The organism is Streptomyces sp. NPDC002537 (assembly GCF_053594975.1).
The window spans coordinates 1-57,671 of sequence record NZ_JBSFWT010000030.1 but is presented as its reverse complement, the minus strand read 5'-3'; the positions used below and the strand labels follow the sequence as shown (position 1 = coordinate 57,671).

General features: G+C 72.4%; 46 protein-coding genes and 3 pseudogenes (1 of these 49 running past the window's edge). 29 read left to right on the top strand and 20 right to left on the bottom strand.

What is annotated here, in order from left to right; translation table 11 throughout:
• A protein-coding gene (locus ACWD4A_RS16200) for a hypothetical protein (RefSeq protein WP_451194275.1) crosses the window boundary here: on the top strand, window positions 1–518 show its 3' portion. It extends 841 nt beyond the left edge of the window; only the last 518 of its 1,359 coding nucleotides appear in the window; the start codon falls outside the window, past its left edge; it ends in the stop codon at window positions 516–518.
• Between the two features lie 303 nt (window positions 519–821).
• On the opposite strand, the gene ACWD4A_RS16195 is transcribed toward ACWD4A_RS16200, so the two are convergent.
• Both ACWD4A_RS16195 and ACWD4A_RS16190 read right to left on the bottom strand, forming a co-directional pair.
• Window positions 822–3,530: an HAD-IC family P-type ATPase gene (locus tag ACWD4A_RS16195; protein ID WP_451194273.1), complete on the bottom strand. Its 2,709-nt coding sequence runs from the start codon at window positions 3,528–3,530 to the stop codon at window positions 822–824.
• Window positions 3,514–3,936, bottom strand: coding sequence for an ArsR/SmtB family transcription factor (locus ACWD4A_RS16190; RefSeq protein WP_451194271.1), 423 nt, complete (start codon window positions 3,934–3,936; stop codon window positions 3,514–3,516). Before ACWD4A_RS16190 ends, ACWD4A_RS16195 begins: the two co-directional genes overlap by 17 nt.
• A 240-nt stretch (window positions 3,937–4,176) precedes the next feature.
• On the opposite strand from ACWD4A_RS16190, the gene ACWD4A_RS16185 reads away from it, so the two are divergent.
• Complete coding sequence (locus ACWD4A_RS16185) at window positions 4,177–5,034, top strand: RNA polymerase sigma factor SigF (protein ID WP_451194307.1); 858 nt, start codon at window positions 4,177–4,179, stop codon at window positions 5,032–5,034.
• Between the two features lie 589 nt (window positions 5,035–5,623).
• Here ACWD4A_RS16185 and ACWD4A_RS16180 read toward each other — a convergent pair.
• From ACWD4A_RS16180 to ACWD4A_RS16160, 5 genes are all read right to left on the bottom strand, one after another.
• Entirely contained in the window at window positions 5,624–6,004 is a 381-nt protein-coding gene (locus ACWD4A_RS16180) for an ATP-binding protein (RefSeq protein WP_451194269.1), read from the bottom strand.
• A gap of 61 nt (window positions 6,005–6,065) precedes the next feature.
• Window positions 6,066–6,443, bottom strand: a complete 378-nt coding sequence (locus ACWD4A_RS16175) for a sensor histidine kinase (RefSeq protein WP_451194267.1) — start codon at window positions 6,441–6,443, stop codon at window positions 6,066–6,068.
• Between the two features lie 174 nt (window positions 6,444–6,617).
• On the bottom strand, window positions 6,618–7,118 hold the full coding sequence (locus ACWD4A_RS16170) for an NUDIX domain-containing protein (RefSeq protein WP_451194265.1): 501 nt from the start codon (window positions 7,116–7,118) through the stop codon (window positions 6,618–6,620).
• Window positions 7,096–7,713, bottom strand: coding sequence for a peptide deformylase (locus ACWD4A_RS16165; protein WP_451194263.1), 618 nt, complete (start codon window positions 7,711–7,713; stop codon window positions 7,096–7,098). The genes ACWD4A_RS16170 and ACWD4A_RS16165 overlap by 23 nt, the downstream gene beginning before the upstream one ends.
• A 5-nt stretch (window positions 7,714–7,718) precedes the next feature.
• Window positions 7,719–8,606 (bottom strand): helix-turn-helix domain-containing protein, encoded by an 888-nt coding sequence (locus ACWD4A_RS16160; RefSeq protein ID WP_451194261.1) that lies wholly within the window; start codon window positions 8,604–8,606, stop codon window positions 7,719–7,721.
• A 233-nt stretch (window positions 8,607–8,839) separates the two neighbouring features.
• Here ACWD4A_RS16160 and ACWD4A_RS16155 point away from each other — a divergent pair, with 233 nt between their 5' ends.
• The 6 genes from ACWD4A_RS16155 to ACWD4A_RS16130 all read left to right on the top strand — a co-directional run bounded on the left by ACWD4A_RS16155 (window position 8,840) and on the right by ACWD4A_RS16130 (window position 14,647).
• Window positions 8,840–9,997 carry a glycosyltransferase family 1 protein gene (locus ACWD4A_RS16155; protein WP_451194259.1) on the top strand — a complete coding sequence of 386 codons (1,158 nt, stop codon included), beginning with the start codon at window positions 8,840–8,842 and terminating at the stop codon, window positions 9,995–9,997.
• Complete coding sequence (locus tag ACWD4A_RS16150; RefSeq protein ID WP_451194257.1) at window positions 9,994–10,698, top strand: hypothetical protein; 705 nt, start codon at window positions 9,994–9,996, stop codon at window positions 10,696–10,698. The genes ACWD4A_RS16155 and ACWD4A_RS16150 overlap by 4 nt, the downstream gene beginning before the upstream one ends.
• Window positions 10,695–11,921 (top strand): hypothetical protein, encoded by a 1,227-nt coding sequence (locus tag ACWD4A_RS16145; protein WP_451194255.1) that lies wholly within the window; start codon window positions 10,695–10,697, stop codon window positions 11,919–11,921. The genes ACWD4A_RS16150 and ACWD4A_RS16145 overlap by 4 nt, the downstream gene beginning before the upstream one ends.
• Entirely contained in the window at window positions 11,921–12,787 is an 867-nt protein-coding gene (locus ACWD4A_RS16140; RefSeq protein ID WP_451194253.1) for a glycosyltransferase family 2 protein, read from the top strand. The genes ACWD4A_RS16145 and ACWD4A_RS16140 overlap by 1 nt, the downstream gene beginning before the upstream one ends.
• 49 nt (window positions 12,788–12,836) lie before the next feature.
• Window positions 12,837–13,361, top strand: a complete 525-nt coding sequence (locus tag ACWD4A_RS16135; RefSeq protein WP_451194251.1) for an AAA family ATPase — start codon at window positions 12,837–12,839, stop codon at window positions 13,359–13,361.
• A gap of 251 nt (window positions 13,362–13,612) precedes the next feature.
• The gene (locus tag ACWD4A_RS16130) at window positions 13,613–14,647 is read left to right on the top strand and encodes a tetratricopeptide repeat protein (RefSeq protein ID WP_451194249.1); all 1,035 of its coding nucleotides are present in this window, start codon (window positions 13,613–13,615) and stop codon (window positions 14,645–14,647) included.
• A 181-nt stretch (window positions 14,648–14,828) separates the two neighbouring features.
• Here the strand turns inward: ACWD4A_RS16130 and sodN are convergent, their stop codons facing one another.
• Window positions 14,829–15,224: a superoxide dismutase, Ni gene (sodN, locus tag ACWD4A_RS16125; RefSeq protein ID WP_451194247.1), complete on the bottom strand. Its 396-nt coding sequence runs from the start codon at window positions 15,222–15,224 to the stop codon at window positions 14,829–14,831.
• Window positions 15,225–15,240: 16 nt separating this feature from the next.
• Between sodN and sodX the strand changes: the two are divergent.
• A pseudogene (sodX, locus tag ACWD4A_RS16120) lies at window positions 15,241–15,702 on the top strand (nickel-type superoxide dismutase maturation protease); the annotation flags it as partial.
• A 47-nt stretch (window positions 15,703–15,749) separates the two neighbouring features.
• Here sodX and ACWD4A_RS16115 read toward each other — a convergent pair.
• From ACWD4A_RS16115 to ACWD4A_RS16100, 4 genes are all read right to left on the bottom strand, one after another.
• The gene (locus ACWD4A_RS16115; RefSeq protein WP_451194245.1) at window positions 15,750–16,403 is read right to left on the bottom strand and encodes a CGNR zinc finger domain-containing protein; all 654 of its coding nucleotides are present in this window, start codon (window positions 16,401–16,403) and stop codon (window positions 15,750–15,752) included.
• A gap of 177 nt (window positions 16,404–16,580) precedes the next feature.
• A complete protein-coding gene (locus ACWD4A_RS16110; RefSeq protein WP_451194243.1) occupies window positions 16,581–17,342 on the bottom strand; it encodes an amino acid ABC transporter ATP-binding protein in 762 nt (253 codons plus the stop codon).
• Complete coding sequence (locus ACWD4A_RS16105) at window positions 17,339–18,289, bottom strand: amino acid ABC transporter permease (RefSeq protein ID WP_451194241.1); 951 nt, start codon at window positions 18,287–18,289, stop codon at window positions 17,339–17,341. Before ACWD4A_RS16105 ends, ACWD4A_RS16110 begins: the two co-directional genes overlap by 4 nt.
• A gap of 139 nt (window positions 18,290–18,428) precedes the next feature.
• Window positions 18,429–19,400 (bottom strand): ABC transporter substrate-binding protein, encoded by a 972-nt coding sequence (locus tag ACWD4A_RS16100; RefSeq protein WP_451194239.1) that lies wholly within the window; start codon window positions 19,398–19,400, stop codon window positions 18,429–18,431.
• Window positions 19,401–19,961: 561 nt separating this feature from the next.
• Between ACWD4A_RS16100 and ACWD4A_RS16095 the strand changes: the two genes are divergently transcribed.
• From ACWD4A_RS16095 to ACWD4A_RS16085, 3 genes are all read left to right on the top strand, one after another.
• Window positions 19,962–21,173, top strand: a complete 1,212-nt coding sequence (locus ACWD4A_RS16095; RefSeq protein WP_451194237.1) for an NAD(P)-dependent malic enzyme — start codon at window positions 19,962–19,964, stop codon at window positions 21,171–21,173.
• A gap of 406 nt (window positions 21,174–21,579) precedes the next feature.
• Window positions 21,580–22,542, top strand: a complete 963-nt coding sequence (locus ACWD4A_RS16090; protein WP_451194235.1) for a zinc-binding dehydrogenase — start codon at window positions 21,580–21,582, stop codon at window positions 22,540–22,542.
• Between the two features lie 16 nt (window positions 22,543–22,558).
• Entirely contained in the window at window positions 22,559–24,106 is a 1,548-nt protein-coding gene (locus tag ACWD4A_RS16085) for a glycoside hydrolase family 5 protein (protein ID WP_451194234.1), read from the top strand.
• Here the strand turns inward: ACWD4A_RS16085 and ACWD4A_RS16080 are convergent.
• Together ACWD4A_RS16080 and ACWD4A_RS16075 are read right to left on the bottom strand one after the other, a co-directional pair.
• The gene (locus ACWD4A_RS16080; RefSeq protein WP_451194232.1) at window positions 24,087–25,028 is read right to left on the bottom strand and encodes a helix-turn-helix transcriptional regulator; all 942 of its coding nucleotides are present in this window, start codon (window positions 25,026–25,028) and stop codon (window positions 24,087–24,089) included. The two genes, ACWD4A_RS16085 and ACWD4A_RS16080, sit on opposite strands and share 20 nt — an antisense overlap.
• Entirely contained in the window at window positions 25,028–25,891 is an 864-nt protein-coding gene (locus ACWD4A_RS16075) for a DUF4097 family beta strand repeat-containing protein (RefSeq protein ID WP_451194230.1), read from the bottom strand. Before ACWD4A_RS16075 ends, ACWD4A_RS16080 begins: the two co-directional genes overlap by 1 nt.
• A 138-nt stretch (window positions 25,892–26,029) precedes the next feature.
• Here ACWD4A_RS16075 and ACWD4A_RS16070 point away from each other — a divergent pair, with 138 nt between their 5' ends.
• A complete protein-coding gene (locus ACWD4A_RS16070) occupies window positions 26,030–26,818 on the top strand; it encodes a hypothetical protein (protein WP_451194228.1) in 789 nt (262 codons plus the stop codon).
• A 256-nt stretch (window positions 26,819–27,074) separates the two neighbouring features.
• On the opposite strand, the gene ACWD4A_RS16065 is transcribed toward ACWD4A_RS16070, so the two are convergent.
• The gene (locus ACWD4A_RS16065; RefSeq protein WP_451194226.1) at window positions 27,075–27,260 is read right to left on the bottom strand and encodes a DUF6104 family protein; all 186 of its coding nucleotides are present in this window, start codon (window positions 27,258–27,260) and stop codon (window positions 27,075–27,077) included.
• A gap of 170 nt (window positions 27,261–27,430) precedes the next feature.
• Between ACWD4A_RS16065 and ACWD4A_RS16060 the strand changes: the two genes are divergently transcribed.
• The 7 genes from ACWD4A_RS16060 (at window position 27,431) to fxsT (ending at window position 39,124) form a co-directional block, all read left to right on the top strand.
• Complete coding sequence (locus ACWD4A_RS16060; protein ID WP_451194224.1) at window positions 27,431–27,829, top strand: CU044_2847 family protein; 399 nt, start codon at window positions 27,431–27,433, stop codon at window positions 27,827–27,829.
• Complete coding sequence (locus tag ACWD4A_RS16055; RefSeq protein WP_451194222.1) at window positions 27,826–29,964, top strand: VMAP-C domain-containing protein; 2,139 nt, start codon at window positions 27,826–27,828, stop codon at window positions 29,962–29,964. Before ACWD4A_RS16060 ends, ACWD4A_RS16055 begins: the two co-directional genes overlap by 4 nt.
• Window positions 29,965–30,118: 154 nt before the next feature.
• Entirely contained in the window at window positions 30,119–31,126 is a 1,008-nt protein-coding gene (locus ACWD4A_RS16050) for an AAA family ATPase (RefSeq protein ID WP_451194220.1), read from the top strand.
• 6 nt (window positions 31,127–31,132) lie between these two features.
• Complete coding sequence (locus ACWD4A_RS16045) at window positions 31,133–34,261, top strand: SAV_2336 N-terminal domain-related protein (protein WP_451194218.1); 3,129 nt, start codon at window positions 31,133–31,135, stop codon at window positions 34,259–34,261.
• A gap of 103 nt (window positions 34,262–34,364) precedes the next feature.
• On the top strand, window positions 34,365–34,592 hold the full coding sequence (locus ACWD4A_RS16040) for a hypothetical protein (RefSeq protein ID WP_451194216.1): 228 nt from the start codon (window positions 34,365–34,367) through the stop codon (window positions 34,590–34,592).
• 106 nt (window positions 34,593–34,698) lie between these two features.
• Complete coding sequence (locus ACWD4A_RS16035; protein WP_451194214.1) at window positions 34,699–36,033, top strand: aKG-HExxH-type peptide beta-hydroxylase; 1,335 nt, start codon at window positions 34,699–34,701, stop codon at window positions 36,031–36,033.
• A gap of 61 nt (window positions 36,034–36,094) precedes the next feature.
• Window positions 36,095–39,124 (top strand): FxSxx-COOH system tetratricopeptide repeat protein, encoded by a 3,030-nt coding sequence (fxsT, locus tag ACWD4A_RS16030; RefSeq protein WP_451194212.1) that lies wholly within the window; start codon window positions 36,095–36,097, stop codon window positions 39,122–39,124.
• 80 nt (window positions 39,125–39,204) lie between these two features.
• On the opposite strand, the gene ACWD4A_RS16025 is transcribed toward fxsT, so the two are convergent.
• From ACWD4A_RS16025 to ACWD4A_RS16010, 4 genes are all read right to left on the bottom strand, one after another.
• Entirely contained in the window at window positions 39,205–43,032 is a 3,828-nt protein-coding gene (locus tag ACWD4A_RS16025) for a multifunctional oxoglutarate decarboxylase/oxoglutarate dehydrogenase thiamine pyrophosphate-binding subunit/dihydrolipoyllysine-residue succinyltransferase subunit (RefSeq protein ID WP_451194210.1), read from the bottom strand.
• 240 nt (window positions 43,033–43,272) lie between these two features.
• Window positions 43,273–44,415 carry a HAMP domain-containing sensor histidine kinase gene (locus ACWD4A_RS16020; RefSeq protein WP_451194208.1) on the bottom strand — a complete coding sequence of 381 codons (1,143 nt, stop codon included), beginning with the start codon at window positions 44,413–44,415 and terminating at the stop codon, window positions 43,273–43,275.
• On the bottom strand, window positions 44,412–45,149 hold the full coding sequence (locus ACWD4A_RS16015) for a response regulator transcription factor (protein WP_451194206.1): 738 nt from the start codon (window positions 45,147–45,149) through the stop codon (window positions 44,412–44,414). The genes ACWD4A_RS16020 and ACWD4A_RS16015 overlap by 4 nt, the downstream gene beginning before the upstream one ends.
• A 97-nt stretch (window positions 45,150–45,246) precedes the next feature.
• Window positions 45,247–45,939, bottom strand: a complete 693-nt coding sequence (locus ACWD4A_RS16010; protein WP_451194204.1) for a spermidine synthase — start codon at window positions 45,937–45,939, stop codon at window positions 45,247–45,249.
• Between the two features lie 204 nt (window positions 45,940–46,143).
• Between ACWD4A_RS16010 and ACWD4A_RS16005 the strand changes: the two genes are divergently transcribed.
• The 8 genes and pseudogenes from ACWD4A_RS16005 (at window position 46,144) to ACWD4A_RS15970 (ending at window position 55,911) form a co-directional block, all read left to right on the top strand.
• Complete coding sequence (locus ACWD4A_RS16005; RefSeq protein WP_451194202.1) at window positions 46,144–46,857, top strand: rhomboid-like protein; 714 nt, start codon at window positions 46,144–46,146, stop codon at window positions 46,855–46,857.
• A 386-nt stretch (window positions 46,858–47,243) separates the two neighbouring features.
• Window positions 47,244–49,640: an endopeptidase La gene (gene lon / locus ACWD4A_RS16000; protein WP_451194200.1), complete on the top strand. Its 2,397-nt coding sequence runs from the start codon at window positions 47,244–47,246 to the stop codon at window positions 49,638–49,640.
• A 121-nt stretch (window positions 49,641–49,761) separates the two neighbouring features.
• Complete coding sequence (locus tag ACWD4A_RS15995) at window positions 49,762–50,349, top strand: Uma2 family endonuclease (RefSeq protein WP_451194199.1); 588 nt, start codon at window positions 49,762–49,764, stop codon at window positions 50,347–50,349.
• 55 nt (window positions 50,350–50,404) lie between these two features.
• A complete protein-coding gene (locus ACWD4A_RS15990; protein WP_451194197.1) occupies window positions 50,405–51,061 on the top strand; it encodes a molybdopterin cofactor-binding domain-containing protein in 657 nt (218 codons plus the stop codon).
• A gap of 10 nt (window positions 51,062–51,071) precedes the next feature.
• Window positions 51,072–52,089, top strand: a pseudogene (locus tag ACWD4A_RS15985) (RNA-guided endonuclease InsQ/TnpB family protein).
• Window positions 52,090–52,106: 17 nt separating this feature from the next.
• Window positions 52,107–52,316, top strand: a pseudogene (locus ACWD4A_RS15980) (hypothetical protein); the annotation flags it as partial.
• A gap of 90 nt (window positions 52,317–52,406) precedes the next feature.
• Window positions 52,407–52,865 carry a (2Fe-2S)-binding protein gene (locus ACWD4A_RS15975; protein ID WP_451194195.1) on the top strand — a complete coding sequence of 153 codons (459 nt, stop codon included), beginning with the start codon at window positions 52,407–52,409 and terminating at the stop codon, window positions 52,863–52,865.
• A 253-nt stretch (window positions 52,866–53,118) separates the two neighbouring features.
• Window positions 53,119–55,911 (top strand): M4 family metallopeptidase, encoded by a 2,793-nt coding sequence (locus ACWD4A_RS15970; protein WP_451194193.1) that lies wholly within the window; start codon window positions 53,119–53,121, stop codon window positions 55,909–55,911.
• An 80-nt stretch (window positions 55,912–55,991) separates the two neighbouring features.
• On the opposite strand, the gene ACWD4A_RS15965 is transcribed toward ACWD4A_RS15970, so the two are convergent.
• On the bottom strand, window positions 55,992–56,816 hold the full coding sequence (locus ACWD4A_RS15965; protein WP_451194191.1) for a lysozyme: 825 nt from the start codon (window positions 56,814–56,816) through the stop codon (window positions 55,992–55,994).
• A gap of 193 nt (window positions 56,817–57,009) precedes the next feature.
• Between ACWD4A_RS15965 and ACWD4A_RS15960 the strand changes: the two genes are divergently transcribed.
• Window positions 57,010–57,483 (top strand): MarR family winged helix-turn-helix transcriptional regulator, encoded by a 474-nt coding sequence (locus ACWD4A_RS15960; RefSeq protein ID WP_451194189.1) that lies wholly within the window; start codon window positions 57,010–57,012, stop codon window positions 57,481–57,483.
• The last annotated feature ends 188 nt before the right edge of the window (window positions 57,484–57,671 follow it).

The following is a 57,671-nucleotide window of genomic DNA, read 5'->3' as shown; positions in this document are numbered from 1 at the left end:
AGTCCCTGGACAAGGGCCGCTTCGCCCTCGCCACCCTCGCCGCCCGCCGCACCAGGTCCCCGCTGCCCGAGCGGCGCCTGCCCTGTTTCTTCGACCCGCGCCACGGGCCGTCCGTCCAGGACGTCGAGTGGGCCCCGCCCGGCGGCGCCGTCCGCACGGTGCCGGCGTGCGCCGCCGACGCCGCGCGGATCGCCGACGGCGAGGAGCCGATGTCCCGCACGGTCCAGACCGACCACGGCCCGCAGCCGTACTGGAACGCCGGGCCCGCCTACGCGCCGTGGGCGGGCGGCTACTTCGGCGGCGGCCTGCTGCCGGGGCTCCTCGTGGGCACCATGCTCGGCAGCGTCTTCAGCGGCCCGGCCGCGTACGCGGCGTCGCCCGACGGCGGCGGGCCGGAGGGTGGCGACTACACCGGCTCCGACTTCAACTCCGACGACTTCTCCGGTGGCGGATGGGGCGACGGCGGCGGCTTCGGTGGCGGCGGGGACGGTGGCGGGTTCGGGGGCGGTGACTGGTAGCCGGTCGCCCGGCTGCCTCGCCGTTGTCGTGGGCTGCTCGCCGTTGCCTCCCCCAGCCTTCGGCCGGGGGGACCCCCAGCGGCGGGAGCGGCCTGCGGCCGTGTCCTCAATCGCCGGACGGGCTGATTTTGCCGGCCGTAGTCCGCAGCCTGCGGGCAAATTCAGCCCGTCCGGCGTTTGAGGACACCGCGCGGAGCGTGGTCGGGGGTCTGGGGGTCTCCCCCTCACGCGGCGGAGCCGCACATCGACACTGCGGGAAGGGGCGGGGTGGGGAACAAGCCCGCCGCAGGCGCCACGTACCGGTCAGGCAGGTGCGACGTTGTCGGAAATACGCCGCGCCGCCAGCGCGAGAGCAGAGCCATACGCCGCCAGAACCACCGCCATCAGCCCGTAATAGAGCGGCGGCAGCACCGTCATCCCCAGCGCGGGCCCCAGCGGGGACACCGGCAGCAACAGCCCGAGCACCGCCAGCCCCGCCGCCGCCCACCGGATCGGCTCCGGCATTCGCTTCTCCGCCGCATCCCGCCCCGCCCGCAGCAGCAGCATCACCAGCGCCTGCGTCAGCAGATTCTCCGTGAACCACCCGGCGTGGAACGCCGCCTGGCCCGCCTCGTCGTCGAAGGACCGTACGGCCAGCGCCAGCACCCCGAACGTGGTCAGGTCCGCCACCGCGTTCAGCAGCCCGAAGCCCGTCATGAAGCGGAAGAGCGCGCGCGGCCGCAGCACCGCCGGGCGCCGCAGCGTGTGCGCGCCGGGGCGGTCGAAGGCCAGCGCGAGCTGCGCGGCGTCGAAGCACAGGTTCTGCACGAGCACCTGCGCGGGCAGCATCGGCAGGAACGGCAGCAGCAGCCCGGCCGCCAGCATCGCGATGACGTTGCCGAGGTTGGAGGAGAGGGTGATGCGCAGATAGGCGGCGATGTTGCCGGTGCTGCGCCGCCCGGCCAGGATCGCCCGGTCCAGGGACGTGAGGTCCTTCGAGGCGAGCACCACATCGGCCGCCTCGCGCGCCACGTCCACCCCGTCGCGCGGGCAGACCCCGACGTCCGCGGCGTGCAGCGCGGCCAGGTCGTTGACCCCGTCGCCGAGGAAGCCGACGGTGTGCCCGCCGTCCTCCCGCAGCGCCCGGACGATCCTCGCCTTGTGCTCGGGCGCGCACCGCGCGAACACGGTCGTACGGGCGGCCAGCCGGGCCAGCTCCGGTCCGTCCAGGCCGTCGAGGCGGTCGCCGGTGACGACCTCGCCGGGGTCCAGGTCCAGCTCGCGGCAGATCCGGGCGGCGGTCCCCGGGTGGTCGCCGGTGAGGACCTTCACGGCGATGCCCCGCCGCGCGAGCACGGCGAGCGCCTCGGCGGCGGTCGGGGCGAGCGCGTCGCGCAGCCCGACGAAGCCGAGGAAGGTCAGGCCGTGCTCGTCGTCCGGGGTGTACGGGCGGGCGCGCGCGGGCCGTTCGGCGACGGCCACCGCGAGCACCCGCAGCCCGTCGGCGGCGAGCGCCTCCGCGCGCCGGAGCAGCCGGTCCCGCCCCTCGCCGTCGAGGGCGCCGTCCGCTCCGCGCGCGCAGCGCCGCAGCACGTCCTCCGGGGCGCCCTTGACCACCAGCGTGTGCACCGCGACGGGCGCGGGCCCGTCGGCGAGCGCGCGGACGTTGCCGGGCGTACCGGCCCGGCCGGGCTCGTACCGGGCCGGGCCGCGCACGACGGCCGTGGCGATCCGCCGCCCCGGCCCGCACGGCAGCGCGGTCACGCCCTCGACGCAGTCCGCGCCGGGCACCCCGTCCCCGCGCGCCTCGTCCGCGTCGAGGATCGCCTCGTCCAGGGCGTCGGGCGCGGGCAGCTCCGCCAACTGGAGCGTCCACAGGGCGTTGACGGCCGCCCAGTGCAGGACGGCCGGATCGTCCCGGCCCTCGCCGTCGACCGCGCGGTCGACGACGGGCGCGTCCTGGGTGAGGGTGCCGGTCTTGTCCACGCACAGCACGTCGACCGCGCCGAGGTCGTGCAGGGCGGGCAGTCGGCGGACGATCACCTCGCCGCCGCGCGCGAGGAGCGCAGCGCCGCGCGCCAGCGCCGACGTCACGACGACCGGCAGCATCTCGGGCGTCAGCCCCACCGCCACCGCGACGGCGAACGGCAGGGTCTCCAGCCCGCGCCCGCGCAGCAGGGCGCCCGCGATCAGCACGAGCGGCGCGGTGAGCAGCATGAACCGCACGAGCGTCCACGCGATCCCGTTCACCGAGCGGTCGAACGGGCTGGCCGCCCGTCCCCGCCACCCGTACGGCTCGTGGTCCCGGCCCGGCAGGGCGCCCGACAGGAGCGTGTCCGGCCCCGTCGCGGTCACCACGCCCGTACCCGTGCCGGAGACCACACTGCTGCCCTGGAAACAGCGGTGGGCGTCGCGGTCGGCCGGGTCCCGCGCGTACTTCGCCACCGGCGTGGACTCGCCCGTCAGTGCGGCCTCGTGGACGGTGAGGCCCGTGGCGCGCAGCAGCCGCAGATCGGCGGGGACCAGGTCGCCGGGGGCGAGCAGGACGACGTCGCCCGGCACGAGCTCATCGACCGGCAGTTCGCGGGTCAGCGGCTCCGCGTCGGCCGTGGGCCGCCGGCGGACCGTCGCCGTGGTGGCGATCAGCTCGCGCAGGGCCGCGGCCGAACGGTCGGCCCGGTGCTCGCCGGTGGACCGCAGCGCGCAGCTCACCGCCACCAGGATCGCGATCACACAGGCCGTGCCCCACGCGGACAGCACCGCCGAGACCAGCCCGAGGCAGAACAGCACGGCGGTGAACGGGTCCCGGAGACTGTGCGCGAAGCGGCGCGGCCAGGACGCCGGGCGGCGGCCGGGGAAGACGTTCTCCCCGTGGCGCGCGAGCCGCTCCTCCGCCTCCGCCTCCACGAGCCCGCGCGGGCCGCTCCCCAGGGTGCGCAGGACTTCGAGGGCGGTGCCGCGCCCGGTCACCGTGCCCTCGTACGCGTCCTCCTCAGCCGCCGCCGCGGCAGGGTCCTCAGGCGCCCAGACCACGGAGGTGCCCGGAACCGGCACGCGACGCGGACGCGCCGGCGAGGCCTTCCGCACCGGTCCTGCGGTCGGCGAGCTGGCCGACCATCAGCCGTACGATCGTGACCACATCAGGGTCGTCCACCAGATACACCACGCGGCGCCCCTCGCGCCGGGACCGCACCAGCCCCGCCAGCTTCAGCTTCGCCAGGTGCTGGCTGATGGCGGGCAGCGCCCCGCCCACCCGCTCGGCGAGCCCGCTGACATCGCTCTCGCCCTGGGACAGCGCCCAGACGAGGTGCAGCCGCGCCGACGAGGCGAGCAGTCCGAACGCGGCGGCGGCCTCCGACAGGACCTCGGGGGAGGGGTCGCCGAAGCCTTCGCCGAAGCCCCCTTCGAAGCTTCCGGCGTTTCCGACTCCTGCGGCCACTGTCGCTCTCCCGTCCCTGTCGGGCTTCCCGGCGCCCGGCACGACCAGTTTAGGCGGGTCCGCACAGACGAACGGGCGGACAGGCGCCGCGGGCCCCGGTGGCCGGGACGCGGCCTTGCGATTCCGCTTTCTTCGCCCTGGGCGAAAGGGAGAGGCATGCCTTCCGGGTCCCCGGGTAGGCGGGCCGACGTCGGCAACGGAATTGGGGAGGACGACGTGACCACTACGGCAGCATCCACGGTGACGGCGGAGCACGCGGCGGCCGCCCGGCCGCGGTGCGCGGAAACGGCCGGGGGACTGCCGTACATCGAGGACGCGACCGCCGTGGCACCGCGGGACGCCCGGACGCTGTCCAGGCTCTTCCTCGACCGGCTCGCCGAACTGGAGGAGGGCACCCACGCCCACCAGTACGCGCGGAACACGCTGATCGAGATCAACCTCTCGCTGGTGCGCTTCGCCGCCTCCCGCTTCCGTGGCCGCGGCGACCAGATGGAGGACATCGTCCAGGTCGGCACCATCGGGCTGATCAAGGCGATCGACCGGTTCGACCTCTCCCGCGAGGTGGAGTTCACCACCTTCGCCGTCCCCTACATCGTGGGCGAGATCAAACGGCACTTCCGGGACACGACCTGGTCCGTCCACGTGCCGCGGCGGCTCCAGGAGCTGCGCGTCGAACTCGCCAAGGCCACCGGCGAGCTGTCCCAGGGACTCGACCACGCGCCGACCCCCGGCGAGCTCGCCGAGTACCTCGGGATCAGCCGGGAGGAGGTCGTCGAGGGCATCGTCGCCAGCAACGGCTACACCGCGGGCTCGCTCGACGTGCCGGTGGACGACGGCTCCGAACAGTCCCGTACGACCTACGCCGACCGGCTGGGCGAGCTCGACCCCGCCCTGGAGGGCGTCGAGAACCTGCACGCGCTCAAACCGCTGGTCGCCGAACTGGACGAGCGCGAGCGGCAGATCCTGCGGATGCGGTTCGGCGGGGAGATGACGCAGTCGGAGATCGGCAAGGAGCTGGGCATCTCCCAGATGCATGTGTCGCGCCTCCTGGCGCGGATTCTGGCCCGTCTGCGGGTGGGTCTGCTGGGACTGCGCTGAGCGCTCCGCTTACGGTCACTCGACCGCGGGCCGTCGGTGGCCGGTCGCGCCCACGCGGCGGAGCCGCGGACCGGAGCTTCCCCGCGCCCCTTCGGGGCGCGATACCGCAGCGGACTCGCGGAAGTCCGCTCAAGGCGCGGTCTGTCCGTGGCAGGGCTTGCGTCGGCCGGTCCGTCCTGCCACGACGCCTGCGGCGGCTGTGCCGGCCCGTCGGCCCGCTGGACTGCCGGACTGTCCGATGTCGGCCGCGGATGCCCGTGCGCCAGGACCGTGCGGGCACCGCACCGCTGCGCCGCTGAACCTCAGCCCCGTCGGCCGTAGACCCGTCGGCATCGACTCGACAGCCGCCGCCCTGTTGACCGCGGACCCGCGTACTGCCGCCCTGCCGGTCACTGACCATCAAGCCGCCAGCCGCCAGCCGCCAGCCGCCAGCCGCCAGCCGCCAGCCGCCTGCCGCCGAGGCGCCAGCCGTCGACCGCCGACTGCCGAACCGTCGACCGCCGAACCGCCGACCGCCGAACCGTCGACTGCCGACCGCCGACCGTCGACTGCCGAACCGCCCACCATCGAACCGCCGGCCGCCAGGCCGTCACGCATCGGACGGCAGCGCGGGCGACGGCCAGCTCGCCCGGACCGTCTTGCCCGACGGTGCCCGGTCCACGACCTCCAGCCGCGGCGCCAGCCGCTCGATCATGTGCCAGCCCAGCCCGCCGCCCCCGGACAGGTCCGGCGGCCGCGGTTCCGGCGGTCGTGGACTGGCGTCGGCGATCTCCACCACCAGCCGCCCCTGCGCGGCCCGTACGCACAGCCGCCACCAGCCCCCGGTGTGCCGGATCGCGTTCGCGACCAGCTCGGAGACCACCAGGACGACGGCGTCGAGGTCGGCCCACGGGCAGTGCCGCGCCAGGAACTCCGCCGTCGCGCGGCGGGCCCCGGCGGCGTCCCCGTACGGGGATTCGATGACGACCATGGCGGCTCCTTGTCTCCTTGCCAGGCGCATACCCAGGGATCGTCACCCCATGACCGGAAATCTACGGCTGTGGCGCGATGGGCAGGGCGATGGTGAACCGCGCCCCCCGATCCGCTTCCGTGATCTCCAGCGTGCCGCCGTGGGCGGTGGCGATCTGATGGGCGATGGCGAGCCCCAGCCCCGTACCGCCCGCGTCGCGCGTCCGGGCGTCGTCGAGCCGGGTGAAGCGCTCGAAGACCCGCCGCCGGTCGGCGGGCGGGATGCCCGGCCCGTCGTCCTGGACGTGGACGACGGCCCGGCGCAGGGCCGCGTCGTGCACGACGTGGACGGCGACGGAGCGGAGCGCGTGCCGCTCGGCGTTGTCGAGGAGGTTGCACAGCAGCCGGGCGAGCAGTGTCTGCTGGCCGTGCACGACGAGCGGTCCGGGCGCCGAGTCCACCCGGAGGGCCGGCCGGGCGGGGCGGCGGCCTGTTGCGATGGGTGCTGTGGGTCGCTGACCTGGCCCTTTGCCGATTGCTGGCGATGGGGTGTGACGGCCCTGATCGAGTGTCTTGCGGACTGTATGTGGACTGCGGGGACCGGCGAGTTCACTGCGCCGCGCCCTCGCAATCGCCTACTTCCAGCCGCCCAGCGACACCTGGGGCCCGCCGCTGAGGTAGCGGTGGAGAGCGCTGGCGGTGGTCTCCACGAATTCCTCGGGGATGGCGTCGGCGTCGACCCAGCGAACTTGGGCGTGCTTGCGCGGTTCGCGGTTCTCGGGTTCGCCAGCCCACTCGTGGGCGACGAACACGACCGTGAGGAAGCCGTTGGGGGCCTCCACGCCCCAGGCGCCGTGGATGACGTGGGCGACCTCGAGCGCGTCCGGTTTCACGACCATGCCGGTTTCCTCATACAGCTCGCGGACGGCCGTCTCGGTGATCGGCTCGCCGGGCTCGCTCTTGCCGACGGGGAGGTCCCACTTGCCCTTGGCGAATTTGGCCTGGTCGCTGCGTTGGAGGGCGACCACGCGGTTGGTGGCCTTGTCGTGGACGATGACGGCGGCGACCAACAGTGTCATGGACTCCAGAGCGGGCTTGAGCGCCTTGGACCGGTCATTGGTTGTCGGCTGGGCCACGGGGGTCCCTTCGTCGGCCGGGGCAGTGATCGGTGGTGCCCTGCTCGTATGCCCAGGCCCGGCCCGTCTGCCGATACTCCTCCACGGGGATCGGATCGACCCCGGTTCTCATACGCGCGGTGTACAGCAGGCCGCCGAGATGGTCGATCTCGTGGTGGATGAGACGGGCAAGGCCGCGTTCGTACACGGTGGCCACGGATTCACCGGTCAGGGCCGTGGTCTCGACGGTGATCTTCAGGGGCCGAGGGACGAGGCCACGGACGTCGAAGAAGCTCAGGCAGCCCTCGTACTGCTCGTCCATCGCGTCGGAGTGGTCGGTGATCTGCGGGTTGAGCAGGATGACGGCGGGGACGTCGTCGGGCGGTTGGACGGCGGCGGCGGCGCGGGCGATGCCGATCTGCGGGGCCGCGAGGCCCATGCCCTTGGCGAAGGGGTGGGCTTGGCCGATCCGCTCCATGGCTGCGAATAGCTCATCCGCGATGCGCTCGGCCTCCTCACGCTCGGCTGGCAGATCGAAAGGGCGGGCCGGTTCGGCGAGGATACCGGCGCCGTGCTGGACGACGCCGAGGTCTCGCATGCGCTGGCTGGGCCGCACGTCAATCACCTGAACTCCCCTTGATCGGTATTGCGTTCGGGCCGTGCCCTGAATCGCCATTCAAGACGGTACCGAGCGTGCAGGGCGGGTGTGGCCGTGACCCAAGCGAACTGGCGGAGCTCACCGTTGTCGCTGAGGACTGGCGGGGTCCGCAGTGGGGAGGCTTCGGCGGTCATGGAGGTCTCGGTGCCCCACACGATCGGGTCGAGGGCGGCGGGGAAGACGAGCTGGACTTCCAGTTGCTCGGTGGGCAGGCGGACGGCCCGTTGGAACCAATTCCCCCATTTGTTGTCGCCGACGGTGTAGTCGTACTCGATCCACACGGACTCGCCGGGGTAGAGCGGGAAGCGGCCCTGTTCGTTGTCGAACAGCAGCCAGACCTCCTTGAAGGCGTCTCGGTCGTGCTTGGCTTGCCAACGCATCGACTCACCGCGGCATGTGGCTGTCAGGCCAAGTTCGTCCCAGGTCAGCGGGTGAGCCCTGTAGTGGGCATTGGACCGCTCGGGGTCGCCGGGGTAGCGGTCGACGGAGACGCGGATCAGGTAACGGGTGACCGGCTCGTCGCCGGTGTTCCGCAGCCGTCGCCGCATGGTCAGCTGGTAGGAGTGGCCGTCGTAGTGGAGGCGGGCGGCGTCGTGTTCGACGACGAGGGCGGAGCCGGTGGCGTATGGCTGCTCGGGCCTGCGCGGGGCCGGCGGGGTTGCGGGAGAGCGCCGGGTTCGGGTCCTGGTCTGTTCGTAGTCGCACCAGCGTCGCCAGATCGCCTTGCCGGCGTTGAGGGCTTCGTCCGCCTGCCGGGCGAACTCCTCGCTGGGCTTGTGGCGGCCGGATTCGATGTGACTGACGTAGGAGGGGTCGAAGCCCATGGTCTGGGCGAGTGATCGTTTGGACATACCGCGTACTTCTCGCCAACGCGCCACCTCCGCCGCGAAGTTCTCTGCCGCCTGCTCGGCAGTGATCTCTTGGTCCTGTGCGTCCATCGAAGCCCCGCCCTGCGTCATCGTTGGTGAGCATGAGTGAACCGTGAGTGATCCCAGTTCATCATCCCGTCACGGCCGGCGTCGCCGGTTTCCTTCCCTCACCGCCCCGGATCGACCCGTCCGGGCAGACGAGGAAGGCCACGTCCATGCGCGTGCTGTACCTGCTCAACATCTCCAACCCCGATCGGCTGTCTGCTGATTCGGGCTGGATCTTCGCGGACCTGCTCACCCCAGCCCTGGCGGATGCCGACGCGGAGGTGACCGTTGCGGCTCCGGCTCCGGCCGGAGATGGCCGCTGCGGCTTCCACCGCACTGGGGTGCCGGGGACGAAGTACCGTGCCCGGTTCTCCACGGACATCGACGAGTTGGTGGACCTGATCCGTGAAACGAGGCCGGACGCGGTGGTGGCCAACCAGATCGAGGAGGCCCCGGCCGTCCGCACTGCCTTGCTGGAGGCCGGGTCGGACGCGCTGCTGGCTGGGTACTGCCACTACCTGCCGCTCTCCTTCGGCGACAGTGGTCAACTCCTGCTCGACCCATCCCTGGACGATGCCGGACTCGGGCGGCCGGTACTGCTGACCTTCGCCGCCGGGCTGGCGACTTGCGACCGGGTGATGGTCCACTCCTCCACGGCCGCCTCGTGGGTGTCGGCCGCCGCCGCCCGCATGACGGTCGACCTCGGCGAGAAGCTACGAGTCGTACCGGCCCCGCGCGACGAGCGCTTGGTCCGCGACCCGGCATCTGCCCACCGCCGCCAGGACGCTGGGGCGATCGGGATCTACAACCACCGGCTTTACGCGCACTACGGCACCGGGCAGTTCGTGAACCTCGCCCGCTACCTGGTGGCCTCCGGCACGGTGCGACTGCGGGTGATGGACCTGTTCGGCAAGCGCCGAGCTGCCCGGACGGGCCTGGACGACAGCCCCGAGAAGATGCGCGACCAGCTCGCCGCCTTGCCGAACGTCCAGGTCGTCTCCGACCGGGGGGACCGCGTCCTCTACAAGAACCTGCTGGCCGGCGCCCGCTTCGGCATTGCCCCCTTCCGGTCCGGCTGCCCCTGGTCCATGTCCGTGATCGACTGCCAGGGCATGGGCCTGCCGGTCATCGCCCCGCGCCTGGGCTGGCTCGCCGAGCACGTCGACCCTGAGCTGTGCTTCACCACCACGGACCAGGCCGTCGCTTTGGCCGAACGCCTGGCCACGGACGAGGAGTTCTTCAGGCTTCACGCCAAGCGTGCCCACGCCTCCACGGCCGGCTTCGCCCCTGCCCTGGTCGCCGCCCGCTACCTGGAGGCCATCTCGTGACCGAGTTCGACGCGGTCTTCCTCTCCTACGACGAGCCGATGGCGGGCGCCCTGCATGCTCGGCTCCAGCGCACCCTCGGTGGCACGGTGAAGCGCCTGCACGGCGTGCACGGGATGCGCCGGGCCTACCGGTTGTGCGCCGAAGTCGTCGACCGCGAGCAGTTCTTCCTCGCCGACGGCGACTTCGCCATCGACCCCGACTTCGCCCCGGCAGCGGTCGAACCGCTGGCTGAGGGGGTGTCGATGCGGGTGTGGCAGGCGATCAACCCGATCAACGGCCTGGCCTACGGCTACGGCGGGCTGAAGCTGCTCCGCCGCAGTGCACTGCGCGAGATGGGCCAAGCCGTCGACGTGCTCGCCGCCTTGCCCGGCCGTATCGAGTTCGCTGGCCAGAGCGCGGGCATCACACGGTTCAACCAGAGCCCTTTCCATGCCTGGAAGGCTGGTTTCCGCGAGTGCGCGATGCTCGCCCGCGGCAGCGAGTACGGCATGGCCGCCGACGACGCCCGACAGCGGGTGGAGGCATGGACGGCCAACCAGGACGGGGAGTTCGCAGCCTACGCTGCAGCCGGTGCCCGTGAGGGCGTCGCTTTCGCCCGCGGGGCTGCCCGCGAGGCGGAGCGGTTCGAGCACCTCAATGACCCGTCGTGGCTGCGGACTCGGTTCGCTGCCGCCCACGGCGATCAGGCGGTCTCAGGGTGACCGGCCCCCTCGTGCTCATCGAGCCGTACGCGCACCGCCTGGGCGGGCACCACCAGCGCACGCTGGTGGCTCTCGCCCAGGCTCGGCCCGGCAGCTTGGTCATTGCCCCGCACGGGATTGCCCGGGAGGCGGTCATGGCCCTGCGCGAGGTCGGCACACGGCTGGTGACCGCACCGGCCGGACGCCAAGCAGCCGTCTTGCTGGCCGCCTCGCGCCTGGCGGCCGGGCTCTCCGCGATCGGGCAGCGGATCTTCCGCTCACACCGCTGGCCCCGCGTGGTGCGGCGACTGCCGCACCAGATGACCCTGGTTGTCCGTCTCCTTGCGGAAGCGTCCGCGCTGCGGACCGCCCGGTGCCTTGAACCCGGTGCCCAGGCGGTCGTGATCCTGACCGCGAGCGAGGCCCTGCACGGCGCTGCGGCTCTCCTCGGTGGCCTGCCGCACCTGCGGTTCCTTCACGAAGCGATCACCACCGAGGACGCCGCCTTACGGCTGCTCGGCCGGCTCGCCCGCTGCGGCGAGAAGCGGGTGACCGCGGTCTACCCGACCCAGGCCGTACGCGATCAGTTCGCCGTGGCTTTCCCCCAGTTGCCTGCGGCGGTACGGGCGTTCGCGGTCGATGACGGCCAGTGCCTGACCGACGGCGAACGCGACGGGGCCAGGACGGCTTTCGATATCCCGTCGGCCGAGGCCGTGGTGTGCCTGGTGGGTGGCTGGTGGCCGTACAAGGACATCACCACTGTCGACGCCGCCCTGTCCCGCCTGAGGGAACCCCTGCACCTGGTGGTCACCGGTGACCCGCTCGACGAAGCCGTCCTGGACCGGTGGCGGTCGCTGCCCAGCCTCCGCCTGCACACCGTGCCGGGCCCCGTCGGCGAATCGGTGCTGCGGCTGGTGTACGCAGCCTCCGACGCCACTTTGGTCGCCAGGCACCTTGGAGTGGAGAAGGAGTCCGGGCTCGTGATGGACGCCGTCCGCTTCGGCGTTTCCCTGATCGTCTCCGACCATGACCTTGGTCTCACTGCCCGCCTTCGTGGCCAGCCCTGGGCCCTGACCTTTACCGTCGGCGACCCCGACAGCCTCGCCGACGCCCTGCACACCGTGGTCCACCAGCCGCCCGAGCGGCCCGGCCCCGAGGCGCCGGGGCTGCTGGGGATGTGGTCGGCCGCTGAACAAGCCGACTTCCTCACCCGAACTTTCGCCGGATTGCGAACGGAGTCCTGATGCTGAGCACGCCTCCTGCCCTGATCGCCGTCATCGGCCCCGTCGAGCCGCCGCTGATGGCCGCTTGGGTTTGCCACTACCGGCACCTGGGTATCGAGCGCTTCCTCATCGCTTTCCACTTTCCCGAGCACGTCACCGACCGGCTCCGGCACGAGCTCCAAACCGTCTGCCGTGAGCTGGGCATCATCCCCATCGGGACGAGCATTGGGCCATGGCACGAGCACACCAACACTCAGCTTCGAGACGCCCTCCGCCAGACAGCCGGGCCGGGATGGCATCTGCTCGCCGACGCCGATGAGTTCCATCAGTACCCCACCCCGCTCGGTGAGGTCATCGTCCAAGCGGAGAAGGCCAGGCTCCGTGTGGTGGGCGGCCTGATGCTGGACCGCGTCGCCGCCAGCGGACGTCTGACCGGCTGGCGGACCGAAGGTGGCCTCGATCTCGCCTATCCGTTGGGCGGCCACCTCACCCACCGGCTCCTGCACGGTGATCCCCGCAAAATCGCCCTCGCCCGCCACGATGTTGCCGTCGCCTCCGGCAACCACCGGGCCCCAGGCCACCGCCCGGACGCGGACCGCATCTGCGCGGTTCACCACTTCAAGTGGCGCTCGGGCATCCTGGATGACCTCCGTCGCCGGGTCTGCCACTTCTCCTCCGGCACCTGGCTGGAACACACCCCTGCTGTCCGTGACGAGGCCAGCCGCCTGCTGGCCCACGTCCGTCAGCACGGCGGCGTGATCAACATCGGCGATCCGCGGTTCGCCTTCCGTCGGGTGAACCTGGAGACGACGCCTCACGGCTGGTGCGCCGAGGCTCGCAGCATCTATACGACCTGGCGGCCCCATGTGCACACAGGCCAGGATTGAGACGACAATGCCCATGGTCGCGGATAGCTCGTCGCGGAAGGAATGACCTGTGCCCCTCGCCGTTCTCCTGGTCGGCCTGACCGGCTCCGGGAAGACCACCGTCGCCCGGGCCTTGGCCGAGCGCGGCATCACCCGGCTGTCGGTGGACGAAGAGGTGCACCGCCTCCACGGCCGGTACGGCGTGGACTACCCCGAGCACACCTACTTCGAGCGGGAGCGGCCTGTAGCCGAGGCGATTCGCCAGCGGCTCATCAAGGAACTCCAGGCGGGGAACGATGTCGTCCTGGACCATGGGTTGTGGCGCCGTAGTGATCGCGACACCTGGCGGCAGGCCGCCCGCGAAGCAGGTGGCCTGCCCCTCGTCGTCTACCTCCCCGCCGACCGCAACGAGCTTCTGCGACGCCTCGCCGAGCGCAACCAGCGCGAGGACGCCAACGCTCTGACCGTGACCCCCGAGGCCCTCGACGACTTCTTTGCCCGCTTTGACCCTCCGGCCGACGACGAGGAAGTGATCGTCTACACCGGAGACCTGGATGCGGTCGTGGCAGCGTTGTCTGCGGCCAGGCACAGGTAGGACTGAAGCACCCCACTGAGGGCGAGGGGCGGTCGACAGAATCTGCTGACGAACTTCGCGGGCCCAAAGGGCTCGACCGCAAGTCCGCTTGGCGCTGGATGGAAGCCCAGCGGCGGCCGGAGTACTGGTTGTCGTACATCGATCGTCTTCTCGAACTGGGGTTAGACCAGGCCGGAGTGACGGAATCAGATCACCCCGGCCCACAACCCGCAGATACCGTGGGATCACTCATCCAGTTGGGGGTGCGAGACGTGCAACGCCGGAGGTTCCTGGCCGCGACCAGCGGATACGCTCTCAGCGCGCTCGCGCTGCCCGACCTCGATGCCATCACCCGGCGCGTCCGCTCGGCCTCCGCCGGAGCCGTACGGGTCGGCAAGGGTGAAGTCGCCGCCGTCAAGCAGATGGTCCAGGCCCTCGGCGACGCCGCCGCCGAGCTCGGCGGCGGACACGCCCGTCACCTGGCCGTCCGGTACCTCACCGACGACGTGGCCCCGTGGCTGAACGGGAAGTACACCGAGGCCACCGGCCGCGAGCTGTTCGCCGCCACCTCCCAGCTCGTCCACCTCGCCGGCTGGATGGCCCAGGACGAGGGCAACGACCCCGAGCACCAGGGCCGGGCCCAGCAGTACTACGCGCACGCCTACCGCCTCGCCGCCGAAGCCAAGGACCCCGAGCCGGCCGCTACCGCCTTGCGCGGCCTGGCCGTTCAGACCATGGACCTCGGCCCCAAGCACCGCGCGGTCGCTCTGCGGCTGTCCGAGAAGTGTGTGGAGTACGCCAAGGACATTTCCGACCCGCGGGTGGTCGCCTACTACGAGATCACGCTCGCCGACGCCGCCGCCCTCGACGGCGACCGCCGCCTGGCCACCCGCTCCCTCACCACGTCCCAGACCGCCATCGAACGCGCGACGAGCGGGCCGGGTGAGTCGTGGGCCTCGCACTTCAGCCACGGCCGGTGGGCCTACACAGCCGGGATGATCCACGCCAAGATGGGCGACCTCGACGGCGCCGAGGAACACCTCCGCCAGGCCCTGGAGATCCACGGCCTCGACCGCCGCCGGTCCCGCGCCGGCGTCCTCGGCCACCTCGGCGAGATCCACCTCCGCCAAGGCGACCTCGACGGCGCCCTGGCCACCTGGACGGAGTTCCTCGACTGCGCCGAAGGCGTCCGCTCCGTGAAGGTCCTCGACGCCGCCCAGAACATGCGGGTCCGGCTGGAGCGGTACAAGAACGTCACCGAGGCCGAGCAGCTACGACAGCGGGCCGCACACCTCACCAGCGGGTGACCGCTCGCCCGCGGCCGTGGATCGCGACGACACGGTGAACATGGGCGGTATACCGCCGACAGCGCTTTGCCTGCTGTGGCCAGTTGTGGCCAGGCGAAGAAAAAACCGCACCCGGCCCGTCGAGGGCGCCACGTTCGGCGGCTCGCGGACCGGGTGCGGTTCCGGCAAGAACGGGAGGCCGTCAGGCCTTCTTGGTCTCCCAGAAGATCTTGTCGATCTCGGCGATGAGCTCCAGCGCCTTCTCGCCCGTCTTCGGGTCGTTCGACGCCTTGGCGGCGCTCAGGGCCTTGAGGGTGTCGTTGACCAGCTGGTGCAGCTGGGGGTACTTCTCGAAGTGCGGGGGCTTGAAGTAGTCGCTCCACAGGACCGAGATGTGGTGCTTGGCGAGCTCCGCGCGCTGCTCCTTGATGATCAGGGCGCGGGTGCGGAAGTCCTGGTCCTCGTTGGCCTGGTACTTCTCCTGGACTGCCTTGACCGACTCGGCCTCGATGCGGGCCTGGGCCGGGTCGTAAACGCCGCAGGGCAGGTCGCAGTGGGCGCTGACCTGCACCTTGGGGGCGAACAGGCGGGAGAGCATAAAACTGTCCTTCCTCGTGATCGTCTTCTCAGGTGCGAGATTACTCGGTGTGGGAAGGCTTTTCTCGGGTGCCCCGGGGGGCTTAGGACAAAAGTCCAGTGACAGGCTGGGACCGGTACTGGGACTGGTACAGGACTGGTGGAGGAAAAACGGACCGGGAGGTGCCGCGGTGCAGGAGCAGGTGGACGAGCGCGGGCAGGAGCAGGACCGCGAGCGTCGCGGACTGCTGCGGATCGGGCTGGCCGAGGTCTACAACCCGTCGATGGTGCCCACGCTGAACCCCGGAGACCAGCTCGTCGTGCAGTACGGGGCGGCCGTCCGGCCGGGTGACGTGGTGGTGCTGAGGCATCCGTTCCGGCAGGACCTGCTGATCGTGAAGCGGGCGGTGGAGCGGCGCGAGGGCGGCTGGTGGGTGATGGGGGACAACCCGCTGGTGGAGAACGACAGCCGGGAGTTCGGCACGGTGCCGGACGAGTTCGTGGTGGCCCGCGCCTGGGTGCGGCTGCGGCGGCCGCCGGAGGCGGGTCAGCGCTCGCTCGGCGCGCTGCTGTCCTGGCTGGCGTCCGCGCTCCGGCCGGTGCGCGTGCGCGCGCTGACCGCCGAGGCGTCGGCCTCGCGGCTCTCCAGGCGCTTGCGGGCGCGGTAGGCGGCCACGTTGGCGCGGGTGGCGCAGCGGTCGGAGCAGTAGCGGCGGGAGCGGTTGGTCGAGGTGTCGAGGTAGGCGTTGCGGCAGGGCGCGGCCCGGCAGATGCCCAGGCGGTCGACGCCCAGCTCGGTGAGGTGGACGGCCAGACCCATGCACGCGGTCGCGGTGTACGAGGCGCTGGCGTTGGCCGCGTGGTCGGCGATGTGCATGTGCCACTTGGGGCGGCCGTCGGCGTCGCGCTGCTCGTGGCCGGAGATCTGCGGGCTGACGGGGAATTCGATCAGCAGGCCGTTGAGCAGGTCGACGGCCCGTACCTCCTCGCCCGCGTCGGCGGCCTCGAAGACCGCGCGCAGCCTGGCCCGTACGGACCGCAGCCGGGTGACGTCGCTGTCGGACGCGCGCCGGGCCGCCTGTGCGGCGGTGCCGAAGAGCTCGCGCACGGCCTCGACGGAAGTGAGCGTGTCGGTGCCGCGCGCGGGTTCCTCGGTATTGACCAGCCGCACGGCGTAGTCCGAGTAATAGGCCAGTTCCACTTTATGGTCCTTGTCGTCCGAGTAATGGCCGGCGCACGATCGAGGGTATTACAACGCTGTCGCGTGAAAGAGCGTGAAAGAGCGTGAAAGAGCGCGAGAGAGCGTGAAAGAGCGCGAAAGAGGCGGTGGCACGGGCTCTGCCCGTGCCACCGCCTCGGCACGCGTCCGCGCCGTCCGCTACAGCACCTTGGAAAGGAACGATTTCGTGCGGTCGTGCTGGGGATTCGTCAGCACGTCGCGCGGGTGCCCGGACTCCACCACCACGCCGTCGTCCATGAAGACCAGCGCGTCGCCGACCTCCCGGGCGAAGCCCATCTCGTGCGTGACGACGATCATCGTCATGCCGTCCTCGGCGAGGCCGCGCATGACGTCGAGGACGTCGCCGACCAGCTCCGGGTCGAGGGCGGAGGTCGGCTCGTCGAAGAGCATCAGCTTGGGCTGCATGGCCAGCGCGCGGGCGATGGCCACGCGCTGCTGCTGGCCGCCGGAGAGCTGGGAGGGGTAGTTGGCCGCCTTGTCGGCGAGGCCCACCCGCTCCAGCAGGGTCATCGCCCGCTCCTTGGCCGCCGCCTTGGACTCGCCCTTGACCTGGACCGGCGCCTCCATGACGTTGGCCAGCGCCGTCATATGGGGGAAGAGGTTGAAGCGCTGGAACACCATGCCGATGTCCCGGCGGTTCCGGGCCACCTCGCTGTCCTTGAGCTCGTAGAGCTTGTCGCCCTTCTGCCGGTAGCCGACGAGCTCGCCGTCCACGTACAGCCGCCCGGCGTTGATCTTCTCCAGGTGGTTGATGCACCGCAGGAAGGTGGACTTGCCGGAGCCGGACGGGCCGATCAGACAGAACACCTCGCCCTGGGCGACCTCCAGGTCGATGCCCTTGAGGATGTGCGCGGCACCGAAGGACTTGTGCACGCCCTCCGCCTTCACCATCGCGGTCATGCGCCGGCCCCTTCCTTGGTGCGCTGGCCGATGTTCGCCAGATTGGCCTTGACCTTCTGCCACGGGGTGAGCGGCAGGCTGCGCAGCGAGCCCCGGGCGTAGTACCGCTCCAGATAGAACTGGCCGACGCTGAACACGCTGGTCAGGATCAGGTACCAGGTCGCCGCGAGGAAGAGCATCTCGACCGTGGCGCCGGTGGTCTGGCCGATGTCGGAGGTGGACCGCAGCAGTTCGAGGTACTGCGCCGCGCTCGCCGCCAGCGACGAGGTCTTGAGCATGTTGATGAACTCGTTGCCGGTCGGCGGCACGATGACGCGCATCGCCTGCGGCAGCACGATCCGGCGCAGCGTCCTGCCCTGGCTCATGCCGAGCGCGTGCGACGCCTCGGTCTGGCCCTCGTCGACGGACTGGATGCCCGCGCGCACGATCTCCGACATGTACGCGGCCTCGTTGAGCCCCAGGCCGAGCAGCGCGGCCATGAACGGGGTCATGAAGGAACTGGTGTAGTCCCGGTAGATGAAGCCGAGGTTGATCTCCGGGAAGATCAGCGCGAGGTTGAACCAGAGCAGCAGCTGGACATAGACCGGGGTGCCGCGGAAGAACCAGATGTAGGCCCAGGAGACCGACGAGGTCACCGGGTTCTTCGACAGCCGCATCACCGCCAGCACGATGCCGAGCGCCAGGCCCAGCAGCATCGCGAGCACCGAGATGAGCACGGTCTTGCCGAGACCGGTGAGGACCGAGGAGTTGAACAGATAGTCGGGGATCGCGTGGTAATTGACCTTGGCGTTGGCAAAGGCATTGACCAGCAGCCCGAGCAGCGCCAGTACGACGACGGCGGAGACCCACCGCCCGTAGTGCCGTACCGGAATGGCCTTGATCGTCTCCGGTTTACGGGCGGGGGGCGGGGCGTCGGCGGGCCCCGTCTTTTCGGGAACAGCAGTCACGGTGTGGCCTTTCAGCGGTCCGTATCAGGGGAAGAAAGGGGGCGCCGGGCGGGCCGTCCGCCGTGCGCGGGTACGGCGGGGGAGCCGTCCGCCCGGGGACGGGGCGGCGGCACGGAGGGGGACGGCCCGGCGGCCGGGGTCAGGAACCGCCGTTGATCTTGGCTTCCTTGACCGCACCGGCCTCGACGCCCCAGGTCTTGAGGACCTTGTCGTACGCACCGTTCTTGATGATCGCCGCCAGGGCGGCCTGGAGGGCGTCCCGCAGCTGGGTGTCGCCCTTGGGGACGGCGATGCCGTACGGCGCGGCCTGCACCTGCTCGCCGACCGCCTCGAAGTCCTTGCCGCCGCCCGCGGTCTTCACCGCGTAGGCCGCGACCGGGAAGTCGCTGGACACGGCGTCGACGCCACCGGCCTTCAGCCGGGTCTGCGCCTCCAGATCGGTGTCGAAGGCCTCGATGCCGATCGTGCCCTTGCCCGCCTTGTCGCACTTCTCGGACTCGGACTTCGCCAGGTCGTGCGAGACGGTGCCGCGCTGCACGGCGATCTTCTTGCCGCAGAGGTCGTCCCAGGACGAGATGCCCTTGGTGTCGCCCTTCTTGGTGTAGATCGAGACACCGGCGGTGAAATAGTCGACGAAGTCGACGCCTTCGGTCACCTGCTTGCCGGTCTTGGGGTCGACGCCGTTCTGCCGGTTCCTGTCGTCCGTCATCGCGGACATCGCGATGTTGTAACGCTTGGAACGCAGGCCCGTCAGCAGGGCGTCGAAGGTGCCGTTGTTGAACTCGAACTTCACCCCGAGTTCCTTGCCCAGGGCATCGGCGATATCGGGGTCGAGGCCGACCGTCTTGCCGTCCTTCTTGAACTCCACGGGCGGATAGGCGATGTCGGAACCGACCTTGATGACCTTCGAGTCCTGGATGTCCTTGGGCAGCTTGGCGAAGAGCGGGGCCGTGGAGCCGCCGCCCTGCGCGCTCTGCTCGGAGCCGCCGCCGTTCTTGTTCCGCTGGTCGCCACAACCGGTCAGCAGCAGGGCGCCGGCGACCGCGATCGCGCCGGCCGCGGCCAAACGACTCCTGGCGGCAGCCGTGCGAGGGGTGGAGCTTGCGGTCATTGCTGGTTCCTCCTGCGGGTGAGGGGATAGCCGACTGATCACATTGGGGGTCACGCTCGGGGTCAGCGCCGGGGGGCGGCGCTTGGGGTCACGCTCGGGTTGACACTGCGTGGTGCACGGGGTACACGGCGGGACATACGGGGTCGCAAGCACACACCATCGGGTGTTAGCGACCTCGTGTGATTTGGGCATCTTGCCATCTGGACTGCACCGTTCGGGGGGCCAGCTATGTCAAAATCGGATAACGGGTGATCCCCGTGCGGTATCAGGTCGGGTCGTACTACCGGACCGCGGGTGCGCCTCTCCGGTGCGAGATCCATCTCACGCACCTCTTGTCTCACTCCATGGACTTCCGGCACCAGTCGACACGCTTTGGCGTGCTTGTGGCGGTGCCGGTTCCGCGCACGGCCGAAACTCGCTCGGCGGCCGCGGCACTCTTCCGGTAAAAAGACCGACCACATCCCCGGACCCGGGGCTACCAGGGCGTAGGTGCGATGCGCCCGGCGGTCCGCAACCACGGGCGGCTACCCTCGACAGTTCTTCGACAAAGGGGTTGAAAAAGTGGCAGCGGAGATTGTGAATCCCCGAAGCGCCGATGGTGCGGACGAGACCCGGGACGGGCTCTTCGATCCGGCCTTCGCGCTGCACCGCGGTGGCAAGATGGCCATCCAGGCGACCGTGCCCGTGCGCGACCGGGACGACCTGTCCCTCGCCTACACGCCGGGCGTCGCCAAGGTGTGCAGCGCCATCGCGGAGCAGCCCGAGCTCGTCCACGACTACACCTGGAAGTCCCAGGTCGTGGCGGTCGTGACGGACGGCAGCGCGGTGCTCGGGCTCGGGGACATCGGGCCGGAGGCGTCCCTGCCGGTGATGGAGGGCAAGGCGATCCTCTTCAAGCAGTTCGGCGGGGTGGACGCGGTGCCGATCGCCCTCGACTGCCGCGAGGTCGACGAGATCGTCGAGACCGTCGCCCGCCTCGCGCCCTCCTTCGGCGGCGTCAACCTGGAGGACATCTCCGCCCCGCGCTGCTTCGAGGTCGAGCGCAAGCTCCAGGAGCGCCTGGACATCCCGGTCTTCCACGACGACCAGCACGGCACCGCCGTCGTCACCCTCGCCGCCCTGCGCAACGCCGCCAAGCTCACCGGCCGCTCGCTCGGCGGGCTGCGGGCCGTGATCTCGGGCGCGGGCGCCGCCGGTGTCGCCATCGCCAAGATCCTGGTCGAGGCGGGCATCGGCGACGTCGCCGTCTGCGACCGCAAGGGCATCGTCTCTGTCGGCCGCGACGACCTCAACCCGGTCAAGCGCGAGCTCGCGGGCCTCACCAACAAGGCCGGGCTCTCCGGCACCCTGGAGGTCGCGCTCAAGGGCGCGGACGTCTTCATCGGTGTCTCCGGCGGCACGGTCCCGGAGGCGGCCGTCGCCACCATGGCCGAGAACGCGCTGATCTTCGCCATGGCCAACCCGACCCCGGAGATCCACCCGGACGTCGCCCACAAGTACGCGGCCGTCGTCGCCACCGGCCGCAGCGACTACCCCAACCAGATCAACAACGTGCTCGCCTTCCCCGGCATCTTCGCGGGCGCCCTCCAGGTGCGGGCCTCCCGCATCACCGAGGGCATGAAGCTCGCCGCCGCCGAGGCGCTGGCCGCGGTCGTCGCGGACGAGCTGAGCGCCGAGTGCGTCATCCCCTCGCCCTTCGACGAGCGCGTCGCCCCGGCCGTGACCGCCGCCGTCGCGGCGGCGGCCCGTGCGGACGGGGTCGCGCGGCGCTGATTCCGCTGGATGCGGTTGTTTTGACGGGTGTGGGGTGGTTCGCCGCCTGCGGCGGGGGCGGCCTGCGGCCGCGTCCTCAAACGCCGGACGGGCTGGTTTTTGGCTCGTCGCCGTTGTGACGGTGCGGGGTGGCTGCGCCGCTTGCCGTTGTCGGGTGTCCCGCCGTTGCCGCCTGCGGCGGGGGCTCCCTGCGGTCGCGTCCTCAAACGCCGGACGGGCTGAATTCGGGCTCGTCGCCGTTGCAACCGTGCGGGGCCGGGACGCTCCGGGGTAGTACGGGACTGCTTCGCTTTACGTCCCGTGCCACCCCTGCGCGTCCCGGCCCCTCGCGTGGGTACGCGGGCGCGGCGCGCGTCACACCGGCGCGTGGTTCCGCCGCGCGCCGCACTGGGCGTAGGTTCGGACCATGTTCGCCGCCTACGCCGCACGCATCGACCGTGATCAGCCGCTCGCCGGACTGGAGTTGGGCGAACGCCCGGAACCCCAGGCGCCTCCGGGCTGGACCGTCGTCAACGTCAAGGCGGCGTCCCTCAACCACCACGACCTGTGGTCCCTGCGCGGTGTCGGCCTCTCCGAGGAAGCGCTGCCGATGATCCTCGGCTGCGACGCCGCCGGGACCGACGCGGACGGCAACGAGGTCGTCGTGCACTCCGTCATCGGCCAGACCGGCCACGGCGTGGGCCCGCTGGAGCCGCGCTCCATCCTCACCGAGCGCTATCAGGGCAGCTTCGCCGAACGCGTGGCCGTCCCCGCGTGGAACGTGCTGCCCAAGCCGAAGGAGCTGTCGTTCGAGGAGGCGGCCTGCCTGCCGACGGCCTGGCTGACCGCGTACCGCATGCTGTTCACCAACGCCGGTGTGCGCCCCGGCGACAGCGTCCTCGTGCAGGGCGCGGGCGGCGGGGTGGCCACCGCGGCGATCGCGCTGGGCGCCGCGGCCGGGCTGCGGGTCTTCGCGACCAGCAGGGACGAGACCAAGCGGCGGCGCGCCGTGGAGCTGGGCGCCGCGGCCGCGTTCGAGCCGGGCGCCCGGCTGCCGCACCGCGTCGACGCCGTCATCGAGACCGTGGGCGCGGCCACCTGGTCGCACTCGGTCAAGTCACTCAAGCCCGGCGGCACGCTCGTCATCTCCGGCGCCACCAGCGGACAGAGCCCCGCCTCCGCCGAGCTCAACCGCATCTTCTTCCTGGAGCTCAAGGTCGTCGGCTCCACCATGGGCACCAAGGAGGAACTGGCCGGGCTGCTGAGCTTCTGCGCGGCGACCGGCGTACGGCCGGTGATCGACTCCGTCCTGCCCCTTGACCGGGCGCGGGAGGGCTTCGAGAAGATGGCGGGCGGTGACCTGTTCGGAAAGGTGGTCCTGACCGTCTGACCCATGAGGGCGGGCCATGCGCAGTCCGCGAGCGGTGACGGTCGTGCTCGCCCTGGTGGCGGCGCTCCTCGCGCCGGGCGGCGCCCTGGCCCGTACGGACGGGCCGGTCCCGCGGCTGACCGACGAGCGCGGCCGGGTCCTCGACCTGCGTGGCTGGAACGTCGAGGACAAGACCCACCGCGGCGCCGACGCCCTCACCGGGATCACCGAACGGCACTTCCGTGACATGGCGGCCGCCGGGTTCGGGCTGGCGCGGCTGCTGGTCTTCTGGGACGACCTGGAGCCGCGGCCCGGACAGTACAGCGAGCGCTACCTCCGCCGGATCGGACACATCCTGGACTGGGCGCACCGCTACCGCGTCCGCGTGGTGATCGACGCCCACCAGGACGTCTTCGGGCCCGCCTTCGGCGGCCACCGCGGTATCCCCGAGTGGGCCACGCGCACCGACGGGCTGGCGTACGTCCCGCACCCCGACGACTGGTTCGCCGAGTACGGCGAGCCCGCCGTGCAGGCCGCCTTCGAGCACCTCTACGAGGACGCGGACCTGCGGCGCGCCCAGGCCCGGATGTGGCGGCTCCTCGCCGCACGGCTCGGCGGCCACCCGGCCGTGCTCGGCTACGACCTGCTCAACGAGCCGATGGGCAAGCCGCGTTCCGGCGAGGACCGGCCCATCGCGGCCCGGCGCGTCGAACGGGACCAGCTCACCCCGATGTACGACCGGCTCGCGGCGGCGGTGCGCCGCGCCGACCGGCGGCACCTGCTGTTCGTGGAGCCGACCCCGATCGTGGGCGAGGCCGTCCCGACCGGCCTCGGCCGCGTCCACGACCCCAAGGTCGTCTACGCCCCGCACTTCTACAGCACCGCCATGGAGGCGGGCCGGGACTACGACCCGGCCGCGCGCTGGATCGAGGCGTACGAGGCGGCCGTGACCCGCTACCCCCGCGAGCGGCACATACCGGTCGTGATCGGCGAGTGGGGCCCGCTCGACTCGTCCCTCCCCAACATGCCCCGCTTCTACGAGGACGCCCTGGCCTCCTTCGCCCGGTACGCCTCCGGCTGGGCCGGTTACGTGTGGTGCTACGGGGGCGGCTACTGCGCGGTCGACGCGGCGGGGCGGTTCCGCCCGAACAAGGAGCGGACGGCCCGGCCTTACGCGACGGCCGTGGCGGGGCGGGGGGTTCGTTCGTCGTACGGTGCAGCGGCCTATCGGCTGTCGTATCTGCCGGTGGGTGCGGGGCCTTCGGTGGTGTCCGTGCCGGCGGCGGTGCGGGGGTGGCGGGTGGCGATTCGTGGGCCGGCGCGGGTGGATGGCTTTGGCGTGCCGCCGGGGCGGCGGGGTGCACTGCGCGTGCGGGCGTATGGGCGGGGGCGGGTGTCCGTGGCCATTTCCCCAGCCCCGCCCCTTCCCGTAACTGGGGTACGCACCCCAGACTTCCGGCTGCGGGCCGGTTCGCCGCCTGCGGCGGGGGCGGCCTGCGGCCGCGTTGCGGGGTCTGGGACGCAGCCCCAGTTCGGGAAGGGGCGGGGCTGGGGAAAAGGAACCGTCACCCCTGCGGCGGGGTGAGCAGCGCAGCGATACGGGTGGCGGCCTCCGCCAAGACGTCGCGGGAGGCGGCCAGTTGGGACGGGGTCACGCCGTGGTCCCGGGCCGCGTCGCGGATGTCGTCGCGGAAGCGGTCCAGGAGGCGGTCCAGATCGCGGGCCGGGTCCTTGGAGAGGGCGTCGGCCGCCGTGGCCCACTCCGGAGGAGAGACCCGCTCCACGGTGACGTCCGGCCCGGAGGCCGCGGCCGGGCGGCCGTTGGCCAGATTGCCCAGTTCCTGGGTCAGGGCGGTGACGCCCTCGACCAGGCCCTTGGGCCAGTCGCCGCCGCGCATCCGCTCCTGCACCCGCTCGGCGATCCGGCGGGTCTCCTCCCGCAGGTGGTCCTGCGCCTGCTTCGCCTGGCGGCGGGCCTGCTGGGCGTCCTGGCGGGCGCGGCGGCTCTCCTCCTTCGCCCGGCGGGCCTGCTCCTTCCACTCCTCCTTCGCCTGCCGGAAGTCCTCCTTGGCCTGCTGCCACGCCTCGCCCTCGCCGAACGGGCCCTCGTGGCCCTTCGTCCGCGTCCGCAGGGCGGCCTCGCGCATCTCGCGCCGCAGGTCGCCCGCGGCGCCGCTGACGTCCTCGCGGATGTCGGCGGCCAGCGCGGAGACCGACTCGCGGATGTCCAGTTCCAGCTCGGCCAGCTCGCCCTGCCGGTCGGCGAGTTCGGCCCGGCCGGTGGGGGTGAGGGAGTAGACCTTGCGGCCGCCCTCGGTGGAGTGGGTGACCAGGCCCTCCGCCTCCAGCTTGGCGAGCCGCGGATAGACGGTGCCCGCGGACGGTGCGTACAGCCCCTGGAAGCGCTCCTCCAGCAGCCGGATGATCTCGTAGCCGTGGCGGGGCGACTCGTCGAGGAGCTTCAGCAGATAGAGCCGCAGCCGGCCGTGGGCGAAGACGGGGGGCATCAGAGAACCTTTCCCAGGAGGGGGCCGCCGGAGCCGGGCTCGGCGTCCGCGTCGGGGCGGCGCAGCAGCGCGACGGCACCGGAGACGGTCGTGGCCTTGAGCCTGCCGCTGCCGGAGCCGAGCCGACCGGTGATCTTCTTGGTGCCGAACTGGCCGTTGACGTGCAGCTCGTCGAAGGCGCAGGACAGCGGCCCGCTGGTGGTGTTGGCGTCGACCTTGGCGTCGGCCGCGTGCGGAAGGCGGATGGCGATCTCGCCCGAGACGGTGCCGAGCGCGAGGTCCGGCCCGGTGGCGGAGGGGGCGAGGTCGATGACCATGTTGCCACTGACGGAGTCGGCCCTGACCTTGCGGCCCGTGCTCTCGACGAGGGTGAGGTCGCCGGACACGGTCTTGAACTCCAGGTCGCCGCCGAGCCCTTGGGCCTCCAGCGCCCCGGAGACGGTGCCGGCCCGCACCTCGCCGGTCACCCCGGTGAGGGTGATGTCGCCCGAGACGCTGCGGATCTCCGTACGGCCCGAGATGTTGGAGACCACGGCGCTCGCCCCCGCGACGCCGACCTCGACGCGGGTGCCGGTCGGCACGGTGAGGGTGACGGCCGCGGTGCGCCTCCAGCCCTTGGGGGAGAGCCACTGCGACAGGTTCTTCCGGGACACGTCGTCGTAGGTGACGGCCAGCGCCCCGCCCTCCAGGGTGACGGTCAGCGGCGGGCCGTCGATCTCGGAGAGCTCCAGCCGGGCGGGCCCGGTGGCGTCGCCCACGACATTGACCGTGCCGCCGATGATCCGGGCGGCCAGGTCCGTGACCGGCTCCTCGAAGGTGATGGTGCGTGGCGCGGACAGTGACCATTCCGACCGGACCGGCATGGCGGGCCTCCTCGGCGTCTCGGCAAGGCGGTGGGCGGCCGGGGCCGCCGGACGCAACCTATATCGCGTCTCTCGATAAACACGATATATCGCGGTCCCGGGAAGTCAAGCGGCTCCGGAGTGACATAGCGTTGTCGCATGTCCGCAACTGATCACAGCCGCGCGGCCGGGGTTCTGCTGCTCTGCCGAGCCGAACCCGACCGCGTCCGTCCCTCCGCTCAGCTCCTCGGCGAACCGCTGCTCCTGGCCCCCGCGGGCGAGGGGTGGAGCGTGCTGATCCCCGGAGAGGACTCCTGGCGCACCGAGGGCACCGACCTCGCGACCGCGGCGGCCGACTGGGCGCACACGCTCGGCATGGCGGAGACCTGGCCCGTCGTGGGCCTGTGGTGGGACGGCAGCGGCGCGGGCTTCGTGGTCGCGGCGGGCTTCCGCCGTACGGTCGGCTACGGCTGGCTCGCCGACGGCACCCCGGTCGGCGCGGAATCCGCCATGAGCTCCCTGCGCGCCCGGGTCGGCCTGGACCCCGTGCTCGACGGGGCCGCGCTCGACGGGCTCACCCGCCCCGACCCCGACGCGGACGCCGGGGCGCGGGTGCTCGGAGTGATCGCCGTGCTCTCCCGGACGGGACTCACACTGCCGCCCGGCCTGGCGCCGGGAGTGGCGGCGGACCACCTGCGGGGCGCCGTGTTCCCCACGGCGGAGGCCATCGACTGGCCGGGGTGGCGTGAGGCCGTGCGGGTCGGATTCACCGGCGGGCCGCTCGATGCGCACATGCGCACCCTTGGTGCGGCGGAAGTCGTGGCCGGGGCCGCTCTCGCCCTGTGGGCGTGCCGGTCGGGGCGCCGGGGATGGGCGACGGCCGGTGCGGTGCTCGCCGTGGACGGTGCGGTGACCGTGGCGTACGACTGGTGGCGACGGAGCGGCTAGCCTCCGGCGGGCTTGCCGATTTTGGGCTGCCTCGCCGTTTTCGGGTGCGGGTCCGTCGCCGCCTGCGGCGGGGGCGGCCTGCGGCCGCGTCCTCAAACGCCGGACGGGCTGGATTTGCCGGCGTAGTCCGCAACCTGCGGGCCGCAAGCCTGCGGGCCGCAGGACAAAGAACCACGGTCCGCACATCCAGCCCGCCCGGCGATTGAGGACAAGCGGCGCAGCCGCTTTCCGCCGGAGGCCCCCGGCCCGTCGGGGACTACAGGTCGTCGTCGTCCTCGTCGTCCAGGCGGGCCAGCCAGGTGGCGAGGCGTTCCACCGGGACCTCGAAGTCCGGGTTGAGGTCGACGAACGCGCGGAGCTGTTCGGCGACCCAGCCGAGGGAGACTTCCTCGTCGCCCCGCCGGTTCTCGAGCTCCTCGATGCCGCGGTCGGTGAAGTACAACGTGCTCTCCGTCAGAGTCAAAGGTGGTGACCGGCAGGACTGTCCGGCGCCTGCCAGGGGCATAACTGCCTTCCCGCCCAGGATAGGCGGGGCGTTGGCCAGAACCTCTCGCGCCCGTCCCGCCCGAGGGCTAGCCTGCTGCAACAGAACGCGGATCCGGGGGGTGGCGCGTGGCAGACGGGATCACTCAGGTCCGCCTGGACGACGGTACGGTCGTCTGGGCGCGGATCACCGAGGCGCACGAACTGGACGGTCCCGACGGCGACGGAGGCTACGCGGACTCCAGCGCCGGGGGCGCCGCCCGGCGCGTCGCCGGGCTCGCGGGCGGCCTGTCGGACGTGGTGCACGGCGTCGTCGGCTCGCTGCGCCCGGCGCTCGCCGCCGTCGCGCCGAACGAGGTCACGGTCGAATTCGGCATCGAACTGTCCGCCAAGGCGGGCCACGTCATCAGCCTGCTCGCCGACGGGGAGGGCAAGGCGTCCATCACCGTCTCCCTCACCTGGTCCGACCGCGGGGAGCCGCGGCCGCCCGGCCCCACGGAACCGCCCGCTACCCCCAGTGCCCCTTGAGCGCCCTCGACGGGACCGTGCGCCGGGCCGTCGTGCGCATTTCCGCGCCCGGCGGTGGGTATGACCCGACCGGTGCCCGGTTCTGGGGCAGTGGTTTCTTCATCGCCCCCGGGTGGGTCCTGACCTGTGCCCATGTGGTGGGGAACGGGGGTGGCGGCGTGCTGAGCGGCGGTACGGCCATCGACATCACCGACCACCGGGAGCGCACCACCGAGGGCCGGGTCGCCCTGGTGCTGCCGCCTCCCGACGACCCCGACCGCCCGCCCCGCAGCTGGAAGCTGCCCGACCTGGCCCTGGTCGAGGTGGACGGCGGCGAGGACGCCGAGTGCCTCTGGCTCAGCGACCGTTCGGCCGTCGTGCCCGCGCGGATCAGCCTGCACGGCTGGTCCCGCGAGACCGGCGACCTGGCCCTGCGCTCCGGCCTCGGCCTGGCCAACGGCACCGACGGGCCCGACGGCAGCGCGATGCTGCTGCGCGGCGAGATCCCCGTCGCCGGCTCCTCCGGCGGCCCCGTCGTCGACGTGGTGCGGGGCGCGGTCATCGGCGTGTGCAAGGGGCGCGGCCAGGACACCGCCGGGCTCGCCGTCCCCGTCACCGCGCTGCGCCGGATGGCCAACGAGCGGCCCGGCCGCGACCGGCTGCACGCCCTCGTCCGCGCCCACGACCGGCACCACCTGCGGCGCTACCGCACGGTCGGCACGCGCGGCAGCTGGACCGGTTTCCAGCACGCCCTGCGGCCCGCCGGGGCGGGCGCCTTCACCCCCGTCCTGCGGACACACCTCTTCGCGCGGCTCGCCGAGTTGTCGCAGCCCGACAAGCCCGGCGACGTCATGGCGCTGGTCCGCGAGGTCAAGAAGCGGATTCTCCAGGCCCCTTACCTGCCGGGCATCGAACACGACCCGCGCACCTGGCGGGAGGGCGTCGGCCTGCTCTACGACCTCCGCGACGACGAGACGCACGCCCCCGAACGGGACCTGGAGCTGGAGGCCGTACTGCTCTACGCGGCCCACGTCGCCGCCGTCGTCAGCCGCATGGGCAACCCCGCGGACGAGGGCCCGCTGAGCGAGCTGAGCGGCTGGATCACCGGGCGCGAGGAGCCGATCGACCGCTTCATCCAGGACGAGATCACCGACATCCTGCACGGCGGCGCCGAGGACCCGGAAGCCCCGCTGCCCGACTCCCCGCCCGACCCCCCGATCGACAAGGTCGAGCTGCGCAAGCCCGAGCGCCGCAAGGTCGAGCCGGGCGTCGCCGAGGTGCAGGCCCGCGCCGACGTGCTCGTGGAGATAGACACCCGCCTCTATGGCGAGAACTATCCCTGGCGCGTCAAACTGCTCCGCGACGACGACCTCGTGACCCTCCGCAGCGACGAACAGGGCGCCCCCCGCGAGAAGTTGCAGGAGGTCCTGCGCGAGCCGATCGCCGAGGCCGTGCGCCAGGGCGACGTCGGCACCCACCTGGCGGCCGTCGAGGTCGTCGTGCCGCGCGAGCTCCTGGACGAGCCCCTGGACTCCTGGCGGCTCTCCCCGCCCGGCGCCACCGAGGACGGCGGCATCGACCCCGACACCCTGCCCCTCGGGCAGCGCCGCGTCGTCGTGCTGCGGGACCGGCGCCGCCGCGACCACCCGGCCATCCCCGAGTGGCACCGCCGCTGGAAGGCCGCCGCGCACGGGCCGCTGACCGCGGTGCCGCTGCGCCGCGAGGCCCCGCTGCGCGGCCACGACGGGCCGGGGCGGGAGAGCGGCCACGGGATCTACGACCGGCTGTCCGGCGTCGAGGACACCGCCGTCCCCGTCTACTGCGGGCCGGTCGCCGGAGGGCCCGGCGCCGCCGCCCTGGAGGCCGCGCTGGCCGCCGGCCACTCCCTCGTCATCTGGCGCAGATGCGCCACCGGGCATACGGATTGCGCCGAATTCCACCGGCAGGTCGGTGAACTCGTGTACGAGGCCAGGACCCCGGAGGTGCTCCACCGGCGCATCCGCAGCCTCCGCATCCGCTGCGGCGACCCCGAGTACCCCGACCCCGAGGTCCTCTGGGCGCGGTCGATCGCCCTGCTCTTCGACTCGCCCGAGCGCCCGCCCCTGCCCGACGTACCGCTCCGCGCGCCCGGACTCCGCCCGGGGCCCACGACATGACGACGCGTCAAGCACATGACAGGGGACGGTGCCACGGACCGGCGGTACGGGCCCGGGACGGTACTTTCGTGCAGGGGCCCGGCCCGCCCGAGGGCACGGCGGCACGGGGGCGCGACGGACTCGGGGCGACGACACCAGCGTTAAGGAGACCGGTGTGAACGACTGGCGCATCTACCGGGGAGCCGGGCTGCCGCACGACGGCATAGAGCGGCTCCCGCCGCCCCCGCCCTGGCGGGACTTCGCCTCGTCCGGCCCCGACACGGGCGCGGACACCGACCCCAGCGCCGCCCGCAGGCTCGGCGTCCTGCGCCGGATGGTGGAGAACCACCATCCGCGCCCCGACGAGGTCGAGGCGATCAACGCCGCCCTCTATCTCCGCCGTCCGCTCCTCGTCACCGGCAACCCCGGCGCGGGCAAGTCCACCCTCGCCCACGCCGTCGCCTACGAGCTCGGGCTCGGCAGGGTGCTCCGGTGGCCCATCGTGAGCCGCACCGCCCTCCGTGACGGGCTCTACCACTACGACGCCATCGCCCGGCTCCAGGACGTCCAGCTGGAACGCGCCGGGGGAGCGGACGGCGGCGGGCGCCCGTCCATCGGCTCGTACGTCCGCCTGGGCCCCCTCGGCACCGCCCTGCTGCCCGCGGACCGGCCCCGGGTGCTGCTCGTCGACGAGCTCGACAAGGGCGACCTCGACCTGCCCAACGACCTCCTCAACGCCCTGGAGGAAGGCGAGTTCACCCTGCCCGAGCTGGAGCGTATCGCCGACCGCGAACCCGAGGTCGAGGTGCTCACCGACGACGGCGGCCGGGCCGTGATCGGCGGCGGCCGGGTGCGCTGCACCACCTTCCCGCTGATCGTGCTGACCTCCAACGGCGAACGCGACTTCCCCGCCGCCCTGTTGCGCCGCTGCATCCAGCTCGACCTCGAACCGCCCGGCGAGGAACAGCTCACCGCCATGGTCAGAGCCCACCTCGGCGACGAGGCGGTCACCGAGGGCGGCGATCTCATCCAGCGGTTCCTCGACCGGGAGCCCGGCGAGGTCATCGCCGCCGACCAGCTCCTCAACGCCCTCTTCCTCACCCAGCACGCCCCGCGCGCCGAACGGGTCACGCGCGACCGGCTCGCCGACAGGCTCATGCAGCCACTGGACCGTCCGAGGTGATGAGGTATGACGGCGCCCCCCGACCAGCGGCTGGGGCAGCTGATCGCGCGCCTGCGGGCCGCGACCTGGGAGCTGACCCCCGAGGAGATCGCCGACGCGGTCTGGCTCGCCCGGTGGGTCACCCCGGCGTCCGGCCCCGGCGCCGCGCCCGCGGCGCCGGACCCTGACACCGCGGCGGGCTCCACGGCCGTGGAGGCCGTCCGGCCGCCGGCCCCGGACACCCCGACACCCGCCCCCGGAATGCCCGACCGGCCGGCGCCACCGGCCACCCGGCACGGCGAGCGCTCCGAGCCGGTGTCCGTGTACGCCGAGAGCGGCACCCGGCACCCGGCACGGCAGCCCCGGGAGACGGAGGCCTTCCCCATAAGGGTGCCCATGGCCGCGTCCCTGCCCGGCCTGCTCGGGCTCCAGCGCGCCCTGCGGCCCCTGCGCGGCTACCGCCCGCTCGCCGCGCCCCCGCGCGGCCCGCTGGACGAGGACGCCACCGCCGACCGGGCCGCCCGCACCGGCGTCCTCGACCCGCTCTACCACCGGGGCGAACGCCGCGCCGCCGCCATGCAGTTGCTGATGGACGCCTCCCCGTCCATGGTCGTCTGGGAGCGGATGCTGGAGGAACTCCGGCAGACCTGCGCCCAGTTGGGCGTCTTCAGCGACGTCCAGGTGCACTATCTGCACCGGTCCGCCGACGGCGGCCCGCTCATCTGCACCGCGGCCGAACCGCACCGCGAGCACGGCACCACCCTCCACCCCCGCCCCGCCGGCCAGTTCCGCGACCCCACCGGCCGCTGCCTCACCCTCGTCATCAGCGACTGCGTGGGCCCCCTCTGGCAGGAAGGCCGCGCCCAACAACTGCTCCACCACTGGTCGCTGACCTCGCCGCTCGCCGTCGTCCAGCCCCTGCCGCCCCGCATGTGGCCCCGCACCGCGCTGCCCGCGGACGCCGGACTGCTGAGCCGCGACCCGAGCACCGGCGGCCGGCTCCGCTTCGACCCCGAGGGCTACGGACCCCGGCCCGCCCCCGGCGCCCTGCCCGTACCGGTGCTGCTGCCCACCCGCGAGGCCCTCGGCGCCTGGGCCCGGCTGCTGTCCGGCCCCGGCCGCACCACCGTGCACGGCGCCGCGGGCTGGGTCCTGCCCGGCCACCCCGCCCGCACCGCCCCCGAACCCGGCCAGGCGCCGCCGCCCACCGCCGACGAACTGCTGCGCGCCTTCCGCGCCACCGCCTCCCCGGGCGCCCTGCGCCTCGCCGTGCACCTCGCGGCCGTCCCGCTCGCGCTCCCCGTCATGCAGGTCGTCCAGCGCGCCATGCTGCCCGACACCGGACCCATGGAACTCGCCGAGGTACTGCTCAGCGGGCTGCTGTGGCAACTCCCCGGCCCCCGGCCCGGACCCGGCGGCGGCCACTGGTACGAATTCGCCGACGGCGTACGGGAACTGCTCCTGCAGTCCCTGGACCAGCCCTCCGCCGCCCTCGTACTCAAACACTGCTCCGAGTACGTCGAACGGCACTTCGGCAAGGGCGCCCGCAACTTCTCCGCGCTCGCCGTCGCCCAGCTGTCCGACCCCGAACCGGGCGACGGCCCCTGGCCCGGCCCGGACGAAGAGAGCGGCGGCACCGAGCCCGAACTCTTCGCCCGGGTGCCCGCCCGCGTCGTCCGCTGGTACCGGCCGCTCCCCACCCGACAGGACGAGGGCGGCGGACTCGGCGAAGCCGAACGCCTGTTGCGGCTCTGGCACCTCCAGGCCGACCCCACCCTGCTCCACGAGGCCCGCGAACACGCCCTCCCGCACGCCCGGCGCCCCGCGGACACCCCCGAGGGCATCCGCGCCCGCCTCGTGCTCGGCGGCATCCTCCGGGCCCTCGCGGGCACCGAGGCCGTCCGCCGCGACCCCGCCGTCCGCACGGCGACCCTGGCGGAGGCCGTCGCCCTGCTCACCGAGGCCCACGAGCACGCCGAACCCGGCACCGCCCCGCATACCGCCGCCGCGCTCGAACTCGCCTCCGCCCACCACGCCCGCTGGCAGGACGACGGGGACCGCGACCACCTCCTCGCCGCCGAACACGCCCTGCGCGCCCTCCCCGACGACGGCCCCGTCCGCCGCCTGCGCCTCGGACGCGTCCTCCTCGCCCTGGCCGGCACCACCCCCGACCCCCGCCCCCCCGCCACCGGGGCCGCCGCCGAACTCCGCGCCGCCTGCGCCCTCCTGGAGGCCGCGGACGCACCCGAACCCCAGCTGTGCGCCGCCCTCCTCGACCTCGCCACGGCACTGCGGCTGTCCGCCGCACCGCCCGGGGAACCCCTCGCCGTCCTCGACCGCGCCGGCCGGCTCGCCGCCGACGACCCGCTGCGCCTGCGCCGCCTCACCGAGCTGGCCCGCGCCCACACCGCGGCGGCCGTGTCGGCGGAGTCGGAGCCGGGTGCGCCGGGGGAGAACGGCCGGGCCGCGGCCGACGAGGCGTACACCGCCGCCGTCGACCTCACCGACCCCTACAGCACCGCCCGTTGCGAACTCCTCACGGAATGGGGCGAGTCACTGCTCCACCACGCGCGCCGCGCACCCGGGTCCGAGGCCCTCGCCCGCGCCGAGTCGGTGCTCCGGGAGGCGTTCTCCGTGAGTCCCGGCCGGGACCCCGGACGGCCCCGCGTCCAACTGCTCCTCGGCCGCGCCCTCGCCCTGCGCTTCGACCGGCAGGCGTTCCTGCCCGACCTCTACGAGAGCGTCCACCTCCTCGAACAGGCCGCCCGGCACGCCCCCGACAGCCGTACCCGCGCCGAGGCCTGGCTGGACCTGGGCACCGCCCGGCTCACCCTGCACCGCCGCGCCGTGGACTCGCCCTTCTCCTCCGCCACGGCCTTCTCCCGGGCGGCGGAGGAAGCCGCGGCCGCGGCCTTCGTGACGGCCGCGGAGGAGGCGCGGACCCCGGAGGGTGCCCCGCCCGGCTCCGTGACCCGCGCGCGGGCCCTGCACCGGCACGCGGAGACCCTGGAGCGCCTCGCACGGCCCAAGGCCGCACTGGCCGCCTACCGCGAAGCCGCCCGGGAATGGGCCGACTTGACCGCCCGGCTCGCCGAGGTCCCCTGGCCCGAGGTCCAGGCGACCCGGGAGTGCGTGGCACGCCTGACAGGACGTTGACCGGAACGCCGCCCGAACGGGTTTCCGTACGGCGGCCCCCGGGAAGAACCGTGCAGCCGCGGGGGCCGCCGTACGGCGGAGAACGGCAGGGAAGGAGCACAGAGTGCCGAAGCTCAGGAGCACCGCGAGGGCCTGCCCGGCGAACGGCGGGGTACGGGTGCCGCCGGTGCCCGACCTCACCGGCGTCGACCTGCGGACCCTGCGCCACGTGACGGTCCCCGGACTCGGCGCCGCCGTGGAGGAGATCCTGCTGGACCCCGGCGGCCTGGAGGCGACCTGGTACTCGGGCGGCGAGGACGCCACCGGCAGGAGGGCGCTCGACCGGCCGTGAAACGGAACGGGAACGGCACGGCGGACAGTACGACGGCCAGCACGGCGGACAACACATCAGGCAGCACACCGGACAGCACATCGGGCAGGGGAGCGGGGTAGCCGGGATGGTCTCGGAGCGCGTCGACGGAAGCGTGGCGCCCGTCCCGTCCCCCGCCGCCCTGGCCCGGCTCGCCCGCACCCGGTCCGCCCCCGACGACCTCGACCTGCTCCTCCGCGCCCTGCACAGCCGCCGCCTGGTACTGCTCAAGTCCCTGCTGACCCGCCTGGACCGGAGCCCGGAGGCCGTGCCCGGCCCCGTCCGCGCGCGCTTCGAGGAGCACTGGCGGCTGCTGGAGCGCGCCGAGGACCGCAGCCCGGCCGCCGTCCGCGACACCCTCGACCACCCCGCCGTCGGCACCTGGCTGGCCCGCGCCCTCGCCGCGGGCGGCCCCGCCTTCGCCGGCCGCCTGGAGCACTTCGGCGCCGTCGCCGCGGCCGCCGCGCTCCGGGCGGGCAGCCCCTTCGCCCTCACCCTCGCCACCCGCGACGGACAGCTCGCCCTGCCCGGCATCGGCGTCCTCGCGACCCTCGCCCACGCCGTGCGGCTCACCGCGGGCGAGCACACCGCCCGCCTCACCACCCCGGACCGCCGCACCGGAACCGTCCTGCTGCGCACCGGCCGCAGGGTCACCGGCGCGGGCCCCGGCTGGCGGGCACCGCGCCGGCTCCCCGGCAGCACCGCCGTCCTGGAGGACCTCGACCCCTACCGGGCCCCGCCCGAGGGTGTCGGCCACGCCGCGCTGCCTCCCTCCCCCCGGTGCGCCACCCGCGACGAACCCTGGGCCCGCTTATGGCGGTCCGCGCTCACCCTGCTGCGCGCCACCGACCCGCAGCGCGCCGCCGAGACCACGGCCCTCCTGCGCTGCCTGGTGCCGCTCGCGCCCAGCGGTGCGCACGGACAGCAGGCCCGCAGAGTGAGCGCGACGTTCCGGGCGGCGCCCGGCGCCGTGCTCACCACGCTCCCGGACAGCCCCGCCGACCTGGCCGCCGTGCTCGTCCACGAGACCCAGCACAGCAAGCTGTCCGTCCTCCACGACCTGCTGCCGCTGCACCGCGCCGGTCCGTACGCCGCCTACCGTGTCGCCTGGCGGCCGGACCCGCGCCCGCTCGCGGGCGTCCTCCAGGGCACGTACGCCCACCTCGCGCTGGCCGACTTCTGGGGCCGCTTCGCGGGGCGCGCGGTCCTTCCGCCGGGCGCGCGCCACGATGCCCGCGCCCGCCACGACTCGTACCGCCGACAGGTCGCGGAAGCCCTGCCCATCCTGCTTGAATCCAATGAACTCACTTCCGCGGGACGTGAGTTCGCGATAGGCATGCAGCGGCACCACGCGGGCCTGGCCGAGGCCCACGGGGTGTGCGCGGCCATCGGCGGTCCGTCACCTTTCGGTGACGTACGGTAATCTTGGCGTCGTACCGGTCCATCCCGGCCGCCGCGGCGCGGAGCAATGAGGGGACGTGCGCATGAGTGAGCGAACCATGGGCGGGCAGAGCCGGCCGGTGCCCCAGGGCGAGCACTTCGTCATCGTCTTCGCCGGCTTCCACCGCCCCTGGGCCACCTGGATCGCCCACCGGCTGGAGAGCCACGGGCACCGGACCGCCCTGCACCGCTGGGACCCCCGCAGGGAGGTCTCCCTGGAGAGCGCCCTCGGCGACCTGCTGCTGGCCTCCGGACGGCTGCTGCTCGTCCTGAGCGACTGGTTCTTCGAGCTCGGCCCGCGCCGCGACGGCGAGTGGAACGAGGCCCTGCGCGGCATCGTCGCCGCCAACGCCGAGCGGTTCGCCGCCGTCAGCCTCACCAACCGCGCCCTGCTGCCCGCCACCGCCGTCCTGGAGCCCGTCGACCTCTACGGCATCGGCTCCCAGGAGGCCGAGCGCCGCCTCCTCGGCAGGCTCGGGCTCCCGCCCGGCCCCCCGCGCCGCAGCCTCCCCGCGGGCCCCGGCTCCCGCTACCCCAACGACCCGCCGGCCATCTCCGGCGAGGTGCCCCGCCGCAACGGCCGCTTCACCGGCCGCGACGAGCTCCTCAACCACCTCCAGCAGACCCTGATGGACGCCGAACCGGGCACCGCCGTCTGCGCCCTCCTCGGCATGTCCGGCATCGGCAAGACCCAGATCGCCGCCGAGTACGCCCACCGCTTCGGCTCCGACTACGACGTCATCTGGTGGGTCAACTCCGATCTGCGCGGCACCCGGCGCGAGCGCCTCGGCGAGCTCGCCCCCGAACTGGCCCTCGCCAGCGGCTCCGAGCCCGGCGAGCGCATCCGCGCCGTCCGCGAGGCCCTCCGCCGCGGCGAGCCCTACGGCCGCTGGCTGCTCGTCTTCGACGGCTGGGACGACCTGGAGGACGCCGACGACCTGCTGCCCGACGGCCCCGGGCATGTGCTGATCACCTCCCGCAACCGCGGCTGGATCGCCCAGGGCGCCCTGCCCGTGGAGGTCCCCGGCTTCCAGCGCCACGAGTCCACCGGCTATCTGATGCGCCGCGCCCCCCGCCTCACCGAGGACGAGGCCACCGAGGTCGCCGTCGAGCTCGGCGACATCCCCCTCGCCCTCGTCCAGGCCGCCTCCTGGCTCGGCGAGTCCGACATGCCCGTCTCCGAGTACCTCCGCATGGTGCGCGACGGCGAGCTCTCCGGCCTGGCCGACCAGGGCGACTTCGACGGCGTCCCCCGCTCCTCCCTCACCTCCTGGTCGATACTGATCAACCGGCTCCGCAAGACCCAGCCGCACGCCGTGGAACTCCTCACCCTGTGCACGGCCTTCGCCCCCGGCCGCATCCCCATCGGCCTCGTCCGCCGCCTCCCGCCCTCCGAGCTGCCCGAGAGCCTGGAGTGGCTCGCCACCGACCTCCCCAGCTGGACCCGGGCCCTGGACTCCCTCGTCAACTACTCGGTCTTCACCAGCCGCGACACCCGCGCCACCATCCCCGGCGAACCGGCCCCCGAGCAGGAGTCGGTGCAGATGCACCGGCTCGTCCACGACATCGTCACCCGCCTCACCTCCGCCGACGAACGGCACGCCTGCCGCCGCATCGTCCGCCGGATGCTCGCCGCCGCCGACCCCGGCAACCCCCAGGACTCCCGCCTCTGGCCCCGCTACGCCGAGCTGCTCCCGCACCTGGAGCCCTCCGGCGCCCTCGGCAGCCACGACGAGCGCGTCCAGGAGACCGTCCTCAACTGCCTGCACTACTGCCACCGCAGCGGCGAGTTCCGCACCGGCATCGACCTCGCCGAGCAGGTCCGCGCCCGCTGGTCCGAGCTCTTCCCGCCCGAGCACGCCCGGATGCTCGACCTCACCGTCCGCCAGGGCAACATCCTCCGCTCGTACGGGGTGTTCCGCCCCGCCTACGAGATCGACCGGGACATGCTGGAGCGGCTGCGTGCCCTGGGCCCCACCGACACCCAGGGCGGCAACGGCACCGCCCTGATGACGGCCACCAGCTGCCTCGCCGCCGACCAGCGCTACCTCGGCCAGTACACCGAGGCCCTCCAGCTCCAGCGCGAGGTCCTGGACACCGCCCGCGAAGTCCTCGGCCCCGACGACTACTTCACCCTCAACGCCCAGCACAACCTCGGTGTCGGCCTCAGACTGCTCGGCCGCTACGCCGAGGCGTACGAGTACGACCTGGAGAACCTCCGCCGCCGCGAGTCCCTGCTGCGCGCCCGGCACGCCGCCACCCTCGTCTCCGGCATCGCCTGCGCCCGCGACCTGCGGCTCATGGGCCGCTACCGCGACGCGCTGGCCCGCCAGGAGCTCGGCATGCGGCTCCACCTCCAAGTCCTCGGGCCCCAGCACCCGCAGACCCTGCGCGCCCGGCACAACCTCGTCCTGTGCGAGCGGCGCGCCGGGGGCTTCCAGGACGTGGGCGCCGTCATGGCCAGCCTCCTCGAACAGATGGAGCAGGTCCACGGCCGCGGCCATTACGCCACCATCGGCCTGATCGTCGACTACGGCAACCACTCCCGCAAGCACGGCGACCTCGGGCACGCCCGTGAGCTGATCGCCGAGGGCGAGGCCGGCTTCCGCACCCTCCTCGGCCCCGCCCACCCCGTGACCACCGGCATGCTCACCAACACCGGCCTCGTCCTCCAGGCGAGGGGCGACCGGGCCGAGGCGCTCACCATGTTCGAGTCCGCCTACGCCGGGCTGTCCGCGACCCTCGGCGCGGAGCACCCCTGGGTGCTGGGCTGCGCCCTCAACGCGGCCGCCGGGCGCAACTTCAACGGCCGCCTGGACGCCGCCCTGGAGCTCAGCCGGGACACCCTGCGCCGGGCCCGGCGCGTCCTCGGCGAGGACCATCCCCTCACGCTGTCCTGCGAGGTCGCCCTCGCCGCCGACCTCCGGGCGCTGCGCGAGCACGAGGAGGCGTCCAAGGTCGAGCAGGACGCCCTGCAGCGGCTCACCCGTACCCTCGGCGCCCAGCACCCGCACGTCCTCTCCGCCCGCCAGCGCACCCGCCCGTACTGGGACTTCGAGCCCTACCTGGGCTGAGACGCACGGCAGAACGGGGCAGGGCCCCCACCGCCGGAGCGGTGGGGGCCCTGCCTTCGCCTTGCGCGGGGTCGGTCGACTCAGGCGTCGAAGACCTCGGCGACCAGCGCCTGCTGCTCGGCCTGGTGACGCTTGGCGGAACCGACCGCCGGGGAGGACGAGTGCGGACGGGAGATCCGCCGCAGCCGCTCCCGGGCCGGGATGTCGGCACCGACGGCCAGGTCCAGGTGGTCGATCAGGTTGAGCGCGACGAACGGCCACGCACCCTGGTTCGCCGGCTCCTCCTGGGCCCAGATGAACTTCTCCGCCGACGAGTACTTCGCGAACTCCGCCTGGAGCTCATCGCCGGGCAGCGGGTAGAGCCGCTCGATGCGGACGATCGCCGTGTCCATCGCGCCGCGCTTCTCCCGCTCGGCGACGAGGTCGTAGTAGACCTTGCCGGAGCAGAAGACGACCTTGCGGACGTCCTCGGTGCGCACCGTGTCGTCGCCGATCAGCGGACGGAACGTGCCGCCGGTGAACTCCTCCGCCTTCGACGCCGCGGCCTTCAGACGCAGCATCGACTTCGGGGTGAAGACGATCAGCGGCTTGTGGTGCGGGTTGTGGACCTGCCAGCGCAGCAGGTGGAAGTAGTTCGACGGCGAGGTCGGCATCGCGACCGTCATGTTGTTCTGCGCGCAGAGCTGGAGGAAGCGCTCGATACGGGCGGACGAGTGGTCCGGGCCCTGGCCCTCGTAGCCGTGCGGCAGCAGCAGCGTGACGCCGGAGGTCTGGCCCCACTTCTGCTCCGAGGAGGAGATGAACTCGTCGGTGATGCTCTGGGCACCGTTGACGAAGTCACCGAACTGGGCCTCCCACAGCACCAGCGCGTCCGGGCGGGCCAGCGAGTAGCCGTACTCGAAGCCCATCGCCGCGTACTCGCTGAGCAGCGAGTCGTAGACGTTGTAGCGGGCCTGGTCCTCGGACAGGTACAGCAGCGGGGTGTAGTCGTCGCCGGTGACCCGGTCGACGAGCACCGCGTGCCGCTGGCCGAAGGTGCCGCGGCGGGAGTCCTGGCCGGCGAGCCGGACCGGGGTGCCCTCCATCAGCAGCGAGCCGAAGGCGAGGGTCTCGCCCATCGCCCAGTCGATCGTGCCGTCCTCGACGCTGGCCGCGCGGCGCTGCAGCTGCGGCAGCAGACGCGGGTGCACGGTGACGCCCTCGGGCAGGTTGACCTGCGACTCGGCGATCCGCTTGACGACCTCCTGGGAGATCGCGGTGTGCACCGTGGCCGGGAACTCCGGGAGCTCCGCGGGGGCCGCCGCCTCGGCGGGGGCCGTGGCGGCCTCCCGGACCTCGGTGAAGACCTTCTCCAGCTGGCCCTGGTAGTCCTGCAGGGCCTGCTCGGCCTCTTCCAGCGTGATGTCGCCGCGGCCGATCAGGGACTCGGTGTAGAGCTTGCGCACCGAGCGCTTCTTGTCGATCAGGTCGTACATCAGCGGCTGGGTGAACGAGGGGTTGTCGGCCTCGTTGTGGCCCCGGCGGCGGTAGCAGATCAGGTCGATGACGACGTCCTTGTTGAACGCCTGACGGAACTCGAAGGCGAGCCGCGCGACGCGGACCACGGCCTCCGGGTCGTCACCGTTCACATGGAAGATCGGCGCCTCGATCATCCGGGCGACGTCGGTGCAGTACATCGACGAGCGCGAGGACTCCGGCGGCGCGGTGAAGCCGACCTGGTTGTTGATGACGATGTGCACGGTGCCGCCGGTGCGGTAGCCGCGCAGCTGCGACATGTTCAGCGTCTCCGCGACCACGCCCTGGCCCGCGAAGGCCGCGTCGCCGTGCAGCTGGACGGGGAGGACGGTGAAGTCCGTGCCCGCCTTGCCGATGATGTCCTGCTTGGCCCGCGCGATGCCCTCGACGACCGGGTCGACCGTCTCCAGGTGCGAGGGGTTGGCGGCCAGCGAGACCTTGATCTGCTCGCCGTCCAGGCCGGTGAAGGTGCCCTGGGCGCCCAGGTGGTACTTGACGTCGCCGGAGCCGTGCATCGACTTCGGGTCGAGGTTGCCCTCGAACTCGCGGAAGATCTGCGCGTACGACTTGCCGACGATGTTCGCCAGCACGTTCAGCCGGCCGCGGTGGGCCATGCCGATGACGACCTCGTCCAGGCGCGACTCGGCGGCCGCGTCCAGCACCGCGTCCAGCAGCGGGATGACGGACTCGCCGCCCTCCAGCGAGAAGCGCTTCTGGCCGACGTACTTCGTCTGCAGGAAGGTCTCGAACGCCTCGGCGGCGTTCAGGCGGCGCAGGATGCGCAGCTGCTCCTCGCGCTCCGGCTTGGAGTGGCCGCGCTCGACCCGGTCCTGGATCCACTTGCGCTGCTTGGGGTCCTGGATGTGCATGAACTCGATGCCGGTGGTGCGGCAGTACGAGTCGCGCAGCACGCCGAGGATGTCGCGCAGCTTCATCAGGGACTTGCCCGCGAAGCCGCCGACCGCGAAGTCGCGCTCCAGGTCCCACAGGGTGAGACCGTGCTCGGTGATGTCCAGGTCGGGGTGCTTGCGCTGGCGGTACTCCAGCGGGTCGGTGTCGGCCATGACGTGGCCGCGGACCCGGTAGGAGTGGATCAGCTCGAAGACCCGGGCGGCCTTGGTGACGTCGTCGTCGTGCGAGGCGTCGATGTCCTTGAGCCAGCGGACCGGCTCGTAGGGGATGCGCAGCGCCTTGAAGATCTCGTCGTAGAACTCGTTCTCGCCGAGCAGCAGCTGGCTCATGATGCGCAGGAACTCGCCGGAGGCGGCGCCCTGGATCACCCGGTGGTCGTACGTCGAGGTCAGGGTCATGACCTTCGAGATGCCCATCTTGTTCAGGGTGTCCTGCGACGTGCCCTGGAACTCGGCGGGGTAGTCCATGGCACCCACGCCCAGGATGAGGCCCTGGCCGGGCATCAGGCGCGGCACGGAGTGCACGGTGCCGATGCCGCCGGGGTTCGTCAGCGAGGCGGTGACCCCGGTGAAGTCGTCCATCGTCAGCTTGCCGACGCGGGCGCGGCGGACGATGTCCTCGTACGCCTGCCAGAACTCGAAGAAGTTGAGCGTCTCGGCCTTCTTGATGGCCGCGACCACGAGCTGGCGGTCGCCGTTCGGCTTCACCAGGTCGATCGCCAGGCCGAGGTTGACGTGCTCGGGCTTGACGAGGGTCGGCTTGCCGTCCTTCTCCGCGAAGGAGTGGTTCATCGACGGCATCAGCTTCAGCGCCTGCACCATGGCGAAGCCGATGAGGTGCGTGAAGGAGACCTTGCCGCCGCGGGCGCGCTTCAGGTGGTTGTTGATGACGATGCGCTGGTCGAACAGCAGCTTCACGGGGACCGCGCGGACGGACGTGGCCGTCGGCAGCTCCAGCGAGGCGTTCATGTTCTTGGCGACCGCGGCGGCGGGGCCGCGCAGCGTCACGTACTCCGGACCCTTGGCGGGCTCCGCCGGCTCGGCGGCCTTGGCGGCGGCAGCCGCGGGCTTCGCCACGGCGGGGGCCGGCCGCTGCGCGGCCGGGGCCGCGGGAGCGGCGGCCTTCGGCGCCGCGGCCGGGGCGGGCGCGGCCGGAGCCTGCGCCGCCGGAGCGGCGACGGGCTGCGGCGCGGCCGGAGCCACGGCGGGGGTGCCCGCGGGAGCCTGGGGGGCAGCGGCGGGCTGGGCCTGCGTCGCAGGCGTACCGGTCAGGCCCGGCGGCGGCGCAGCCGTCGTCTGGCCCGGCTTGTAGTCGGCGAAGAAGTCCCACCAGGCTCGGTCGACCGAGTTCGGGTCCTGGAGGTACTGCTGGTAGATCTCGTCGACGAGCCACTCATTGGGACCGAAGACATCGGCAGGGCTTTTGCCCTGCCCGTCCTGGTCGGTCGAGACGCTCGAGGTGTTGGGGGACTGTGGCGACACGGCGGCAACCGCCCTCTTCCGCTTCACAAGGTGATGGACAGCGGAAATAAAGGCTACGCCTGTCTGTACCGATGATGCAGGCCACCCGGGCCAGTCGTCGCGCAAGTCACATTCATCGAGGGGTTTCGAGGCATGACTTGGCGGGAAACACACGGGGTTCCGCAAGTCTCGAGGCAATCAGGGTTCGCCTAAGCGGGCCCCACACTCCCTCGAATGTGTGCTTCCGGCACCGACCCTACGTCAACTCTGATCACGGGGACCTCCCGGAAGGGTGACCTGTATGCGGCACCCCTGCGGGGATTCGGCCACTCCTATGCTCCCCCCGTGCAGATCGACCGCCCAGCGCGCGATGGCCAGCCCGAGCCCCGTGCCCCCGTCGCTGCCCGGCCCCTGCTGCCCCGAGCCGCCGCGGTTGAAGCGCTCGAAGACCCGGTCGCGCTCCCCCTCCGGGATGCCCGGACCCTCGTCCACCACCTCCAGGTCCAGCGACTGGGCGCCCTCGCCCCGGCGCGCCCGCACCGTGACCCGGCCGTGCGGGGGGCTGTGCTTGACCGCGTTGTCCACCAGATTGGCCACCACCTGGTGCAGCCGCTCCGCGTCCGCGTGCGCGGTCAGCTCCGGGGGTGACACGTCCAGGTGCAGGTGGACGTCCTTGCGGGCGTGCGGGGAGGAGCCGGAGGCCATCCCGGCCTCCTTCAGCACGCCCGCCAGGTACGGCCACACCTCGAAGCGCCGCGCGTGCAGCGGCACGACCCCGTTGTCCAGCCGGGACAGGTCCAGCAACTGCTCCACCAGCCGCCCCAGCCGCTCGGTCTGGCGCAGTGCCGTGCGCATGGTCTCCGGGTCGGCGGCGGAGACCCCGTCCACCACGTTCTCCAGCACCGCCCGCAGGCCCGCGATCGGGGTGCGCAGCTCGTGCGAGACATTGGCGACCAGCTCCTTGCGGTGGGTGTCCACCGCCTCCAGATCGGCCGCCATCCGGTTGAAGGCCGTGGCCAGGTCGCCGAACTCGTCGCGCCGCCCGGCGCCCACCCGGCGGGTGTAGTCACCCCGCGCCATCGCCCGGGTGACCTCGGTCATCTCGTCCAGCGGCGCCGTCAGCCCGTGCGCCACGAACTGCGTGATCAGCAGCGAGGCGATGATCGAGAAGACGGTGATCACCCGGAGCTCGGTCGCCGAGTGGAGGGCCACGAAGACCAGGAAGGTCGTTATCACCACCGACCCGATGACCAGCGCGCCCAGCGCGGCCTTCACCGAGCGGTACGGGTCCAGCGGGCGCAGCGCCGCCCAGATCCGGGCGCCGAGCCCGGCGGGGGCCTCGGGCCGGTCCGGGCCCTGGCCCCCGCCCCCGCCCTCCGTGCGGCAGACCCCGCCCCCGGTCATGCCGCCGGGGTCTCCAGCGCGTAGCCGACGCCATGGACCGTACGGATGCGCTCCGCCCCGATCTTCCGGCGGAGGGCCTTGATGTGGCTGTCCACCGTCCGGGTGCCGGAGGCGTCCGCCCAGTCCCACACCTCCGCGAGCAGCTGCTCGCGGGAGAGGACGGCGCGGGGGGTGTTCGCCAGACACACCAGCAGGTCGAACTCGGTCGGCGTCAGGTGCACGTCCGTGCCCCGCACCCGCACCCGGCGCTGCGCGTGGTCGATCTCCAGCTCGCCCAGGCGCAGGATGCCCGTGCGCGGGGTGTGCGCGGCGAGCGCCGCCCGCTCCACCCGCCGCAGCAGGACGTGCACCCGCGCCGCCAGCTCCCGCATCGAGAACGGCTTGGTCATGTAGTCGTCCGCGCCCACGCCCAGCCCGACCAGCATGTCGGTCTCGTCGTCGCGCGCGGTCAGCATCAGCACGGGCACCGGCCGCTGCGCCTGCACCCGGCGGCACACCTCCAGCCCGTCGAAGCCCGGCAGCATCACGTCCAGGACCAGCAGGTCCGGCTGCCAGGCCTCGGCGGCGTCCACGGCGGCCGGGCCGTCGCCCGCGGTCCGCACCTGGAAGCCCTCCGCCCGCAGCCGGGCCGCGATGGCGTCGACGATGGTCCGGTCGTCCTCGACGACGAGCACCCGGCGCTGCGCCCCGGCGGAGGCCGCGCCGCCTTGAGGGCCGATGTGTGTCTGCTCCATGCGCCCCGCCCCTAGCGTCTTCACTTCTGCCCGTGGCCTGTTTCTCCACAGTCCTGCGGCTGTGGCAAGCAGAGTACGGGCAGGTGGCGGGGGACGGCTACGCGGCACGGAGGGCGAGGTGGACTACGTCCGGGACGCCCCGGGCAACGGCGATCTCTTCGGTCGCTACCCCCTCGAACCCGGCATTCCGGAGCGCGTCCTCGAACTCCTCCGACGGCCGCGCCGACCAGACGGCCAGCACGCCACCGGGCGTCAGCAGGTCGTGGCAGGCCAGCAGCCCGGCGGGGGAGTAGAGGCCGCCGTTGTCCTCGGTGACGGTCCAGCCGGGGCCGTTGTCGATGTCCAGGCAGAGCGCGTCGTGGCCGAGCGGGGCGGCCGTGCGCACGTACGGGACGAGGTCGGCGTGCAGGATCTCGGTGCGCGGGTCGGCGAGGGCCGCGCCGGAGACGGCGGCGAGCGGGCCGTTCCGGTGCCAGTCGACGACGGCCGCCTCGCGCTCCACGACGACGATCCGCCCCCAGCGCGGCTCGGCGGCCGCCCGCGCGAGCGAGAAACCCACGCCCAGCCCGCCGATCAGCACGGAGGGGTTCCGCCGGTCCGGCGGCAGGGCGGCGAGGGCGGCGTCGACCAGGAGACGTTCGGACCTGCCGTCGGAGGTGTCCATCAGGAAGGTGCCGTTGGCGATGATCTCGTGGACATCGCCCCTGCGGCGCAGCACCACCTCCCCGTGGGGGCCTTCGCGGCGGTCGAGGGTGACGGGCGGCTCGTAACGGACATCCTGGGCGGTCATGGCGAAGCCTCCGAAGGTCGGCAAGGCCCGGCGGACGCAGCGGACGAATGTTCGGTTGAGGGTCGTGACCGGAGTCACGGGCAGAGGTTGATTTACCGGGCCACTGGGGACCTTACTGTTCACAGTGAGGGCGGAGAGTGAGGTCCAGGGCACGACCGCTCCGAGTGCGACGCTGTGCAGCCCGCCGGAAAGGGGTTCCGCCGAGTGACTGTGGTCGACCCCGTGGTGGCGCCCGACGGCGAGCGCGCCCCCGGCCGCGGGCGCCCCCGCCTGCTCCTCCTGTTGCGGTGGGCCCGCCGGGTGCTGCCGACGCCGACCGGCACCCCCTTCACCTTCGTCTACGGGCTGGTGCTGCTCGGCACCGCCCTCTACGCCGAACTCGGCGACGAGGAGACCGTCAACCAGCTCCTCCGGGACTCCAGCACCGACGCCGCGCACCTCGCCGAACAGCCGCTCGTCGTCCTCGTCGCCAGCGCGCTGTGGGTGGCGGGCGGCATCTATTCGCTCTACGGGCTGCTCTTCGCCCTGATCCTCAGCGCCCTGGAGCGGCGCGTCGGGCCCGCCCGCGCGGCCGGGGTCTTCCTCCTCGGACACGTCCTGGCGACCCTCGCCACCGAGCTGCCGGTGGCCGGGGCGGTGGCGGCGGGACGGCTGCCGGAGGCGTCGCTGCACCGCCTCGACTACGGCATCAGCTTCGGCGTGATGGCCTGTACGGGGGCCCTCGCCGGGCTGCTGCGGCGCCCGGCGGGGTGGACGCTGCTCCTCCTCGCGGGCCTCATGTGCGCCCAGGACCTCATCGAGTTCGCGGACCCCCTCGCGAGCTGGGGCCACCCGATAGCCCTGCTCACGGGCATGGCGTGCGGGCCTTTCATCCGCGACCGCGTGCCGCTGCCGCGGCAACGCGACCCGGAGTCCTGAGCCACTTCTTCTGGCCTTCCCTTGGCTGTCCCGCCGTCGCCGCCTGCGGCGGGAGCTCCCTTCGGGAGCGTCCTCAATCGCCGGACGGGCTGGATGTGCTGGCTGTGGCCTTGAAACTGCGGGCCCAGCCCGTGCAATTCAGCCCGTCCGGCGTTTGAGGACGCGCCCGCAGGGCGCTGGGGGTCTGGGGGTCTCCCCCAGTTTCGGGAAGGGGCGGGGTGGGGAACAGGCCCGCCGCAGGCGGAGAGCGGTCCGGGGCTGAGGCCCGGGGGACACTGCGGCCCGCCGCCCAGCCGATCGCTCAGAGCGAACACACCCCCGGGAACATCCGCGAAGCGCCACGCATTGAGTCGGCATAGCTCAACTTGCCTGCCGAAGGGGAGATCATGGCTCTCATGTCCACACCGCTCACCCTGCCCGTGCTGCCGCTCGACGACGAGGTGGTGCTGCCCGGCATGGTGGTGCCCCTCGACCTGTCCGACGGCGAGGTACGGGCCGCGGTGGAGGCCGCCCAGGCGGCCGTCACGGGTGACGGCAAGCCGCAGGTGCTGCTCGTGCCGCGCGTCGAGGGCTCGTACGCGGGCACCGGCACCCTCGGGCGTGTCGAGCAGGTGGGCCGCCTCTCGGACGGCGACCCCGGGGCGCTCATCCGAGGTCTCGCCCGCGTACGGATCGGGGCCGGCACGACAGGGCCCGGCGCCGCGCTGTGGGTCGAGGGCACCCGGATCGACGAGGTCACCCCGGCCCCGCTGCCCGGCGCGGTCGCCGAGCTGATGAAGGAGTACAAGGCGCTGGCCACCAGCTGGCTCCGCAAGCGCGGCGCCTGGCAGGTCGTGGACCGCGTCCAGCAGCTCGACGACGTGTCCCAGCTCGCCGACAACTCCGGCTACTCCCCGTTCCTCACCGTCGCCCAGCGCGTGGAGCTGCTGGAGACGGCCGACCCGGTGGCCCGGCTCAGGCTCGCCGTGAAGTGGCTGGGCGAGCACCTCGCCGAGCAGGACGTCGCCGAGTCGATCGCCAAGGACGTCCAGGAGGGCGTCGACAAGCAGCAGCGCGAGTTCCTGCTCCGCCGCCAGCTGGAGGCCGTCCGCAAGGAACTCGCCGGTCTCAACGGCGACCCCGGGAGCGAGTCGGACGACTACCGCGCCCGCGTCGAGGCCGCCGGCCTGCCGGACAAGGTCCGCGAGGCGGCGCTCAAGGAGGTCGAGAAGCTGGAGCGGGCCTCCGACCAGAGCCCCGAGGGCGGCTGGATCCGCACCTGGCTCGACACGGTCCTGGAGCTGCCCTGGAACGAGCGCACCGAGGACGCCTACGACATCCCCGGCGCCAAGGCCGTCCTCGACGCCGACCACGCGGGGCTGGAGGACGTCAAGGAACGGATCACCGAATACCTGGCGGTGCGCAAGCGGCGCGCCGACCGGGGGCTGGGCGTGATCGGCGGGCGGCGCGGGGGCGCGGTGCTCGCGCTCGTCGGTCCGCCCGGCGTCGGCAAGACCAGCCTCGGCGAATCCGTGGCCCGCGCCATGGGCCGGAAGTTCGTCCGCGTCGCCCTCGGCGGCGTGCGCGACGAGGCGGAGATCCGCGGCCACCGCCGTACGTACGTGGGCGCCCTGCCCGGCCGGATCGTCCGGGCCGTCAAGGAAGCCGGGTCGATGAACCCGGTCGTCCTCCTCGACGAGATCGACAAGGTCGGCTCCGACTTCCGCGGCGACCCGGCCGCGGCCCTGCTGGAGGTCCTGGACCCGGCGCAGAACCACACCTTCCGGGACCACTACCTGGAAGTCGAACTCGACCTCTCGGACGTCGTCTTCCTCGCGACCGCGAACGTCCTGGACGCCATCCCGGAGGCCCTGCTCGACCGTATGGAGCTGGTCCGCCTCGACGGCTACACCGAGGACGAGAAGGTCGTCATCGCCCGCGACCACCTGCTGCCCCGGCAACTGGAGCGCGCGGGCCTCGACAGCGGCGAGGTGACCCTCGCGGACGAGGCGCTGCGCAAGCTCGCCGGCGAGTACACCCGCGAGGCGGGCGTACGCACCCTGGAGCGCGCCCTGGCCCGGCTGCTCCGCAAGGTGGCCGCCCAGCACGAACTGGGCGAGCGCGAACTGCCCGCCGCCCTCGGCGCCGACGACCTGCGCGCCCTCATCGGCCGCCCGCACCACACGCCCGAGTCCGCGCAGGACCCGGCCGAGCGGCGCACGGCGGTCCCGGGCGTGGCCACGGGCCTCGCGGTGACCGGGGCGGGCGGCGACGTCCTCTTCGTGGAGGCGTCCCTGGCCGACCCCGAGACGGGCGGCGCGGGCCTGACCCTCACCGGCCAGCTCGGCGACGTCATGAAGGAGTCCGCGCAGATCGCGCTCTCCTTCCTGCGCTCCCACGGCGCCGAACTGGAGCTCCCGGTCGGCGACTTCAAGGACCGCGGCATCCACCTGCACGTCCCCGCGGGCGCGGTGCCGAAGGACGGCCCGAGCGCGGGCGTCACCATGACGACCGCCCTGGCCTCGCTGCTCTCCGGCCGCCAGGTCCGCCCGGACGTCGCCATGACCGGCGAGATCTCGCTGACGGGCCGCGTGCTCCCCATCGGCGGCGTCAAGCAGAAGCTCCTCGCGGCGCACCGGGCCGGGGTGACCACGGTCATCATCCCCAAGCGCAACGAGCCGGACCTGGACGACGTCCCCGAGGAGATCCTCTCCAAGCTCTCGGTCCACCCGGTCGCCGACGTCCGCCAGGTCCTGGAACTGGCCCTCCAGCCGGCGTCCACGCCGGTGGCGATGGCGGCGTGACGAACGGCCCGGCGCACCGTGTGTGACGCGCGCCTCATGGGCTGCGGCGTGTCCCGGCTTCCGTGCGTATCGTTGTACTGCGCGGCTGCCGGGACCGGCGGCAGCGGGGAGGAGCGTCACGGTGACCATCGCACTGACCGACAGGACCGAGATGGCCGAGAACGGCGAGCCGAGCTTGGACGAAATGTTCGAGCTGCTGTACGAGATCGTCCCCGAGGGTTACAAGGCGGAGATCGTCGGGGGGGCTATTCAGATGTCGCCGCAGAGGCGTACGCACTGGGAAATCATCAAGGATGTGCTCTTTCAGCTGACGGGACACTTCGGGCGGCAGGCCGCGCTGATGTCCGATGTCCGCCTCGACCTTCCAGGTGACGGCAACGCTTTCGCTCCGGACCTCTTCAAGGTGGCGGACGGCGCCGGGCCCGACGAGAAGGGCAACTGGCGTTACCAGGATGTCGAGTTGGTCCTCGAAGTGATCTCGCGAGCGACTGCCGGCAACGACTACGGCCGCAAGATGACGGCCTACGCGGTTGGTGAGGTGCCTGTCTATCTCATCGCCGACCCGTACACAGGCGAGTGCCATGTGCACACCCTGCCGGAGGACGGCAACTACAAGAGCAGCGTCACCGTCAACTTCGGTGGCCCGATCGACCTCACGGGCACCGCGCTCGGTCTGACGCTCACCACCGACAAGTTCCCGCGCGACTGAGCACTCCAGGATCTCCCCTTTCGACCCTCCGCTACCCACCGGTAATGTTCCCCCCATGACGGAAACGGTGGAACCCGGAACAACCAGCAGACGCCGCTTCCTCACCTACCTCATAGCCGCCCCCACCCTCGCCCTGGCCACCGCCCCCGTCCCGTCGGCCGAGGCCGCCGTGGCCGACATCGTCGACTTCGGGGACGTGCTGATCCTCGCCGGGGCGCCCACCGCGCACATGCTCGTGCTGACCGTCCGCGACGACGGTGGTGTCACCTTCCGGCTGCCGCGGGAGGAGGTCGGGCAGGGGCTGACCACCGCCGTGGCGATGCTGGTCGCCGAGGAGATGGACGCACCGCTCGCGCATGTAGCGGTCCAACTGGAGGACGCCCGGCCGGAATTGCTGTTCGGGCAGCTCACCGGCGGCTCCAACTCGATACGGTCGCTGTACGGCCCCGTCCGGCAGACCGCCGCCGCGGCCCGCGTCCGGCTCGTACGGGCCGCCGCCCGGCAGTGGGGTCTCGCCGCGGGTGCCCTGGCGGCACTTTCGTCCCATCGGTTACGTGATGACGGTCGCCAGGAAGCCGGACACGTCCGGGGTCGCGGCAGCGTCGGTTGCGCGTGGCGTGCTCCTCATGGGCTGCGGCATGTCTCATCGCGTAGACGATGTGCTGTCACGTCTGTAGTCATTCCTTCTGTTTCAGGAGGTCGGCTTCAGTAGGCTCGTGAGTGTGCACCTCCGCTACAACTACCGGGCATACCCGGACGCCCCTCAGTGCGCCGCGCTTGACCGGGCGTTCGGGTGTGCGCGGGTTGTGTGGAACGACTGCCTGCGTGACCGCAGGGAAGCCCATGCGGCGGGGCTGCCTTACGTGAAGTCGGCTCACCTATCCCGGATTCACATCACCCAGGCCAAGCGCACCGAGGAACGGGCGTGGCTGGCTGATGTGTCATCGGCCGTCCTTCAGCAGTCCCTACGGGACCTGGACGCCGCCTACAAGAACTTCTTTCGACTCCGTCAAGGGCAAGCGTAAGGGCCCGAAAGCGGCGCCTCCCCGGTACAAGTCGAAGAAGGACACCCGGCAGTCGATTCGCCTGAACGGCAATGCCTTCGCCGTCCTTTCCGACGGCACCCGTATCAGTTCCCCGAGGTTCTTGCGTCGCGCCGAGAAGAAACTGAAGCGGCTGCAGCGGGACTTGTCTCGTAAGGTGAAGGGATCGAAGAACCGGGCCAAGGCCCGTCTCAAAGTCGCACGTCAGCATGCCAAGGTTGCCGACAGACGGCGGGACTGGCACCACAAGGTGTCCACGCGCATCATCCGCGACAACCAAGCGGTGTACGTGGAAGACCTCGCGGTGTCCGGTCTCGCCCGCACCCGGCTGGCCAAGTCCGTGCACGACGCCGGATGGTCCTCGTTCGTCGGCATGCTGGAGTACAAGGCCGTCAAACACGGCCGCTACTTCGGGAAGATCGGCCGCTTCGAGCCGACCTCCCAGGTCTGCTCCGTGTGTGGGGTCAAGGACGGCCCCAAGCCCTTGCACGTTCGGGAATGGACCTGCAAGGGGTGCGGGGCCGTCCATGACCGCGACGAGAACGCCTCCAGGAACACCCTGGCCGCCGGACGGGCGGACAGGCTAAACGCCTCGCGGAGCGCAGGTAAGACCAGGGCGAAAGTTCCGGCACAGCGTGTTGAAGCAGGAAGCCACCGAGACGGCCAGTCGGTTGTGGCAGGAATCCCTGGCGGTTAGGCCAGGGAGCGCGTCAATCGCAGTTCCACTACGCGCGGCAGCGGGACACCCCGCCGGATGTCCGGATCGTCGTCCTCCCCGCCACCGGGGAGCCGGGCGGCGCGGGCGAGTTGGGCGTCCCGGCGGCGGTCGGCGCCATCGCGAACGCGTACGCCCGTGCCACGGGCACACGCCCCCGGCGCTTTCCGGTCAACTTCGACGTCGACTTCACCCCCTTTCCCCGCTGACACCCCATTCGTTGAAACCCGTTCGTCGAAACCCGTTCGTACCCGTTCGTACCTGTTCGTCGAAACCCGCCGCCGCCCCCAGGAGCCCCCGTGCCCCAGCACACCTTCACCGTCAACGGCCGTCAGGTCACCGTGGAGGCCGACGACGACCTCCCCCTCCTCTGGGCGCTGCGGGACCTCCTCGGCATACGCGGCCCCAAATACGGCTGCGGCATCGACGTCTGCAAGGCCTGCACCAGCCACCTCGACGGCGAGGCCGTGCGGCCGTGCGTCGTACCGGTCGTCCGGGCCGCGGGCCGCAGCGTCACCACGATCGAGGGGCTCGCCGACGGCGACCGCCTGCACCCCGTCCAGGAGGCCTGGCTGGAGCAGGACGTCGCGCAGTGCGGCTACTGCCAGCCCGGCCAGATCATGGCCGCCGTCGCCCTGTTGAAGCGCACGAGCGACCCCACGGACGCCGACATCGACGAGATCGCCAACGTCTGCCGCTGCGGCACGTACTTCCGTGTCCGCGAGGCCATCAAGAGCGCGGCGGCGAAAATGCGCTGACCGAAGCCCTGGCCGGAACCCTGACCGAAACACGGCGGTAATGGGACAAGGCCGAAAGCAGACGCTCAAACCTTATGCCCCGTTGATCAGCTTGCACCCCACCTGTTGCATGAGCCGCGACCACAGATGTTCCGGCAGGTACGGAGGGGGAACAACCTTGCGTAAGCCCAGAGCACGTGCAGGAAAAGCAGGAAAAGCAGGGAGAGCGGGAAGACCGGCCGCGCGAAGCGGCATAGCCGGGGCGGCGGCGCTGGTGGGCGCCGCCGCCCTCGTCGTCTCCGCGGTGCCCGGCCACGCGTTCGCCGCAGCCGCGGGCACGGACCCGGCCGAGGTGATACCGGGGAAGGGAACCTCCACCCCTTCCCTGGTGGACGGCATCCGGGAGGGCGTGAAGGCCACCGGCAGCGCCGCCGACGCCGCCCGCGACCACCTCGCGGACAAGAAGAACCGCTACCACATCGCCGACCCGGACCGGGATCTGCGGCCCGTGCAGACCGTCGGCGCGGGCCGCGAGGAGACCGTACGGCTCCAGCAGAAGCACCGCGGCGTGGACGTCCTCGGCGGCCAGTACGTCGTGCGGATGGAGAAGAAGGACGGCAAGCGCGTCGTCACCGGCACCTCGGGCAAGTACTTCACCGGCCTCAAGGCCGGTACCAAGGCCGAGGTGAGCGAGGAACTCGCCGTCCAGCGGGCCGTCGCCGCGACCCTGCGCGAGCTCGGCGGCAAGCGGCCCGGCAAGGCCGGCACCGCCCCGAAGGGCGGGAAGTCCGGGGCGGCGCGGTCGCTCACCGGCACCGCGCGCGGGCTGGTCGTCGTGCCCAAGGGCCCCGGCGTCCTCACCCACCACGTCACCGTGCGCGGCACCGACCCGGCCGACGGCAAGCCCGTGCTGCGCGAGGTCTACATCGACGCCAAGGCCGGGTTCCCGGTGCTCCAGTACAGCGGCATCAAGACCTTCGCGGGCGACACGGGGAAGTCCGTCGCGGAGGCGTCCGCGAAGTCCGCGGCCGCAGCGGCCAAGGACTCCGCGGGGCCCGCCGACGGCGTGAGCCCCGGCATCGCGGGCTCCGGCGTGAAGTACGACGGCACCACCGTCGAGCTGGGGCTGTTCAAGGACACCGCCCGCAACGAGTACGTCATGCGCGACTACTCCCGGATGTGGGACTCCAGCAAGAACCTCATCGCCACGTGGGACGCGCGCGGCAAGGAGGTCAACGACGTACTCGGCAAGTGGCCGGACGGCGTCAAGGAGTTCGGTTCCCCGGGCCCGAACTTCGGCAAGGAGGCCACCGAGGCCGGCGCGGTCGACGCGCACTGGGCGGCGGGCAAGGTCTACGACTACTACAAGAAGGTCCACGGCCGGAACAGCCTGGACGGCCGGGGCATGGCCATCAACTCCCTGGTGGGCGTCACCGAGTTCGGCGGCCCGTACGTCAACGCCTTCTGGGACGGCACCAAGATGGTGTACGGCGGGGGCGACAGCGAGTACAAGACGCTCTCCGCCGACCTCGACGTGGTCGGCCACGAGATGACGCACGGCGTCGTCGAGAACTCCGCCAACCTCGTCTACGCGGGCCAGTCCGGCGCCCTGAACGAGGCGATCGCCGACTACTTCGGCAACGCCATCGCCGTGGACGCCGCCGGCATCTCCATGGACGACCCCGACGCGGGCCTGATGGGCGGGAACCTCTGCCGCACGAAGACTCCGCGTCAGTGCGCGCTCCGCGACCTCAACGACGGGAAGACGACGTCCAAGAACTTCCTGGGCGTCGGCTTCTCCACCGACAGCGGTGGGGTGCACATGAACTCCACCATCTTCTCCGGCGCGCTGTGGAACATCCGCCAGGACGTGGGCCGCACGCTCGCCGACCGGATCGCCTACAAGGCGCTCACCGAGTACCTGACCCCGCTCGACGGCTTCACCGAGGGCCGCGACGCGGTGATCTCCGCCGCGAAGGCGCTGAAGGTCTCCGACAAGGACCTCAACACCATCACGCGCTCCTTCAACGCCCATGGCATCGTGCCCAACTGGGAGCAGGCCCTCGGCGTCGACACCGACCTGCTGTCCGGCAAGCTGAACACCGCGGGCACCGGCGTGGGCGGGGGCGGCGGCTGGTGGGCCGCGTCCCGGTCCAACGACGACGGCTCCGAGGCGTACTCGGTCTGGGCGGGCCGCGCCGACGGCTCCGGCTCCCCGAAGCTCGTCAGCCCCAACGACGGGCGCTACCACGCCTACCCGGCCACGGACGGCAGGACGGTGGCATGGGTCGCGGTCGGCAAGGACGGCATGGACGTGCTGTCCCGGCCGCTCGCGGGCGGGCCGGTCAAGAAGCTCTACAGCAGCACCGGGATCAACGCGGTGCGCGTCGACGGCGACACCGTGGTTGTCGAGGAGCAGATCGCGCTCGGCGACCGTCACGTCGGCTACCTGCGGACCGGTGACAAGACCCCGACCTGGGTGGACGACCGGCGCGCCGGGACCGACACGGCCGTGCCCTCGATCAGCGGCGGCCGGATCGCCTACGCGCGGATCGCCCCCGAGGGCGACGGCTTCCGCTCCACCACCGAGGTGCTGGACCTGAAGACCGGCAAGAGGACGTCGATGGGCCAGGTCGACACCCCGTCGGCCATCGGGCAGACCGGCATCAACGGCAAGAACGTCTTCTGGCTGGCGTACGACTTCGACGCCCAGGGCACGGGCAGTTCCTCGGTGCGCCGCGCGAACCTCGACGGGACGGGCGTGACCGACCTCAGCAAGGAGACGGGCGCGCAGGCGCTCTTCCCGATGGACCTGACGGCCTCGGAGAGCGCCGTGACGGTCACCGCCCTGCCGCCGGAGACCACGGTCGGCAACGCGGCGCTGCCGAAGCTCTTCCAGTTCGCGGCGGACGGCTCGACCGACCCCACCCGGGCGCGGGTCTCCTGCAACCGCGGTGAGCAGTCGTCGGCCGCGGCGGTGGGCGGCAAGCAGGTGGTGTGGCTCGACGGCACCACCGGCTACGCCGACCTGGTCACCCGCACCCGCCCGGCGGGCTCCTGCGGCTGACCCCCGCACCGCATGAGGACCGGGCCCCCGGCGCCGATGTGCCGGGGGCCCGGTGTTTCCCATGTCGGGCGCCGGGCGGATCAGCCGTCGGCCAGGGCCTGGAGCCGGCTGAAGGCGCCGTTGAAGCGGTCGTGGTCACCGACGGTCGGGCCGGTGTCGGTGTACTGCCAGAACGTGTGGAAGCCCCAGCCCGCCGGGAGCTCGCCCACGGAGGAGCCGTAGCGCGGCGCCCAGAGCGGGTTCGTGTCCCCGAAGCCGCCGTAGTTGCCGGTGCAGTCCTTCCACCAGCCCGTCGCGGTGTAGATCACCGCGTCCCGGCCGGTGCGCGCCTGGTACGTGCGGAGGAAGTCGGCGATCCAGCCGGTCAGCGCGCTCGCGCTCATCCCGTAGCAGTTCGGGCCGTACGGGTTGTACTCGATGTCGAGCACGCCCGGCAGCGTCTTCCCGTCGGCCGACCAGCCGCCGCCGTGGGTGGCGAAGTACGTGGCCTGGTCGGCGCCGCCGGAGTTGTCGGGCAGGGCGAAGTGGTACGCGCCACGGATCATGCCGACGTCGTACGAGCCGTTGTACTGCTGCGCGAAGGAGGGGTTGGTGTAGCTCGTGCCCTCCGTGGCCTTGACGTAGGCGAAGCGGTTGCCGCTGTTCCAGAGGGTCTGCCAGGGGACGTTGCCGTTGTGGCTGCTGACGTCGACGCCCTCGACGGAGGCCGTGAGCGGCGGCGGGGGAGTGTGACCGGTGGGGTGCTCGTGGCCGCGGACGGTGGAGCCGAGCCAGTCGCGTTCGGGGTGGACGGGCCGCTTGCCGCCCGGCGCGGCCGCGTGCGCGGCGCCGGGCAGGGCGAGCAGGACGGACAGCGCGAGGAGAGCGGCCGCGAGCGAGGCCGGAGCGGGTCTGCGTGCGGGCATGGGGGGACTCCGGGAGGGCACGAAATAATTGGTGTGACCATGTCATACCCAGAATGGTGCGGCCGGACGCGTCGGGCACAGGGGGACGCGGTGCTGCCGTTGGTCTACTCCTGCGAAATACTGGCGGAGCTGCGGTGACGGATCGCGGCCGACGGAAACTTTCAGCAGCCGGAAAGCCGGAGAGGGCCCCCACGTGCACCAGACGACTCCCCCGCCTGCCGAGGACAGCAGTGGTGTGGACCAGGCATACCTCGCGCTGGAGCGGGAGCTCGCCGTCTTCCTGCGCCGCGCCCGCGCCTCCTCGGGCGAGATGGCCCGCGCCGTCCACCCCGAACTGGAGGCCGCCGCCTACGGCCTCCTCGTCCGGCTGGAGGACGCGGGGGAGCAGCGGGCCACGGACCTCGCCGCGTACTTCGGCGTCGGCAAGGCGACGATGAGCCGGCAGCTGCGGGCCCTCGGCGACCTCGGGCTGGTCACCCGCGAGCCGGACCCGGCCGACGGCCGGGCCTCCCTGGTCCGCATCACGGACGAGGGCCGCGCCCGCTTCACGCGCGTCCGCGACGCGCGGCGCGCCCACCACGTACGCAAACTCGCCGACTGGGACCCGGCGGAAATCGCCGAACTGGCCCGCTTGCTGCGGCAGCTGAATGCGAGCGCGGAGGGCTGACGCGCCGTCGCCGCCGCCCCTTCCCGCAGTGTCGATGTGCGGCTCCGCCGCGTGAGGGGGAGACCCCCGGACCCCCGACCACGCTCCGCGCGGTGTCCTCAAACGCCGGACGGGCTGGATTCGCGGACCGTGGCAGCGATTGTGCGGTCCCGCAGGTTCAAGGCCACGGTCCGCACAATCAGCCCGTC

Bases quoted from the DNA above. Each gene is read 5' to 3' on its own strand.
- ACWD4A_RS16180 (WP_451194269.1), bottom strand. From the start codon at position 6,004: ATGGTCGTCATCGAATCCCCGTACGGGGACGCCGCCGGGGCCCGCCGC.
- ACWD4A_RS16160 (WP_451194261.1), bottom strand. From the start codon at position 8,606: ATGTCCAAACGATCACTCGCCCAGACCATGGGCTTCGACCCCTCCTAC.
- ACWD4A_RS16155 (WP_451194259.1), top strand. From the start codon at position 8,840: ATGCGCGTGCTGTACCTGCTCAACATCTCCAACCCCGATCGGCTGTCT.
- ACWD4A_RS16140 (WP_451194253.1), top strand. From the start codon at position 11,921: ATGCTGAGCACGCCTCCTGCCCTGATCGCCGTCATCGGCCCCGTCGAG.
- sodN (WP_451194247.1), bottom strand. From the start codon at position 15,224: ATGCTCTCCCGCCTGTTCGCCCCCAAGGTGCAGGTCAGCGCCCACTGC.
- ACWD4A_RS16110 (WP_451194243.1), bottom strand. From the start codon at position 17,342: ATGACCGCGATGGTGAAGGCGGAGGGCGTGCACAAGTCCTTCGGTGCC.
- ACWD4A_RS16100 (WP_451194239.1), bottom strand. From the start codon at position 19,400: ATGACCGCAAGCTCCACCCCTCGCACGGCTGCCGCCAGGAGTCGTTTG.
- ACWD4A_RS16090 (WP_451194235.1), top strand. From the start codon at position 21,580: ATGTTCGCCGCCTACGCCGCACGCATCGACCGTGATCAGCCGCTCGCC.
- ACWD4A_RS16085 (WP_451194234.1), top strand. From the start codon at position 22,559: ATGCGCAGTCCGCGAGCGGTGACGGTCGTGCTCGCCCTGGTGGCGGCG.
- ACWD4A_RS16080 (WP_451194232.1), bottom strand. From the start codon at position 25,028: ATGCCCCCCGTCTTCGCCCACGGCCGGCTGCGGCTCTATCTGCTGAAG.
- ACWD4A_RS16075 (WP_451194230.1), bottom strand. From the start codon at position 25,891: ATGCCGGTCCGGTCGGAATGGTCACTGTCCGCGCCACGCACCATCACC.
- ACWD4A_RS16070 (WP_451194228.1), top strand. From the start codon at position 26,030: ATGTCCGCAACTGATCACAGCCGCGCGGCCGGGGTTCTGCTGCTCTGC.
- ACWD4A_RS16045 (WP_451194218.1), top strand. From the start codon at position 31,133: ATGACGGCGCCCCCCGACCAGCGGCTGGGGCAGCTGATCGCGCGCCTG.
- ACWD4A_RS16035 (WP_451194214.1), top strand. From the start codon at position 34,699: ATGGTCTCGGAGCGCGTCGACGGAAGCGTGGCGCCCGTCCCGTCCCCC.
- fxsT (WP_451194212.1), top strand. From the start codon at position 36,095: ATGAGTGAGCGAACCATGGGCGGGCAGAGCCGGCCGGTGCCCCAGGGC.
- ACWD4A_RS16020 (WP_451194208.1), bottom strand. From the start codon at position 44,415: ATGACCGGGGGCGGGGTCTGCCGCACGGAGGGCGGGGGCGGGGGCCAG.
- ACWD4A_RS16015 (WP_451194206.1), bottom strand. From the start codon at position 45,149: ATGGAGCAGACACACATCGGCCCTCAAGGCGGCGCGGCCTCCGCCGGG.
- ACWD4A_RS16010 (WP_451194204.1), bottom strand. From the start codon at position 45,939: ATGACCGCCCAGGATGTCCGTTACGAGCCGCCCGTCACCCTCGACCGC.
- lon (WP_451194200.1), top strand. From the start codon at position 47,244: ATGGCTCTCATGTCCACACCGCTCACCCTGCCCGTGCTGCCGCTCGAC.
- ACWD4A_RS15990 (WP_451194197.1), top strand. From the start codon at position 50,405: ATGACGGAAACGGTGGAACCCGGAACAACCAGCAGACGCCGCTTCCTC.
- ACWD4A_RS15965 (WP_451194191.1), bottom strand. From the start codon at position 56,816: ATGCCCGCACGCAGACCCGCTCCGGCCTCGCTCGCGGCCGCTCTCCTC.